Consider the following 47,882-nt stretch of genomic DNA (forward strand, 5'->3'; position numbering starts at 1 on the left):
AAGGGCGCGGTGATAAGTCATATGCGGCGTGTCCAGAAATCACCGGACCTGGTGATATCGTACTTCAACGGCGAAACGACGAAATACGCGGCTTGATACATATATAATAATGTCTATATTATTATGAGACGGTTAATAAATTCCACCCGGCTTCATGTAATCCAACAGTCCCGATATGGCCGCTTTGAGCTCGTAGCGGTGCACAACCATGTCCACAAAACCGTGATCCAGCAGGAATTCCGCCCGCTGGAATCCTTCCGGCAAGGTTTCCTTGATAGTCTGCGCGATGACCCTTGGCCCGGCAAAGCAGATGAGCGCGCCCGGCTCGGCGATTATAATGTCGCCAAGCATTGCGAAGCTTGCGGTGACTCCGCCGCTGGTGGGGTCTGCCAGCACCGATATGAAAGGTATTTTCTTCTCCGCCAGCATCCCCGCCGCCGCCGAGGTCTTCGCCATCTGCATAAGGGAAAGTATCCCCTCCTGCATCCTCGCCCCGCCAGAGCAGGAGACCACGATCACCGGGCGGTTATTGGCCAGCCCGCGCTCCATAGTCCTTGTGATCTTCTCCCCCGCCACGGCCCCCATGGAGCCGCCCATGAACTCAAATTCCATGGAGGCGATTTCCACTCCACGGCCGGACATAAGCCCGCTGCCGGAGACCACCGAGTCCTTGCCGCCGGTCTTTTTCTGGCTGGCAAGGAGCCTGTCCTTGTATTTCTTGCTGTCCCGGAACCGCAACGGATCGGAGGAATGCAGGTTGGTGTCCTTTTCCACGAAGGAGCCCTCGTCGAGCAGCAGGGATATCCTGCGGCGCGCGCCGAGCCTGTGATGGTAGTCGCACTTGGGGCAGACGTTAAAGTTGCGCTCGAACTCGGTGTTGTAGATTATCTCCTTGCACCCATCGCACTTGCGCCAAAGCCCGCCGGGGACGCCTCCCTTGCGTGCGATCTTCTCCAGCGGCTTTTTGACCCTTGTGAACCAGCTCACTTTCCGCTCGCCTTCTTGTTTATGGCGTTAAGCCACGCCTTGGCGGAGGCTTCGATCACGTCAGTAGAGGCTCCTTTGCCCACATAAACGTCCCCCCCGATCCATACGCGCAGGGTAACTTCCCCCACGGCGTCTTTTCCCAGACTCACCGAGCGTATATTATATGACAAAAGCTTCCCCGAAATCCCGGTAATCCTTTCGATGGCCCTGTAGGTGGCGTCCACAGGCCCGTCCCCGGTGGCCGAATCGGTGAACTCCTCCTTCCACTTGGCAAGCTTCACCGTGGCGGTGGGGATAGTCCCCGTGCCGGAAGTGGACTGCACATGGAGAAGCTCGTAAACGTGTTCCGCCTTCGAGCCGATCTCCTCGCCCATTATGGCCTCCAGGTCCTCGTCGAATATCTCTTTTTTCTTGTCGGCCAGTTCCTTGAACTTTCCGAAGACTTCGTCGAGCTCCGCCCCCTTGAGCTTAAAGCCCAGGTCTTCCAGCCTTTTTCCCAGCGCGTGCCTGCCGGAATGTTTCCCGAGCACAAGCTTGCTCTTCTTCAGGCCGATGGAGGCGGGGGTCATTATCTCGAAAGTCGTGCGTTCCTTAAGAACGCCGTCCTGGTGGATGCCCGACTCGTGGGCAAAGGCGTTCTCCCCCACGATGGCCTTGTTGGGCTGGACGGGCACGCCGGTGATGGAAGTCAACATGCGGGATGTCTTGAATATTTCCCGGGTGTCCACGCCCACTCCGGCCTTCAGGTAGTCCTTGCGCGTCTTTATCGCCATCACCACTTCTTCCAGGGAGGCGTTTCCGGCGCGCTCCCCGATGCCGTTGACGGCGCATTCTATCTGCCTTGCCCCGTTGGCCACCGCCGCCAGGGAGTTGGCCACGGCCATCCCCAGGTCGTTGTGGCAATGGACGGATATCACCGCCTTCTTGATATTGGGGACGTTCTCGCGGATTGCCGCGATCATTTCGCCGAACTCCTGGGGAATGGCGTATCCCACCGTGTCGGGTATGTTCACCGTGCCGGCCCCTTCGGCGATCACCGCTTCCAGTATTTCATAGAGGAACCTGCGCTCCGTGCGCACCGCATCCATGGCGGAGAACTCCACGTCGGAAACGTGCCCCCGCGCACGGCGGACGGCGGCCACGGCCATTTTCAAAACTTCCGCCCGGGTCTTGCGCATCATGGCCACATGCTGCTCCGACGTGCCGATGAACGTGTGAATCCGCCTGCGTTTCGCCGGTTTCACCGCTTCGGCGCAGGTGTCTATGTCCGCGTCCATGGCGCGGGCCAGCCCGGCGATCACCGGGCCTTTCACAATCTTTGCGATCTTCTTGACGGACTCGAAATCACCCTGTGAAGAGCGGGGGAATCCAGCCTCTATCACGTCCACCTTCAGCTTGGCCAACTGGGTGGCCAGCGTCAGTTTCTCGTCTATGGTCATGGAAAAACCCGGCGCCTGTTCACCGTCGCGCAGGGTGGTGTCGAAAATGATGACTCTGTCTTTTACGGACATTGTTTCTATCCTCTCAATTTCCGGCCTGGAGCGGCTTGCAATGATCTGGCCCCCAGGGGCGGCCGCATCAAGCCCGTTGAATAATATTATATGGACAGACGGTTGGTGTGTATGTTTTTCGCGCTACGGGGCGCGAGGAGGATAAGCCCGCCGGAAAAGATATGTTTAGCGTTCATGGGCTGTAATTTATCACGCGGGCGGCGGGATGGCAATGGTTTTCAAAACACCGTTTCATGGCGGCGCTCTTTCTTTACCAAACGTTAACATGTTACAATTCCTAGCTGACGGTGATCGGCCCTGCGGGCCGAAAACCTGACGATAAAAAGTTGACTGGCGCACGCTTTCGCGGAGCCGGGAATTTTTTTGCGAAAGTGGCGGAACTGGCAGACGCGCTGGACTTAGGATCCAGTGGGAGACCGTGGGGGTTCGAGTCCCCCCTTTCGCACCATGGCGCCCATGGCGGAGCGCGGCGGAATTTATATCATTACCGTGAAGGAGCGTTGTTGAGCGTTGAAGATCGACCTTGTTGAAGTGCAGCCCTGCGTAAAAAGAATCACCGTCTCGGTGCCTGCCGATAAAGTCAGGGAGGAAAAGGCCTCCGTCATAAGCGAAATAGCGGTGAACGCCGCAATCCCGGGATTCCGCAAGGGGCGAGCCCCACGGAAAATGGTGGAAAAGATGTATGACAAGGCGGTGGCGGGGGACGTGGCCCGCCGGATCATAGACAAGGCGTACAAGGAGGCCTTGGAGTCGAACAACCTGCGCCCCGTGGGCGATCCGATGGTGGAAGACATCCGCATGGACGATAACGCGCCGTTTTCCTTCACCGCCACCGTGGAAGTGTTCCCGGAAATCACGGTAAACGACATATCGGGCATAAAGCTTGAGCGCCGCATCCACAAAGTGGCGGACACGGAGATAGACAAGGTCGTCGAGCGGCTCCAGGATCAGCATGCCCGGATGGAGCCTGTGGAAGGCCGGGGCGTGGAGGACGGGGACTTCGCTTTCATAGACTATTCGGCCACAAAGGATGGCCAGCCTGTGCAGCATTTTAACGGCGCCAACCGCCAGACCAATGTTTCCAAGGACTCCATGCTGGAGGGATTTTACGACGGCCTGGCCGGGGTGAAAAAAGGGGAGGAAAAGGAATTCCCCGCGACTCTTCCCAAGGACTTCCCGGACGCGGAACTTGCCGGGGCGCAGGTGCTGTTCAAGGTGAAGGTGCACGAAATCAAGAAAAAGACACTGCCGGCGGCCGATGACGAACTGGCCCGCGAGGTGACCGAGTTTGACACCATGGAGCAATGGCGGGTGGACATCCGCAAGGGGCTTGAAAAGCGGTACGTGGAAATGGCGAACGAGGCGCTTGAGGAAGAGCTGCTCACAAAGCTTATCGAGGCCAATCCTTTCGCGCTCCCCCCCCGCCTTTTGGAAAGCCAGACCCACGCCATGGCGCACCGGGCCGAGGAGCGCTATAAAAGCTACGGGATGGACATGAAAGAGGCCGGGCTGGACCATGACACGCTCCATGAAAAAATGCGCGGGCAGGCCGAGCGGGTGATAAAAGAACAGGTGATACTCGCCGCGTACGAAAAGGCCAGCGGCGTGGAAGTGGGCGAGGAGGAAATCCGACGGGAAGTGGAGAAGATCGCCGGGATGATGGGGCAGCCCGTGGAGGACACGTTCCGCCAGCTGGCCCAGCGCGACGGGCTGGAGGGAGTCGGCAATAAGGCGTTCACCACGAAGGTGTACGGCGAGATGATGAAGAAGTTAACCATCGAAGACAAATTCGTAGAGGAAACCGATGCGAAGTGACAGGAATTACGGGACGGAGCAGTATCCGGCGCGGGCGCAGATGCTCGTGCCGATCGTGGTGGAGCAGACCAACAGGGGCGAGCGCTCGTATGACATATACAGCCGGCTGCTAAAGGACCGGATAGTTTTCCTGGGGACCCCCGTGGACGACCACGTGGCGAACCTCATCATCGCCCAGCTGCTTTTCCTGGAGGCGGACGACCCGGCGCATGACATTTTCCTTTATATCAACAGCCCCGGCGGTATCATCACCTCCGGGCTTGCGATCTATGACACCATGCAATATATAAAGCCGGACATACAGACCATCTGCATAGGCCAGGCGGCCAGCATGGGGGCTGTCCTTCTGGCGGCGGGCACGAAGGGCAAAAGGCACGCCCTGCCAAACAGCAGGATAATGATCCACCAGCCTTCCGGCGGTTTCCAGGGGCAGCAGACCGATATTGAGATACAATCAAAAGAGATAAGGAAACTGCGAGACCGGCTGGAGGAGATACTGGCCAAGCACACGGGCCAGAGCACGGAGGCGGTGAAAAGGGACTCGGACAGGGATTACTTCATGTCCTCGGAGGAAGCCAAGGGCTATGGACTGGTGGACGAGGTGATAGTGTCCCGGCCGGACTGGAAAAGGGAAAAGAAGCAGGAAGACATCTGACGGGCGCCTTTGCAGCCCGCCGGACGCGGCCATAAGGTCCCGGTGAACAGCATTTAACAGGAGCGGTTATGGGCAAGACTACAAGGCAAGAGGGTTCTCTTCGCTGTTCGTTCTGCGGCAAGAGCCAGGCCGAGGTGAAAAAGCTTATCGCCGGCCCCACTGTGTACATATGCGACGAGTGCATAGACCTGTGCAACGAGATCATCATGGAGGAGTGGAACCACGAGAAGGGGGCCTCCTCCACCCATGTTCCAAAGCCGCATGAGATAAACAAGTTCCTGGACGACTATGTGATCGGGCAGGAGTACGCCAAGAAGGTGCTTGCCGTCGCGGTGTACAACCACTACAAGAGGATTGACGCGAACCTGAACGCCGACGGGGTGGAGCTCCAGAAGAGCAACGTGTTGCTCATCGGCCCCTCCGGCTCCGGCAAGACCCTGCTGGCCCAGACCCTGGCCAAATTGCTCAACGTTCCATTTACCATGGTGGACGCGACCACCCTCACCGAGGCCGGTTATGTGGGCGAGGACGTGGAGAACATAATCCTCCGGCTCTGCCAGGCGGCGGACTTTGACATCGAGCGGGTGGAGAAAGGGATCATCTATATAGACGAGATAGACAAGATATCCCGCAAGTCCGAAAATCCCTCGATAACGAGGGACGTTTCCGGCGAGGGTGTGCAGCAGGCGCTTCTGAAAATAATAGAAGGGACCATCGCCTCCGTCCCGCCGCAGGGTGGGCGCAAGCATCCCCACCAGGAGTTTTTGCAGGTGGACACTTCCAACATACTGTTCATCTGCGGCGGCGCGTTCGTGGGGCTGGACAAATTGATAGAGCACCGCATCGGCAAAAAGGTGATGGGCTTTGGCGCCAAGCTTAAGGACAAGAGGGACACCTCCACAAACGAGCTTTTGCGGCAGACCCAGCCGGAGGACCTTTTGAAGTTCGGGCTTATCCCGGAGTTCATCGGCCGGCTGCCGGTGGTGGCCACGCTGGACGACTTGGACGAATCGTCCATGATCCGCATCCTCATGGAGCCGAAGAACGCCATAATAAAGCAGTTCCAGAAGTTCCTGGAGATGGAAGGGGTGAAGCTGAAATTCACCGACGGCGCCCTGAAGGCCATATCCCGCGAGGCGGTAAAGCGCAAAACCGGCGCCCGCGGCCTGCGCGCCATACTGGAGGAAGTGATGCTCGACCCGATGTACGACATGCCCGCCATGAACGGGGTGACCGAGTGCATAGTCAACGAAGACGTGATATCCAGGCGCGAATCGCCGTTGCTGCTTTACGAAAAACAGGACGAGAAGCAGGCGAGCTGACATTTTGCGCGTCCTGGCAAACCTTTAACCCGTGACAGGTCTTTCGCCAACAACCTGTCTTTTGCATAAAGAATCGCATGAATCCACCTGAAGAGAACGATATCAACTGGGACGAAACAGTCCCCATGCTCCCGCTTCGGGACATTGTGGTGTTCCCTGGCATGACGGCGCCGCTTTTCGTCGGAAGGAAAAAATCGATCGCGGCGCTCGACCACGCTTTCACCACGCCGTCGCGCCACATAATGCTGGCCTCCCAGAAGGACGCCGCCCTGGACGATCCTTCGCAGAAGGACATAAACAAGGTCGGGTGCGTCGCCGAAGTCTCCCAGATCCTGCGTTTGCCCGACGGGGCCATCAAGGCGCTGATCATCGGTAAAAAAAGAGGGCGCATACTCGAATTCGTCAAGGGGGAGAACCATCTTCTTGTGAAGTGCGAGCCCCTGGCGGAAACCTCCGCCGGGCCGGAACAGGCCTCGGCCGCGTTGAGCCTGGCCAAGACCCTGTTTGACAAATACTCCAAGCTGAACCAGAACGTCCCCCGGGAGGCGGTGGACGCCTTAAAGGGGATGGACGACGCCGGGCAGTTCGCCGACGCGGTGGCGGCCAACGTGATACCCCGCATAGAGGACAGGCAAAAGGCTCTCGAAGCGCTGGACGTGAAGTCGCGGCTGGAACTGCTCATCTCCAGCCTGCAGGAGGAGATCGAAATACTCCAGCTGGAGCGCAAGGTCCGCAACCAGGTGAAAAAGCAGATGGAAAAGTCGCAGCGCGACTACTATCTGACCGAGCAGATGAAGGCGATCCAGAAGGAACTGGGCAAAGGAGACGGCGAAAGGGGCGAATTCGCCGAGCTAAAGGACAAAATCCTGAAGGCCAAGATGCCCAAGGAAGTGGAGAAGAAGGCGCTAAAGGAGCTTTCCAAGCTCGAACAGATGCCGCCGATGAGCGCTGAAGGGACGGTGTCCCGCAATTATATCGACTGGCTTGTGGACGTGCCGTGGAGCGCCACCACGCAGGACAAGCTGGACATCGCCGAAGCGGCGAAAATACTGGACGAGGATCACTATGGGCTCGATAAGGTCAAAGAGCGGATACTTGAATATCTTTCCGTGCGCAAACTCGTGGAAAAGATGAAAGGCCCGATCCTGTGCTTCGCCGGGCCGCCGGGTGTGGGCAAGACTTCCCTTGGCAAGTCCATCGCGAGGGCCATGGGGCGCAAGTTCGTGCGCTTCTCTTTGGGAGGGGTGCGCGACGAGGCGGAGATCCGGGGCCACAGGCGCACATACATCGGCTCGCTGCCGGGACGCATCATACAGTCCATGAAAAAAGCGGGGACGAAAAACCCGGTGCTCATGCTCGACGAGATAGACAAGGTGGCCTCCGACTACAGGGGGGACCCCGCCGCGGCGCTATTGGAGGCGCTCGACCCGGAGCAGAACGTGGCGTTTAACGACCATTATCTGGAGGTGGACTACGACCTTTCGGAGGTGATGTTCATCACCACCGCCAACGCGCTGCACACCATCCCCCGCCCGCTCATGGACCGGATGGAGGTGATAAGCATCCCCGGCTATACCGACGGGGAAAAGGAAAACATCGCAACAAAGTACCTCATCCCCAAGCAGGTGGCCGAGCACGGGCTTGCGAAGGACTCGCTGGCGATCTCGCCGGAGGCCCTGCGCAAGATCATCCGCAACCACACCCGCGAGTCGGGCGTGCGCAACCTGGAACGGGAACTGGCCGCGGTTTGCAGGAAGGCGGCCCGCAAGACAGCCGAGAAAGCCGGGGGGGGGAAGTCCGGGACGAAAGCGCGGAAGATCGAGGTGACGGCGCAGAACCTGGTGGACTACTTGGGCGAGATAAAATTCCGCGACGAGCTGAAGGAGGCAAAGAGCGGGACCGGCGTGGCCACCGGCCTGGCGTGGACGGAGCTTGGCGGCGCGATGCTCAAGATAGAGACCACCATCATGGACGGCAAAGGCAAATTCATCCTCACAGGCAAGCTTGGCGATGTGATGAAAGAATCGGCCCACGCGGCCCTGTCATACATCCGGTCGCGCGGCAAGGAGTTCGGCCTGAAGAAGGGATTCCAGGAAAAGATCGACATCCACATCCACATCCCCGAAGGAGCGACGCCAAAGGAAGGCCCGTCGGCCGGGGTGACATTGGCGGTGTCCATGGTGTCGGCGCTTTTGAACATACCGGTGAGCAACGAAGTGGCGATGACCGGGGAGATTACGCTGCGCGGACAGGTGCTGGCCATCGGCGGCCTGCGCGAAAAGCTCCTTGCGGCCAACAGGGCAGGCGTCAAGACCGTGCTGATACCCGAGGAGAACGAGAAAGATTTAAAGGACGTGCCCGCCAACGTCAAGCAGGGGCTTTCCATAGCGGTGGTGAAAAACATGGACGAGGTGATAAAGCTGGCGCTGACATCTTCGCCATGGAAAAAAAAGGTAAAGAAAGCCGAGCCGCTAAAGCACCCGCGCGTGAAACACCGCCCCACTCCCGGATCGGCCGGAGTTGCGTTGAACTAGGCTCTGAACAGCGCCGCCATGCGCCGCCCGTGGCGCAAGTCCGGAATCTGGAATAGGCGGAGGGAGGCATCTCTAATCCGAACTCTATGCTTTCCATTCTTAATCCCCATGTTTAATATTGTTATCAGCCGGATCACTTTTATCGCATAAGCGGGAAATTTAATGGGTATCGCCACGGACATTATAATGCTGGTCGTGGCCGCGTTTTTCTGCGGCCTTGCCGCTCAAAGACTGGGCCAGCCACTTATACTCGGATATATTTTCGCCGGGATACTGCTTGGCCCGAACACGGGCGGATTCGCGGTGTCCAACATCCACGAAATCGAAAAGCTGGCTGAAATAGGCGTGGCTTTGCTGCTGTTCGGGCTGGGGCTGGAATTTTCCTTCAAGGACCTGCGCGCGGTGAAATGGGTGGCTCTTGCCGGGACGCCGGCGCAGATCATGGTAACAGTGGCAATGGGGCTTGCCATCGGCATGTTCTGGGGGTGGGACTGGAAGACCTCCATGTGGCTCGGGGCGCTCATATCCCTTTCGAGCACCATGGTGATTTTAAAGACACTGATGAACCAGGGATGGATCGGGACGCTTTCCAGCAAGGTCATGGTGGGGATGTTGATCGTCCAGGACCTTGCCGTGGCGCCGATGATGATAATTCTTCCGCAGTTGAGCGCTCCCACGCCGGACATTTCCGCCCTTGGCCACGCGCTCCTGAAAGCGGCCGTTTTCATCGGACTGATGATGCTTTTCGGCGCAAGGCTCCTGCCCAAATTGCTGGGGCATATAGCCAGGCTTGGATCACGGGAGCTGTTCCTGCTCACCGTGACGGCGATAGGCCTTGGCGTTGGCTATGGCACTTATTTGGCCGGGCTGTCATTCGCCTTCGGCGCCTTCGCTGCCGGGCTTGTGCTAAACGAGTCCGATTACGGGCACCAGGCCTTAAGCGACATTATTCCGATAAGGGACCTTTTCGGACTTCTGTTTTTCGCCTCCGCCGGGATGCTTCTGGATCCGGCGTTTCTTTTTGAACATTGGAGGGAAGTGGCGGCGCTGACGCTTATTGTCAGCGTTGGAAAGGGGGGAGTGTTCTGGCTGATATCGCGGGCATTCGGGTATGGAAATGTGGTCCCGCTGGCGGTGGGCCTTGGCCTTTTCCAGATAGGGGAGTTTGCGTTCGTCCTGGCTACCATGGGCGTTTCCACAGGTTCCATCGACGCGAACCTGTTTTCCCTCGTGCTGTCCACCGCCATCATAACGATGATAATCACCCCCATCGTATCCGGGCAGACGGAGCGGCTTTACGCGGTCCAGAAGCGCATTTTCCCGCAAAAACCATTTCCGCTCATTGGCGTCTCTGAAACCGGGCTTGAAGGACATGTTGTAATAGCCGGTGGGGGGCGCGTCGGCTTCCACATCGCCCAAGTGCTAAAAAGAATAGGCCGCCAATTCATTATAATCGAGCTGGACCCGCGCCGGGTGGAGCAGGCGAAAGAAGAGGCCATGCCAGTGGTGTTTGGCGACGCCACGCACGAACTGGTCCTCAACGTGGCGAGGGTGAGGCAGGCGTGCCTGCTTCTTGTGACCACCCCTTCCATAGTGGTGGCAAGGGGGGTGGTGGCCCAGGCCAAGCGCATGAACGAAAAGCTTGATGTCATCGCCAGGACGTCGGCGCCGGACCATCTTGCCATGTTCAAAAGCTTGGGAGTGTACGAGGTCGTTTTGCCGGAATATGAGGCCAGCCTGGAAATGACGCGGCAGGCCCTGCTCCACCTGCGAGTCCCTCCCGCCGACGTTTACCGCTACGCCGACGCCATCCGCAGGGAGCTGTACACTCCCCTTTTCAACCGGGGCAAGGAGTATGCCCTGCTGTCCCAACTGCGCAGGGCCGATGATCAATTCGATTTGAGATGGGTGGAGCTGGCCGCAAACAGCCCAATGGCCCATAAGACAATAGAGGAAAACGAAATACGGAGAAACACCGGCGCTTCTGTGGTGGGTGTGATACGGGACGGTGAATTGACGGCAAATCCCGGTTCAGATTTTCGCTTCTTGCCCAAGGACATGGTGGGGGTAATCGGCGGAGAAAGCGCCCGGGAAGCTTTCAGGAAAATGGCGGAACCAGGCTCCGCCGAAGCTGCGGCGGACTGAATCACGTCGGCCAGATTTTCTCGTTCCGGATCAGCATCCACATCTCCGGATCAGCATCCACATCTCCGGATTTGGCAGGGGCTTGAACCCCACTTTCGAATATACCCCCTGCGCGTCCTTGGTGGCCAGCAGCCACATGTAAACGTCCTTGAATTCGGGATGATCGAACACAAAGCGGACCATGGCCTGGGCTATCCCTTTGCTCCGGTGGCTCTCTTCCACATAGATGTCCATGAAATAGGCGAACCGCATTTTGTCGCTTACCACGCGCAAATATCCAACTTGGCCTTTGGAGTTATAGCAGCCGACGACTATGCTTGAGTTTTGCGCGCCGCGCACAATCTCATCTCTCTTGATCCCAGGGCTCCAATATGTTTTGGAAAGCCAGTCTTCGAGAAGGTCGAAGTTTAATCTGCCGAAAGAATCGTCTATCTCGTAAACATTGTTGTGTTGGATCATCATGGCCCTGCATGCCCAAAAATGAACATAAAATGGATTTTACAACAAAAAAACCGGAGCGTTATTTATCCGCCCCGGCTTAACTACTCAACGCTTCCCCGTGGCCGCCCGGCCACGGTCCTATTATCGCTCCCTACTTGCCCGCCGGAACCTTCACCGCTATGAAGTGAGTGTTCTTCCCGCGTTTGACCAGCAGCAACGCCACGTCGCCGGGCTTAGACTTGCCCACGGCGGACTTGTATGAGGCCACGTCCCGCACTGTCTGCTTGTTCGCCTCGGTGATGATGTCCCCCGGGTGTATGCCCGCGGCGGCGGCAGGCCCTGCCGGGTCCACCTTCTTTACGACAACACCGGCGGTCCCTTCCGCGTCCAGTTTCTTGGCGATGTCCGGTGTGAGCTTGTCCACAGTAAGCCCGATGGAGCTTTCCTGCTCCACCTCCGGCCTGGCCGGTTTTTCCTCATCATCAGGCATTTCAGCCAGGGAAAGGGTGAACATTTTCTCCGATCCGTCCCGCACAATCTTCACCTTTACGGATATGCCCGGCTTGACGGCGCCCACCAGCTTTGGCAACTGGTCGTTGCTGTCCACGGCCTGGCCGTTGAACTCCACAATCACGTCCCCCCGCTTGATCCCGGCCTTGTCCGCCGGTGATCCCGGGAAAACGTCCCCCACCAGCGCCCCTTTGGAGGACTTCAGGTTAAGCGCGCCCATGAGCTCCGGGGTGATCTTCTGTATCATCACCCCAAGCCACCCGCGCGACACCTTGCCTTTTTTAAGCTCTGCGTAAATGTCCTTCACCGAGTTGGCCGGCACGGCAAAACCGATCCCGATGTTCCCCTGCGAAAATCCGCCGGTGTAAATCGCGGAGTTGATGCCGATGACATCCCCGTTCATGTTAAGCAGCGGCCCGCCGGAATTGCCGGGATTTATGGAAGCGTCCGTCTGGATGAAATCGTCGTACGGCCCGGCGCCGATGGCCCGCCCCTTGGCCGACACCACCCCCACGGTGACCGACTGCGAGAAGCCGAACGGATTGCCGATGGCCATCACCCATTCACCCACCTCCACCTTGGACGAATCGGCCAGGGCGAGGGTGGGCAGCTTTTTGCCGGGCGATATCTTGATCAGCGCGATGTCCGTCTTCGGGTCCGTCCCGATCACTTTGGCCGGGAATTCCTTTTCGTCGCCGCCGTTATGCCCGTCGCCAAAAGTGACGATCACCTCGTCCGCCTGCTCCACAACATGGGCGTTGGTGAGGATATATCCGTCCTCCTCCACCACAAATCCGGAGCCCAAGCTCTGGCGAACCTGCTCTTTGGGCATCTCGCGGTACCACGGGAAGAACCTGTCGTAAAACTCCTTCATCCTCTCGTCTTCCATCTCCGGCGAGGGCATGGAGCGCGTTTTCACCTTCTGCTTTGTGGAGATGTTCACGACCGCCGGGGTCCGTTCCTTCGCGATTTTCGTGAATATGTTCCCGGGAAGTTCGCCCCCCTGCGAGGCTATCGCCGGGGTGGCGATGGAAGGATCGGCCACCGGAGAGCGCGGCGGGGCAAGATACGCCCCAGCCACCGCGCCGGTCATGACAAGTCCCAGTCCCAATGCAAACCATCTTGCCTGCGAACGCCAGTTTTTCAAGGCCCACCTCACCTTAATATTTGATCCGATTTTCACCAACTCTTCCCATATTCGCATTATAACATAGCCATTATCAGTCATATTATAAGGACATAAGGCGGGATTTTAGGCTCGGCCCTTTTCCTGTATAATATATACATCGTTCCAACTTATGCCTTCATATTATCCTCGGCGAAGGTTAATTTTATGAGTTTGCCAGCATGCTGAAAAGCCCCCTCAGAGTTCTTGTAATAATCGCCTCGACGTTGTTTATCGCCGAAACAGTGATAATGTTGGTATTTATAATATTGCCTCCGCTAAATCCCGTCCTCGAAATGTTGCTGGACGCAGGTATGGTGACGATTTTCACGTTTCCCGTGATTTACCTTTTTGTGTATACGCCCATGGACCGCAACATCGCCGAACTTAAAAAGGCGGAAGCCAGAATGCGTGAATTTAGCGGCGAGCTTGAAAAGAAAGTGGGCGAGCGCACGGAGGATCTGAAATGGGAAGTGCTGGAGCGCACAAGGGCTGAAGAAGACGCCCGCAAGAGCAAGGTGCGTCTGGAGCTTATTGTTGAAACCATCGCGGAAGGCATTTACATAGTAAATGACGATGGGAGGATAGTCTTCGCCAACAGCGCCTCGGAAAAAATGTTCGGCATGCCAAGGGAGAATTTGTATGCCCGCAGTTATAACGACAAAAGATGGAAGGTTTTCAAACCAACCGGCGAGCCTTTGAGCAAGGGGGATTATCCTTTCGAAATAGTCAAGGCCACCGGCAAGCCTGTATACGGGATAGAAATAGCCGCGGTTCGCCCTGAAGGAATCATGGCGATTATCCAGATAAACGCGGTTCCATTGAAAGACAGTTCGGGAAAGTTCCTTGGCATGGTGGCCTCCCAGCGGGACATCACAGAGATGAAGCTTGCGAACGAATCGCTCCGGGAATCGGAGAAAAAATACAAAGCGCTCATAGATGGCGCCAGTGACGCGATATTGATCGCGCTTCCGGACGGCAGGATACAGGAGGCTAACAGGCGGGCGGAGGCGCTGTTCGGCTACACGGACAGCGAACTTCGCGGCATGGATTTCAATATCCTCGCTCCGCCGGGAAAGCTGGAGGGACTTACCGAGGCGTTCCGGCGGCTTGTCACGGAAGGTGGAACCATTTTTTTGCATGATTCCTCCATTCTGCGGAAAGATGGCAAGGAGATTCCGGTGGACATTTCCGGTTCCGCGGTGGAATATTCCGGCAAAAGAATAATCCAGGGGTTGTTCCGTGACATGACCCAGCAGAGGCTTGCAGAGGAGTCTTTGCGCCAGGCGCACCGCGAAAATGAACAACTCATAGCCGCGATGCCTTCCATTTTCATCGGTGTGGACGAGTTGGACGTCATCAAGCGCTGGAACACGGAGGCAGAGATCGCTTTCAACATCGGAGCCGACGCGGCGCTTGGCGGGCCGTTTGTAAATACGCGGATACAATGGGACTGGCCTGAAATCCTCCAATACATTTGCATGTCAAGGGATAGCGAAAGAACCATTCGCGCGCATGATATAAAATATATGCGGAAAGATGGCAAGAACGGTTTTCTGGACATGACTTTCACGCCGATTTTCGGCGAGCGCGGCAAATGGAACGGATTCCTGGTCCTGGCCGCCGACATCACGGAGCGCAAAGTTATGGAAAGCGTTTTTTCGCAGGCGCAAAAGCTGGAGGCCATCGGCCAACTGGCCGCAGGCATCGCCCATGAGATAAATACGCCCATACAGTACGTTGGCGACAATTTGCGGTTTCTCGAGGACGCTTTCCGGGAAATAGACCACCTTATTTGCGAATACGCCATGGTGAGCGATTCAGCCGCCGAGGGGCGCGTTTCCCCGGAATCGGCGAAACTGGCGGCCAGTCTCGCGCAATCCATGGATGTAAATTTCCTGCGGGAGGAAATACCACGGGCCGTGGCCCAGTCGCTCGACGGCGTGGGAAGGGTCGCCACGATAGTGCGGGCCATGAAGGATTTTTCGCATCCAGGCGTGGAGGGAAAAACAGCGGTGGACATCAACAAGGCCATCGAAAGCACTGTCACCGTTTCGCGCAACGAGTGGAAGTATGTGGCCGACGTTGTTACGCAATTCGATCAGGAACTTCCCCTCGCCCCGGTGGTGGCCGGGGAATTCAACCAGGTGATTTTGAACCTTATCGTAAACGCCGCCCACGCGATAGCAGACGTGGTCGGCGACGGATCACGCAGCAAGGGGACAATCACCATAGGAACCCGCAAACTGGACAATGGGGTGGAAATACAGTTGGCCGACACGGGGGCCGGGATTCCGGAAAGCATCCGCCATAAGATATTCGACCCCTTTTTCACCACCAAAGAGGTCGGCAAGGGCACCGGCCAGGGTCTTGCCCTGGCCAGATCCGTGATTGTTGACAAGCATGGTGGTTCCATTTCCTTCGATTCGGAGCCTGGCAAGGGAACTGTTTTCACAATCTGGCTGCCTCTTGAAAACGCCGGAAAAGGACATGTACAGTGACTCTGAAGAAACGCGTGCTTTTCGTTGATGACGAGCCGAACATCCTTTCCGGCCTGAGACGTATGTTGTGGGGGATGAACGATCAGTGGGACATGGCTTTCGCCAGCAGCGGGGCGGAGGCGCTGTCCATTCTCGCCTCGGCCCCCCACGACGTTGTGGTGACCGACATGAGGATGCCCGGCATGGACGGAGCCGAACTGCTGGCGGAGATTATCAAGAAATATCCGCACATCATCAGAATCGTGCTCTCCGGCCAGTCCGAAATGGAGGCGATATTAAAATCTGTCGGGCCGACACATCAATACCTGTCCAAACCGTGCGACGCTGAAACGATCAAGCAGGTGATCACAAGGGCCTGTTACATGCGCGACGCCCTGGCCAGCGACTCGCTGAAAAACGTAGTAACTCAATTGAAAGCGTTGCCAAGCCTGCCGGCGCTTTACCTGAATATCATGGATTGCCTTAAAACTCCGGACTGCTCGCTCAACAAAATAGGCGAGATCGTCTCTAGTGACATTAGCATGTCCGCAAAGATTCTCCAGCTTGTCAATTCCGCGTTTTTCGGCCAGCCCAGGCGAGTGTCCGACGTGGGGTTTGCCGTTTCATTGCTGGGAATAGATACGATAAGGGCTCTTGTGCTGTCAACCCAGGTGTTTACCCAGTTTGAGGCGCGCAAACTGGAAAATTTGAAACTTGGCGGGCTGTGGAGCCACAGCCTTATTATTGGCACGGTGGCAAGGGACATCGCCAAGTCGGAAAGCAAGGACAAAAAACTGGTGGATGACACGTTTATGGCCGGGCTTCTGCACGATATAGGAAAGCTGGTGATCGCCAACAACATGCCGGATCAATACAGGGAGATTCAGGCAATCTCGTTAAAAGAGAGGATCAGCCTTGACGATGCCGAGTTTAAAGTGCTTGGAGCGTCCCATGCCGAGATTGGCGGATACCTGCTGGGATTGTGGGGCCTTCCAGATCCCATAGTGGAGGCGGTATTCTTCAATCATTCCCCCGGCTGTAGCGCGGTGAAGCAATTTTCCCCCTTGGTGGCGGTTCATGCCGCGGACTGTTTTTGCCTGAACACGATGGCCGACGAATCAGAGCCTAACGGGCCGGCCTCCTGCCTGGATTTTAATTATATAAAGGAAATTGGAATGGAAGAAAAACTGCCCGCGTGGGAGCAAATCTACCGGCGGGCCATGGAAAAGGCCGCGCTCAATGAATGAAAAGATACTATGCGTGGACGATGATCCGAACATCCTGTCCGGTTTCAAGCGCAGCCTGAGCCGCAGGTTCGCCCTGGATACGGCCCTCGGGGGTGAGGAAGGATTGGAGGCCGCCGCCAAAAACGGGCCTTACGCTGTTATAGTTTCGGACATGAGAATGCCCGGGATGGATGGCGTCCGCTTTTTGGCTAAAGCGCGGGAAATTTCCCCGGATAGCGTGCGGATGATGCTGACCGGTTACGCCGACATAAACAGCGCAATGGACGCAGTGAACGAGGGGAACATCTTCCGGTTCCTGACCAAACCATGCCCACCGGAGGTCTTCGCCAAGGCGCTTGACGACGGAATCGCCCAATACAGGCTTGTAATAGCCGAACGTGAGCTTCTGGAAAAAACGTTAAGTGGCTCCGTCAAGGCGCTGGTGGACATTCTGTCCATGGTGAATCCCGCGGCGTTCGGCAGGGCGGCGCGGATAAGGAAATACGCTAAACATATAATCGCGAGGCTAAACCTTTCGCAAACATGGCGGATCGAATTGGCCGCCATCCTGTCCCAGATAGGTTGCGTGACCATACCGCCTGACACCATCGAAAAATATTACGCCGGTCAGCCGCTCAACGGCGACGAGTTGCAGATGCTCGCCGCGCACCCGATGGTGGCGTTTGATTTGCTTGTTAAAATACCGCGTCTGGAGCAGGTGGCCATGATGATAGGCGCTCAACAAAAACCTTTCGGCGAATATAACGAAACCCGCGAGCCGCGTGACAGGCCGGAAGAAGAGCTTGGCGCACAGATTCTCAAAGTGGCGGTGGAGATGGACAGGCTGGTATCCCACGGCTCCGGGTTTGGCAAGGCTGTGGACGAAATGATGAAGGGCGGGCAGGAATACGACCCTTCGCTTGTGACGGCGCTTCGTGGGGTGGAGCCGGCCAAGGCGGCAAAAATCGCCGGGCTGGTGAAAATAAGGGACTTGGCGGTCGGCATGATAATAGGTGAAGACCTTTACTCCAAAAGCAACATGCTCCTTCTGCCGAAGGGACAGGAGATAACCTTCACCATGCGCGAGCGTATCAAGAATTTGTGGCGCAATGGCCTCGTGGACGATCAGATCAGGGTGTTGTTCGACATTCATGAGCGGCCTGAATTAAACGGCTCCGGACTGCGGTGACCAGGGTTTCGCGCATTCCGCGTTAAGCAAATATTCGCTGTTCATCAATTTATTGATTAATGTACAATGCCCGGACGCTAAAATTAGGGTTTGCAAATATCGTTATGGACATGAAATCGTTGAAATTCCTTCTTGCCGATGACAGCAAGATAATAAGGAGCATGGTAAAGACCGCCCTGACAGGGATGGGGGTGACGGACATTTCCGAGGCCTCCGATGGAAACGAGGCTTTGGCGGCGCTGGCCAAAGAGCGGTTCGACGTGATGGTGCTGGATATCATGATGCCGGGGCTTACCGGCCTGGAAACTCTCGCCAAAATACGCTCCGGAGACGGGCCGAACAAGGGCATCCATGTTTTCATGGTGACTGGCGAGGCGAAAAGGGAATTTATCCACCAGGCTGTGAAGCTTGGAGCGAAGGGTTATATAGTCAAGCCTTTTGAAATTGATGACCTTGCCAAAAGGATCAAAGACGTTCTCGAAAGATTGTATCCGGCGAAACCCTGAAAGATTGCGCCTTTAAATCCCGTTTCCCAAACCGGCCGGCGGCTGGCCGGCTGATGCGCGGAGGGTGTGGATGTTTTTCCTTATTGCCTTCTCGATCTACGCGGGCGCCCATCTGTATATAGGCTCGCGGATCATCCCGGTGGCAAAGCTGCCGGTCATATGGAAGTCCATCGCGTGGGTGGGGCTCGGCCTTCACACGCTGCTGGTGCCGGCCATGTTTTTCCTAAGATCCGGTGGATACTGGCCGCCATGGCTTGAATACTATTATTTCGCCGTTTTCACCGGCGCGGGCTTCATGGCAATCCTGTTCCCGCTGTTGCTTGCGCGGGACGCGGCATGGCTGCTCACCCGGATTGCCCGTTCGGCGGCGGCCAAGGCCGTGGGCGGGAAACCATTGCGGACGGATCCGGCCAGAAGGCGGTTCATGCTCAACGCGCTTAACACAGTATTCGTCGGGGCGGCTTCCGGCGTGGCGGGCGTCGGCGTTTCCAATGTGCGCAGGCCTCCGGCGGTTGTCCACGTCACAGCGCCTGTGCCGGGATTGCCGGAGCAATTCGATGGATTTACCATCGCCCAGATCACCGACGTTCATTTAAGCCCAACGGTGCGCGGCGATTATCTTTCGCTTGTGGTGGACATTGTCAACGGGCTGGACGCGGATATCGTGGCCGTTACAGGGGACATGGTGGACGGATACGTCAACGAGCTTGCCGGCGACGTGGAAAGCCTCTCCAGGCTCAAGGCCCGTGAGGGGGCTTTCTTTGTCACAGGCAACCACGAGTATTATTGGAACGGGCCTGCATGGGTGGACAAAATGCGCGGGCTGGGCCTTACGGCGCTGGTTAACCAGAGCGTGGCTGTGGAGCGTGGCGGGGCCACGGCGTTGATCGCAGGACTGCCGGACCACATGGCAGGCAAGGACATTCCAGGCCATGCGCCAGACCCGCGCAAAATCATCAAAGAGGCTCCGGCGCACGGTTTTAAGATAATGCTGGCCCACCAGCCCAGAAGCGCCATATATTCGGCCGAGGCCGGATTTGACATTATGATCTGCGGCCACACCCACGGCGGCCAGTTCTTTCCGTGGAATTACATCATCCCGCTTTTTCACCCGGTGCCCACGGGGCTTAGCGTTTACCGGGGGATGACCGTATATGCCAGCCCCGGCACAGCCTACTGGGGGCCGCCTATGCGGGCAGGGACGCGGTCTGAAATAACGCTGATCACCCTTGCCAGGGCAGGCGGCGGCAGGCGCGCAACCTGAAGTGAAACGGACAGTATGGGCGGCGGCGATGGCTCTGGCAGCCATTTCCGCGTTTGCCATAATGGAGAAGGTCAAAACAGGGGACTCGTTCTGCGTTTCATGCCACCTGGCGGACGGGAAAGCGATGCATGGCGGGAAGCATGACGCCATGACCGCAAAGCCAGCCCGAAGCCTTGCCGGAACGCATTACCAGCTTGCGGGGGGCGATGGGCAGGGTTGCTACAATTGCCACAAGGGTGAATCGCTGGCCGGGCGGGCCGAAGTGTTCACGCTGGAAATCAGGAACACCGCCAAACACTTTTTCGCCACGTCAAAAGAGCCGGAAAGGGCGCGCAGGATAATCGAGGATTCCTATTGCCTGCGATGCCACATGAATATTGCGTCAAAATCGCCGGAATACGCTTTCCACAGTTTCAAGGCTCACGCCGGGATATTAAAGCCATCCTGCCAGGAGTGCCACAGGTTCCATGCGCCCCAAGGCGCGGAAGGAACATTCCTCGATAAAGCAAAGATCATGGCGCAGTGCGGGATATGCCACAAAGCGCCAGATCAAAGCCCCTTTGTCCGCCGTTCGCTGGGCCTTTAGCGCCAGCGCGCCCCGGCCTTAAAGCTCTTTTCAACTTTCATCGCTGTGATGGACATTGCCGGAAGAGCCGTGGATGATTCCGGCCAGGCCGGATATCATCGCCTGCAAAGACTCCGCCTGCGAAGCCAACTGTACGCTGGCCGCGGACGATTGCTCGGCGATGGCCGCGTTGCTCTGCGTCACCTTGTCCATCTGGTTGATCGCCTCCTTCACCGCGGAAACTCCCTGCGCCTGCTCGGCGGAGGCGGCGGCGATCTCTTTTATAATGCTGGCCACCTTCCCGGCGCTGTCATTGATCGCCCGAAGAGCCGTCACAGCGCCGTTGACGATGTCCACCCCTTCGTTGGAGCGGACCACGGCGTTCTGGATAAGCTGGGTGGTGTCCTTGGCCGCCGCGGCCGACCGCTGCGCCAGGTTCCGGACCTCCTCGGCCACCACGGCGAAACCCTTCCCATGCTCGCCGGCCCTGGCCGCTTCCACCGCCGCGTTGAGCGCCAGCAGGTTAGTCTGGAAAGCTATCTCCTCGATCACCTTGATGATCTTGGACACCTCGCCGCTGCTATGCTTTATGGAATTAATGGACGTGACCATGCTTTCCATGGCGTCGTTGCCGCTTTTGACCAGCTTGGCGGTGGCCTCCATCATTTCGTTGGCGGCCTCCGCGCTCTGGGCGTTATGCTTCACCCGGTTGGCGATCTCCTCCATGGATGCGGACGTCTCTTCAATAGACGACGCCTGCTCGGTGGCTCCTTCCGCCAGGCTCTGCGACGCGCCGGACACCTGGTTTGCCGCGTCAGACACCTGGTTGGACCCCTCGGTCACATCCTTGGCTATCGACTCCACCGGCTTTATCACCGTCAGCCGTATCAGATACACCACCACCGCGCTTGCGATCAGGATCACCAGCAGCGATGCGACGACGGTCTGCACGATGATGGAATTGACCTGGCTGTCCAGCGGCTTTAAGTCCATGATTATCTGGAAGGCTCCGTGCAAGTCGCCCTCTTTCTTCCCGTCCTTCTTGAATCCGACCGGGTCCACATCGCTGGGCTGGGCGCCCGGCGGAACGTCCGTTGCGACGCCGTGGCAGACAAGGCATTCCTTTGTCAGCTTCACCGCCCTCATGTACCGGAACACGTTGTCCTTTTCGTCCACGCCGGAAACTTCCATCGCCCCGCTTTGCTGCAACTGCCGTATGAGCTGCTTTTCCGTCTCCGATTCGGGATTGTAATTTTTATTCCGGGCGTCAAACCTGGTGGGCTTGAACTTGAAATGGCTCTCCTCCGCCCCCGCCTGCGCCGCCTTGAACGCCCAGACCACCGGTATGCCGGTGTTGTAGTACCTTGTCTGCCGCAATTTATCGAAGAACGCGTCGGAGCCGGAAGGTATCCCCTCCAGGTCTTTTAGCGCTTCGGCAAGCATCTCGTCAAGCTTGACTGCGTTGTATTTGAACATCGCCTCCGCGGCGGCCATCCTGGCGTTCTCGGCCATGCGCCCGATTGCCTTCGCCTTGTAGAACATCTCGTCGAGGGTATTCTTCTTGAAAGTGTTAACGTAGAACACCGCCAGCGCCATGGATGAAACGAAAAGAGAAAGCGCTATTCCGACGATGATCTTGTTCTGAAGGCTCAGGTTCTTCATGCAGGTGTCACCTTGTAATAATAATGATCATAAAATTAACGATCCTGCCTGCTCGTGAACAACAATGCCCGGCTGGACTCAATAGCAATATAAAAAGTCTATCTATTGTCCTTGTTCCAGGAGATTTATTCAACCGCAAAGTATTAAAAGTCAAGAGGATAAGATGCATTAATTATACTTTTTATCAACAAATTTCACTCCATTAACGTAACGCATCGTTACGTTAACGAAAAGCGAGGTTATTTGGAGCGGTATTTGAGGTGGGGCTGTATGGGAGGTGGAGCGTGGAATGCCTTAAGGGCAAGTATAATTCCCGCTCCGGCCTGCCATGCGAAATTATTTCTTCTGCGCCCCTTTGCTTTTGACGATGAACTTGTCGTTCATGTTTTTCACCAAAGGTTTCACGTCCGCCTGGGGGACATGGCACTGGGTGCAGTTGTAGCGCGCCATGCTCACCTTGCCTTCCTGCATATGCGTTGCGGGAATGGCCACGGTCTTTTCATCGGCGTAGGCCGGATCGTGGCACATGAGGCAGTCGTTGTTGTCCCGGGACAGGTTCAGGTTTTCCACGGAATGGGGTATCTGCGGCGGGGCGCCTGTGAATCCGCGGGGAAGCAGCTTGTTTGCCCCCGGCTCCCCCCCCTTGTAGTCCACGGTGGAAGGGGGAAGGTCGTCTTGCAGCGGGCTGTTTCCCCGAAGGGTCTTCACCCCGCCGAATATGTCATCACCGGCGAACGACAGGCCCGCCGCCAGCGCAAATGACACCAGGACCGCCGAAAAGAAAATCCGTCTCATAAAACGCCCCTCCCCTTATTTCCTGAATTTCCTGATTCCAAACCGGATCGCCCCGTCCGCCGCCCTGTCCACACAGGCGCCGCACATCACGCACTCGCCGCTCGGCCTTTCCTTGTTCAAGATAAGCTTGAGAGCATGAGGCTCCGGGCATACTTCCACATAGTTCCGGATATCCATCTCCCTGCCGCCAGTGGCCGCCACTTGCGCCAGCGAATATCTGCCCAGTATCGCCAAAAAGGCTCCCAGCGGGCACAAGCTTCTGCACCAGCCGGTGCGCGCCACGGCCAGTTCGTAATGGAACAGCGCGCCGATGACAAGCCAGCTGGCCAGCCCGGCGCCCAATCCGGCGAAAAGAATGGCGCGGGCCAGTATCGAAACCGGATTGTACATCTCGTAAAGCGCCACTCCGGAGGCAAGCGCCGCCGCCAGGGTTGCCGCCATGAAATAATATTTCGTCTCCACCGGGAATCCCTGGAACGGTTTGCGGATCGAAAGTTTTCGGGACAGCCAGTGGGCGAAGTCGAGCAACACCCCTAGCGGGCACACCCATCCGCAAAAAGCCCTCCCGCCAGCCAGAAGGTAAAACACGATGACCACGGCAGATCCCAGCGCAGCCGTTTTATAAAGCCCTCCCGTGGCCAGGAACGATTGCGCCGCCATCAGCGGATCCGTCAGCGGTATGACGCCAAGCAGGGTGGAACCGGAATAGTCACCCACAAGCAGTTTCCGCTTAAAGTACGCGCTGATGACAAAAATGGACAATATTGCCACCGCCGTAATCCGCCGCGCCCACCACCATTTCCCGTACTTCATGCTCCCTCCTGCAGCCAGCCCCACCGGTAATGCTTTCCAAGCGCCCCCTTGACCCCGGCTATGTCGAACACCCGTATGGCCGGAAGGTCGAGCACGCAGGAGTGCTCGCACTTGCCGCAGCCGGTGCAGCTGTCCGAATGCACCACCGGCTCGAAAATGGTGTGTTTGCCGGTGCGCTGGTTCACCCACATCTCAAGCTTAATGGCCTTGCCTATAAGGGGACATGCGTTATAGCACACCTCACACCGCAGCCCCTTGATGGCCAGGCACGTCTCCCTGTCGGACAATACCGCCAGCCCCATCCGGGACTTGCTGATGTCCTTGAGCGACTTGTCCAGCGCGCCGCTGGGGCAGGCCTTCACGCACGGTATGTCCTCGCACATGTAACACGGCTTTTCCCGGGACACTATGTACGGAGTTCCCGGCGCCACTCCCGACCCCGGCTCTCCCATTTTTATCGCGTCGTATGGGCAGGCGCGAATGCATTGTCCGCACTTTATGCACCGGGATACGAACCTGTCCGCATCTATCGCCCCCGGCGGTCTTTGAGCGTATGCCCATTTCCCGCCCCCTGTGGAGACAAGGCCCAACGCGGTGGCTCCCGCGAGAAAGCCCAGCAAGCTTGACGCGTCCAGAAACCGCCGTCTCGTCACACCGGATGGATTACCGGACTCTTCTCCAGCCTTGTCTTCGCTGTCCGGAAGCATAAATACAGCTCCGTCACGCTTTGGATATCTTCACCGCGCATTTTTTAAAGTCAGCTTGGCGCGATATGGGGCATGTGGCGTCCAGCGTCACCTTGTTTATAAGGATGCTCTCGTCAAACCACGGCACGTAAACAAGCCCCTTGGGAGGCTTGTTCCTTCCTTCGATCTCCGCCCGGGCGGTGACGCTTCCCCGGCGCGACTCTATCTTCACAAGGTCGTTGCGGTTGATCCCCATAGCCTTCGCGTCGTCCGGATGCAGCGCCACCGTCGCCTGCGGCACGGCCCTGTGCAACTCCGCCACGCGCCTTGTCATCGTGCCGGAATGCCAGTGTTCGAGCACCCTTCCTGTGCTAAGCCAGAATGGGTAATCTTTGTCCGGCGCCTCGGCGGGGGGGGCGTATGGCCGAAGCCATATGTTGGCCTTGCTGCCGGTCTTTTTATTGCCGTAGAACGAATAGCCCGACCCGGCCGGCACATACGGGTCATACCCTTCCTTGAACCGCCATTGCGTCTCCTTGCCGTTTACCACCGGCCACCGCAGTCCGCGCACCTGATGGTATGTGTCAAAGGGCGCCAGGTCGTGCCCATGCCCGTCGCCGAATTTGCGGTATTCCTCGAACAACGCTTTCTGGACGTAGAATCCGAATATTTTCGCCTCGTCGTTAAGCCCCTTTTTCGCGGATGGATATTTTTTAGCTTCCCTGGCGAAAAGGTGATCGTACATCGTTTTGGCCTTAAGCCCGGGCCGCTTGGCCAGAAGATCAGCCGGCCAGACGTCGGAAAGCTTGAACCGTTTTGAAAACTCCATCACCTGCCACAGGTCGGAGCGCCGTTCATCATTTACCGCCACCTGCTGGCGCCAGAACTGGGTGCGCCGCTCCGCGTTGCCATACGCGCCTTCTTTTTCGTAAATCATGGCCACGGGGAGTATCAGGTCCGCCACCACGGTGGAGGCGTTCGGATATGCGTCGGAGACGATAACGAAATTCTCCGGGTCCCGCGCCGCCTTTATCCAGTGGTTGAGGTTTGGATAGTCCTGGAACGGATTGGCGCACATAACCCAGAGGACGTTCACTTTCCTGTCCTCCAGCGCCCGCATCATCGCCACGGCGTGTGTCCCCGGTTTCGGGTTTATGGTCCCTTCCGGCAGGTCCCAAATTTTCTCCGCCACAGCCCTGTGGTCCGGATTGTTCACCACCATGTCCGCCGGAAGCCTGTGGGAGAACGTCCCCACCTCCCGCGCCGTGCCGCATGCGGAGGGCTGCCCCGTCAGCGAATACGGCGAGGAACCGGGAATGGATATCTTGCCCGTGAGAAGATGAAGGTTATATATCAGGTTGTTCATCCATGTCCCGCGCACATGCTGGTTCACCCCCATCGTCCAGAACGAAGTTACCCTCCGCCCCGGGTCGGCGTATTCTTTGGCCAGCGCCTCAAGCTGGCTTACAGGAACGCCAGCTATGGCCGAAACCTTTTCGGCTGTGTATTCGGACACCATCTTCTTGTAGCTTTCAAAGTCCGTCATGTCGCCGTTGGCGGCGGTGTCCCTGTTCTTCTGCCCCTGTTCGAGGGGATGGTCCGGGCGCAGCCCATAGCCGATGTCCGTGGGGCCTGTCTTGAAGTTGCAGTGGTCCTTCACAAAAGCCTCGTTCACGGCGCCGCTCTTTATGATGTAATTGGCGATGAAGTTGGCTATCGCCAGGTCGGACTGGGGAGTGATGACCAGCGTCTGGTCGGCCACCGAAGAGGAGCGGTTGTCAAACGTGGTCATGTTCACAAGCTTGACGCCGGACCCGGTGAGCTTGCGGTTTGTGACCCGGGAGAAAAGGATCGGGTGCATCTCAGACATGTTCGCGCCCCACAGCACGAACGTGTCGGCGTTCTCTATGTCCTCATAGCATCCCATCGGCTCGTCTATGCCGAAGCTGAGCATGAACCCGGCCACGGCGGAGGCCATGCAGTGCCGCGCGTTGGGATCCAGGTTATTGGAGCGCAGACCGGCCTTCATGAACTTTGCGGCCGCGTAGCCTTCCCATATCGTCCATTGCCCGGAGCCGAACATGGCCACGCCCTCCGGCCCCTTGGCCTTGAGCGCGGCCTTGAATTTTTCCTCCATAACGTCAAAAGCCTGCTTCCATGAAACAGGCGTGAACTTGCCGTTCTTGTCATATTTCCCGCCGCTCATCCGCAGAAGCGGTTTTTTTAGCCGATCCTCCCCATACATGATCTTGGAGAGGAAATAACCTTTTATGCAATTTAGCCCCCTGTTCACCGGAGCTTCCGGATCCCCTTTCGTGGCCACCACCCGGTTGTCCTTCACCCCCACCATCACACCGCATCCCACCCCGCAGAAGCGGCATACCGCCTTGTCCCATTTGACTCCCCCGTCTTCCGCCGCCCCGGAGATCACCGGTGCGCCGGCGGCGGCCATGGCTGCGGCCGCGGCGGAGGCTTTCAGGAATTTGCGTCTTGAGATGTCCATGCGTCCTCTCCCAGTATTTATTATGTGTTAGCTTTTGTAACGGCTTTCCCGGCCGTGAGCAAACGGCCCGGCGGCGGTGTCCGGTTGTGTGGAATCCGCCGTCTCATCCTCAAAATGGTGATACGCCATAAGTACGCTTACAACACCGTCAATCGCCTGTATGTCCCGGGCGGCGGCCACCTGGCCGCCGGTCCCTTCACGCTCTATGGTCACAACGACGCGCCCATCCCCGAGGTCCTTGTGCAACTGAGCCCCGTCAACGGCGCTGATGGCTTGGATTACATGGCCAGTCTTGGCCGGATCGGTCGTGACAACTATCCCGGATATGTTCATAGCCCACCTTGTGATTTTCCATGTATAGGACGGGTGGCGGAATACAAAATGAACAGGCCTGCAGCCATTGAAACTGCCCCATGGCCCATGCAAAGGTGGCGGCCGGACATGTTACCCCCTCGCCTGCCTGTTTCAGACGCTTTATGAACTTAAGGGCGAGGCAGTCACACGCCCATTCCATGCAAACGCAACCGGAGTTTCTCTTTCCCGGCAGCGCACATAAAGCTTCGCTCAAACTACATGATTTATACCTAATCCAACATTGGCCCCATGTCAAGTTAATCCGGATTGCGGGAAGCGTGGAAGGAAACTTGCGAAGGGCAATCTCAATCTAAAACCAAACAGGCAAAACGGATGGGATATTAAAGTGACCACTTTTAATTAAATCTGCTCTTGATACTAATGAAATGGTAAATACGTAAGCATTATATAACAATGTAATATATAGATACAAATTATTTTCAAATAAAATTAGAGATAAGCTGAAAGCCAAACTAATAAGCGGCCTAGCAGAACATATTGATATATTGCACAATATCAATCATCTAATAATTAAACAACATCCAATCACCTTGGCACATTTTATTGACTTTTCTTGAATTTATTAGCATAATTTCATGGATTGATTGAGAAGGCTAGTAATAATTTGCAAGCATGGGAAGCTGTGTCGACGAAAAAGCTGACTGTTCAGTTGACGGTTTTCTTTGCCGCCGCAAGCATTTTCTCCTATTCCCTATACGCCACAGAGCAATACCTTGACTTCAATTTCAAACTGGCGATTGGATGGGTTTCTTTCGGGCTCATCTACCTTTTGTACAAACACAACACAAAAAGAAGAGACAAGCAGGACCATGCCACGGTATTAAGGATCGTTTTCATCCTCCTGTCGGCGTTCCTTTCGATCAGGTACCTTCTGTGGCGCACTTTCGAGACGCTGTACTACACCGGCCCTTTTGACTTTATCGCCCTGACGCTTTTATACATGGCCGAGTGCCATGCCATATCTCTCCACATTTTCAGCATTTTCATCAACATCAATCCGTTGAAGCGCAAGCTGTTAAAGGCTCCTTTGGAAGGAGCGGAGCTGCCCACGGTGGACGTGTTCGTCCCCACATACACGGAAGCCGATGACATCATCAAGATAACGGTCACCGCCGCCACCCAGATGAAGTATCCCGCGGACAAATTAAGGGTGCACATAATAGACGACGGCTCCACCATCGCAAGGAGGAACAATCCAAAGACCTCCGCCGACGCGTGGGAGCGGTACTACACAATGCGCCGGATCGCGGACGAGCTTGGGGTCAACTACATCACACGGGAGACCAACTCCCACGCCAAGGCCGGCAACATCAACCACGCGCTGACCAAGACCGGGGCCGAGCTTGTCCTTGTGCTCGATTGCGACCATGTGCCCACCCAGGACATGCTGGAGAACACTGTGGGGGTCTTCATGAAGGACGAGAAGGTTTTCCTTGTGCAGACCCCGCATTTCTTCATAAATCCCACTCCCGTGGAAAAGCAGCTTGAGGGGGTGGCGGAGGTTTCCGTGGAGAACGACATGTTTTTCCGCCTGATTCACTCCGGCCTGGATTTTTGGAATTCAAGCTATTTCTGCGGTTCGGCGGCGGTTTTGAGAAGAAAACATTTGAATGAGATCGGCGGCCTGTCCACCAAAACCATAACCGAGGACGCGGAGACGTCCCTTCTGCTTCACGAGAAGGGTTATCAAAGCGTTTACGTCAACCATCCCATGGTTTGCGGACTTTCGCCGGAAACCTTCAGTGATTACGTCATACAGCGCACCAGGTGGGCGCAGGGAATGATACAGATGTTCATCATGATGAACGTGCTGACGCTAAAGGGCCTTTCGGCGGCGCAAAAATTGTGCTACTTCAACATGTCTTTCTTCTGGTTTTTCGGCGTGGCCCGCTTTATTTTCTACGTGACCCCGCCTCTGTACCTTCTTTTCGGGCTGAAGGTTTACCACGCCTCCATGGGGCAGATAATCTCCTACGCGGTCCCATACGTCTTCAGCACGATACTCGTGATGGACTATCTTTACGGCAAGGTCCGCAAGCCGTTTTTCTCGGAAATATACGAAAGTGTCCAGGCCCTTTTCCTGATACCGGCCATCTTGTCGGTGCTCATCAATCCGCGCCATCCCACGTTCAAGATCACGCCAAAAGGGCGCACCATCGAGGAGAAGTACTTGAATCCGCTGGCGGCCCCGTTTTTCATCGTCGTGGCCATAAACCTGATATCCATACCCTTCGCGGTCTATACATGGTTCGAGTTTCCGCTTTTCAGGAGCGTGGTGGTGGTGACGTCGGTGTGGTGCCTTTTCAACATATTCCTGGCGCTGGTGTCCCTCGGGGCGTTCTGGGAGAAAAAGCAGGTGCGCCGTTACCACAGGATAAAAGCTTCCGGAGAAGCGTCCATCTTCTTCCCGCGCATGAACCAGACCCTGCGAGCGGATGTGATCGACATTTCGCTCACGGGGATAAGCGTGGAGGTGGCCGCTCCTTTTGAAGTCATCAGGAACGAAGACATGGTCATCACGGTGTGGGACAGCTACGGGGCGTCCTACGTGTTCAACACGCAAAGAAGGCGCGCATGGCCCCGGCGGGGCAAGCTTCTTTGCGGGACAGAGATCATAAATTCCAAGCAAAGTTTCGCCAGCGCTGTACAATATGTTTACGGCGACAGCCAGCGGTGGCTTGATGACTGGAACAAAAAATCGGCGTCTTCGGGAACAGGGAGGCTTTTGTGGGGCTTCCTGGTGTTGGGAATAAACGCCGAAAAGGAAATCATCGTTTCAATGTATAAATGGGCATTGGCGGCGTTGTCCGGCAAGTTCGCCTCGCTACTTTATTTGAAAAACCTGAAAACCGCTGAGTGACCATGAAGAAAGAACCACGAACCATCGCCCCGCAGTTCACATTTTCCGTGTTGGCCGTCCTGTTGTTCACGGCTTTCAACGCTTCCGCGTACACGCTGGAAATGCCGTTGAGCAAATTGTCCCCATTGCCAAAAATCCACCTGCGGTGCATCACGGCGGACTATGGCGTGGCGGTCCCCATCCCCGCCAGGTGGAAAGTGGAAAAGGCGACGCTAAAGTTCAACTATGTGAACTCATCCAACCTGCTAGGCGACATATCCCAGCTTGTGGTGAAGATAAACGAGGACGCCGTAGGGCAGACAAAGCTTGACCCGAAAAATCCGGAAGGTTCGCTTGCGGTGAATTTCCCGGCGGCGCTGTTTGAGACCGGATATAACACGCTTTCGTTCCAGGCCACCCAGCATTTCACAAGAAGCTGCGAGACCCCCTGCGCGCCCGACCTTTGGACCACGGTAAATCTTGATGAGGCGATTCTCACAATTGAATATTCGCTCCGGCCGGTTCCGATGCAGCTTTCCCAGGCTCCGGGATTTATTTTCGATCCCAGGATTTTGCCGCAAGGGGAAGTGAACATAATCACCGAGGGATACACTTCAGACAACCTGACCCTTGCCGGCATCGTGGCCTCCGGCGTGGCGAAAAGGTTTGATTACAGGAAAACGCTGTTTTCCACCTCGGAAGGCATCCGTGGCGGCCATGACAATGTCCTCCTCGGAAAAAAGGAGTATGTTGAAGATTTCCTGGCCAAGCGCGGCGTTACCGGGCTTAAGATCAACGGGCCGTTTGTGAAAGTGATCCCGCTGCCGGTTGACGGCCCACAGGCGGACTTGACCGGCGGTCAGACGGAGCCTGCCCAGGCGGACGCGCCGCGCGATGTGTCCAAACAGGTGAAGGAGCTGCTTGCCGCCAAGGGAGTGACGCTGGAGACGGCGATAAAGGAAATAGGCGCTCCCCCGGCGTATTTTAACGACATCATAAACGGGATGCGCATCGGCAAACAGTGGCGCCCGCAAATCGCCAAGTACCTGGGCATGGCCGAGGAAAGCCTTTGGGGCGGACAATCGCACAGGAAGGACCGTTTCGATCCCACCCATGCGATGGTGATTGTCTCCGGGCTTAACAACGACCATCTGAAAATAGCGGCGGAAACGCTGGCCAGCCTCACGTTCCCCTATCCCGGAACGGACGAGATGACGGTGCTCGAGTTCCAACTGCCGGAGATCACCTTGTATGGCGGCAAGCAGATGCTGGCGGCGGACAAGATCATCCGCCTCAAATCGCTGGATTTCCACACACATTCGTTCAGGGGGATGCAGCCCAATCCTTTGCAGCTTTCGTTCCGGCTGCCGCCCGACTTTTTCATCAGGGAAAACCAGTACGTCAAGTTCATCCTGAACTTCACATACGGCGCAGGCTTGCGGCCCGATTCGGTAATGAACGTGCTGCTCAACGGCGTGCATGTCCGCTCCATCAACCTGGACAAGTCCACCGGCGACTTCATCGAAGATTACAAGGTGGAAATCCCGACGTATCTTTTCAAGCCTGGCAACAATGCGCTCAGGATCGTGCCGATCCTGACGCCCAACGCCAAGGAGTGCGACCTGATACAGCCGGAAAGCCTTTTCCTGACGATTTTCGAGAACTCCTCCATTTATTTCCCCCCCATGTCGCACTTTGTGGAAATGCCGAACCTGGAGCTTTTCACGCTAAACGGCTTCCCGTTCACCCGGTGGCCGGATGGATTTGAGTCGCTCATCTACATCACCAAGCCGGAGGCTGGCATTGTTGACGCGGCGCTGAACATGATGGGGATGATAACCCAGAAGAACGGCTATCCGCTCATCGGCATGAAGATGACCTTGGTGGAGCCCAAGAACTGGGATGGAGAGATAATGGTCTTTGGCCCGGTGGGGACCATACCTCCCGCCATCGCCAAAAATTCCCCGCTTTCCATCGCGGAGGAATCGCAGATATCCTACCCGATCCTGAAAAACTTCGGCGAGTCGGAAGTGTACGCAAAAACAAAGCAGATAAGCGGGCTTGGGGCGAATAACGGCGTCCTGATGGAATACCAGTCCTCATTGAAATCCGGCAGGACCATCACACTTTTCACGGGCCTGACCGGCAAGGAGATATACGACCTGAGCCTTGCGATCCTTGATCCCGGGGCTCAGGGGCTTATCGCCGGGGACATGTCGCTTGTGCAACTCACCCCTCCCGATTACAAGGTGGACACACAGAGGGTCGGAGAAAGATACTACACGGGCAAATACGGCCGGTTCTCGCTTAAAGACTACCTGCTGTCATCCATCCAGCTGTATTACGCGACCATCGCGGGCGTTTTTGCCGCCATGGTGACCGGCGCGTACCTGTTCATCAGGCGCCAACGGAAGAACCGGCTGCAGTCAACCGAGGACACTTCCGTAAAACTGTCCCTTTGGATGAATATGAAAGCCATGTTCATGAAGCTTTTTATTAAAAAATCGCCGCCGGATGACAAGGATAATTAAGGTCCTGGCCTTGGCGGCCATAACCGCCGCGATAAGCCATTCGGCGGCCTTCGGCGCCGACCGGGTGATGTGGGACCGTTACAAGGCCGATTTCATCACGCCGGACGGGCGCGTCATCGATTTTTACCAGGATCAGGCCAGCCATTCCGAGGGGCAAGGATACGGGATGACGCTGGCGGCCGCATTCGGCGACAGAAAGACTTTCGACAAGTTGTGGGCATGGACAAAGGCCAACCTCGGCGGCAGGCCGGACGGGCTTTTCGTCTGGCTATGGGGCAAAAGGCTGGACGGCCGGTGGGAGATCATTGATTTCAACAACGCCACTGACGGCGACATCCTGATAGCCTATGCGTTGCTCAAGGCCCATGCGGCGTGGGGCGAAGCGTCCTATAAAAACGACGCCCAGGCCATAATACGCGCCATCCGCAAAAGCCTTTCGGCGCAGTGGAAAGGCCAGACGGTGATCCTCCCGAGCTACTACGGATTCACCGGAAAGAATGAAATTGTGCTCAACCCTTCATATCTTATCATCCCCGCGTTCCGCGCTTTCGCAAAGGAGGACGACCACGCATTTTGGGAAAAGGCGCGGCATGACTCGTTCGGCCTGATTTCAAAAAGCCTTCTGGGGGAAAAGGCCCTTCCGGCGGACTGGGTGAAAATCACGGACGATGGATTCCGCCTGCATTACGACAGAAGCGTCAAGTTCGGATACGACGCCGTAAGGGTCATTTTGCACCTGGCGGCCGACGACCCAAAGGCCCTCCCGTCCGGCGTCAACGAGATGTTCAAATTTTATGAGGGCCTTGGATACATTCCGGCATGGGTGGACCTGGACAAGGACGCCTTTTCGATGAGCTCCGCTTCGGGCGGGGCCTATTCGATATACGCGCTGGCGGCCCAGAAAACAGGCAAGAAAGCCCTCGGCGAAAAGCTTTTCGCCGAGGCGCGGCGCAAACTGGACTACGAAAAGAAGAGTTATTATTCGTGGAGCCTGTTCCTGATCGTCAATTCCGGCGCTTTTGAAAGCGGGAAGTAAACTAGGGCACTGCCGTCACATTGCGCACGGCGTATATCCGCGCCGCGCCATGATCATTTCAGCTTGAACAGGTCCCAGTCCACATACCACGTGATATAGAGTTGCGCCCGGTTCGAGCTTTCGCCAAGGACCGGGAGACGCTCCCAATAATAGTCTACGCCCCAGCTTACGACGCTTTTCCTGAATTCAAGCCCCACCGCCGGACCGCCGGAGTCATAATATTTCTGGTTCAGATTGCGGGACCTGTGCCGGTATTCCGCGTAGGCGATCATCGGAATGTCTCCAGGGAATTTATATAAAGTCACCCCCTGGTTGATAAAGCCCTGCACTCCCGAACCGCTGTAATCGTCATTGTCATAGCCTAGCAGCCCCCAGGAGGAACCGGGCAGGTCAAGAGAGCCGAGCTTTTTTTCCGGGTTCGCGTCCCAGGTGATGAACCATCCAACATAGGCCTGCGCCCGGTTCGAGCTGACGCCGAGCACGGGAAGCCGTTGCCAGTAATAGTCCACCCCCACGTTGAAAAAGCCTTTGCGCAACTCAAGGCCCACAGCAGGGCCGCCGGCGTCAAAGTAATCCTGGTTCTTGTTGCGCGACCGGTGGCGGTACTCGGCGTAACTGACGACTTTGATGTCCCCGGGAAGGGTCACCAGCTGGATTCCCTGGTTGACGAAACCCTGCACCGCCGAGCCGCTGAAGTCATCGTTGTCATAGCCCAGGAATCCCCACATGGATCCGGGGGCGCCCTCCAGTTCATATGCCCCGGCGGGAACGGAGAAAAGAGCGATCATGGCGGCAAAAGCGAGGAAGTTGAATCTGATAAGAGCCATTTGGATATTCCCGTTTTGTTGGAAATTTTGCGCTATTGTATCTCATTGATGGGCAATTCCACCCATTTTTTATCTTTGCCGGAATGGTAATACTTTTTCCCGACCTTGATAACCGAACCGCCCTCGTTTTCGGCCATAAAATCTGTCTGCGGAATGGTGTCTATAAAGGAATTGTAGGTATAGTCATCGGTCTGGAACGGGCTTTTTTCCACCAGTTTGGCCACCACATGGGACAGCCCCAGATAACTTACCGGCTTTGTGACGACTTTCTGTTTTCTTGGCGCGTTGTTGAATTTCGGGCCGATAAACTTGATGCCGACCGGGACATTGGTGATATCGGGCAACGGTATGTCTCTCAGCCCGGCGGTCTGTATGGCGCTCCCTCTCAGGGCCATTCCATGCTCGGGAACAAAGACGACCACCACATTCCGGCCGGAGGCCTCAAGGTCCTTGATGAACTTTGAGAGGTCCACTATCAGTTTTGCCAGGAATTCCTTGTACAGCCACTTGCGGTCGCGCTTCCACCATTCCTTGTCGCCCACTTTGTGCGAGCCTTCATGCAGGGAGACGGTGTTGTAATAAAGGGCGGCGTACTGCTTGTCCGATGCCAGCCGCATTTTCCACCACTTGCTCAATGTCATGTAGTCGTCGTACACAGGCGAGTTGTCGAACATGTTCAGGTAAAGCGCCGATTGGTCCAGTTCCATGGGGGCCCGTGGTATCCCGTTCTGCTTTATCTGCTTGGCAAACCCACCGTAATTCCCATCATGGTTCAGCACAGGGAACACCGAAAATCCCACCCAGTCCAAAGCGGGGAACAGATAGCATTCGGCGGGCTGGTCCTTATAAATCATGCTGTGCGACGTCTGCCCGCAGTTGGACCTTAAAAACCGGACCAGCGCCGGGCCGCTGTATGTGGTGGCGGTGTTGAAATTCTTGAACAAAAAGTTGAACTGGACGAAAAACTGGTCATTCTCTATTCCCGCGTCCTTCATGTCGTCCCACGAAAGGGAGCAGACATGCAGGTACAAAAGATCAAAATCCAGTTTGCCCCCTTTTGGCGCCTTGAACCGGACAACGCGCGACGTTTCCGAATCCAGGAACGCCTCCGTGTTCATGCTGATTTCTTCCTCATTGGGCTGCGCATGGATTGTGATGGGTATGAGCGCCACGAACATGATCATCACGAAGGTAGTCAACTTCAGGAATTTGTTTGCCACCCAGCAGGCGGAGAATATGATGCCAAGGTTTATGAAAGTCTGCTGGTCATAGTACCTTATCAGAAAGCTGTATATGTATTCTTTGGACGGAATACCCTGGCTTTTCAGCTCTTTGGCCGCATCCAGCGGAGAGGGGAGCCATGTGTCGTGCCAGAATATGGAAACAGCCAGCAATACGCCGGTGATAATTTTGAGCGCGAAGATCACCCTGCGGAACCTGATTTTTTCCGGCACCGGCAAAATAAGGAAAATGGCCAGACCGAAATTATACAGGATGTCGAATTTGACGACTCCCTGTATGAACAGGAACAGCTTGGCGAAAAAGTAGAAACTCCAAAGGCCCATGCCGTCCAAAACCTCGATATAAAATCGTGAAGGTAACCGCGGATATCCTCAGTCAACTATAGGATATATCCTTATAGATTCACCTGAATCCGCGCCCGGCGCAAGTAATTTTTCATTACACTTCACAATCTTGCCGCAGGTGAAAATCCCTACTTCGGCGCAAAGTGGGATACAATTCAAAGTATGCCGTTGTTTCATGTGCGATTAAAGTAAAGGGATCACCTATGTTCAAATCGGACGAGGACCTGCTCGCGGCGCTCAAGGCCATCCTCGTATCACCGCTGTCCATGAGGGAAATCCTGGGCGGACTTAAAATCCCCAGCGCCCAGAGAAGCCTGTACAGGCGCCGGATACGGACCATTTCAGAGTCCGGCGAGGTGGTGCGCATAAAGGGGGGGCGTTATGGCCTTCCGGAAAAAATGAACCTTGTCACCGGCATGGTGCAGGGACATCCGGAGGGATTCGGGTTTGTGATTCCCGACGACCCTTCACAGTCCGACCTTTTCTTAAGCCACCGCGCCTTTGACGAGGCGATGCATGGGGACAAGGTGGTGGCCCGGGTGGAAAGCGTGCGCCCGGACGGACGGCGCGAAGGAAGGGTGATCCGGGTGCTCGATCGGGCTCACGAGACCGTGGTGGGAACATTTGAAAGGTCCCGCAACGCGGGATACGTGGTCCCCTTCGAGCGGCGCATATCACGCGATATCTTCATTCCGCCAGACGCCACCGGCGGAGCCCGGCAGGGGCAGGCGGTGGTGGCCAAGATCGTTGAATATCCGTCCAAGACCCGCCCTTCGATGGGGGAGATCACAAAAGTGCTCGGGGACGCGGACGATCCTGCGGTGGAAATACAGATAATCGTGGCCAGGTACAAGCTGAGGTCCGATTTCCCCCATGCCGCCGCCCACGAGGCCAAATCGCAGCATCCCCCAACAGCCAAAGACCTGACCGGCCGGCTTGACCTTCGGGCAAGACCCATTGTCACCATAGACGGAGAGACGGCCAAGGACTTTGACGACGCGGTGGAGGTGGAACGGCTGGAAAACGGCGACTACAAACTGGGAGTTCACATTGCCGACGTTTCGCATTACGTCAAAGAGGGTTCGGCGCTGGACAAGGAAGCGTACAAGCGCGGCACATCGGTGTATTTCCCCGGCTCGGTAATCCCCATGCTTCCGTTCGAACTGTCCAACGACCTTTGTTCGCTCAATCCCAAGGTGGACAGGCTCACCCTAAGCTGCATAATGACATTCAATCCGGGGGGCGACCTTGTGGACTACCATGTGGCCGAATCGGTGATCCGGTCCGTGGAGCGCATGACATATACAGCCGTGGCTGCCATTATTGAGAACAGGGACGCGGCGGTGACTGAACGGTACCACGGGCTTGTGAAAAATTTCAGGCTCATGGCCGAGCTTGCCGGAATACTTCGGCGCAAAAGAGCGATGAACGGCGCGCTGGACTTCGACCTGCCGGAGCCGCAGATCATCCTGGACGTGACCGGAAGGCCGGAAAGCATCGTGGTGGCCGAGCGCAACGTGGCCCACAGGCTCATCGAGGAATTCATGCTGGCCGCGAACAGGACCGTGGCGGGCCACTTCATAAAAAGCCGTTACCCCGCCGTGTTCCGCGTGCATGACGAGCCGGATCCGGTGAAGCTGGAGGCGTTCCGCGAATTCATACAGGCGTTCGGATTTGGCATCCGGCCCGGGGACAAGATCACGTCAAGGAAGCTACAGGGCATCCTGGAGAAAATGGAGGGGCGGCCCGAGGAAAAGCTTATCACCCATGTGATGCTTCGCTCCATGAAACAGGCGCGCTATTCCACCGACAACATCGGCCATTTCGGCCTGGCATTCGAACATTACACCCATTTCACAAGCCCCATCCGCAGATATCCGGACCTGATCGTCCACCGCCTGCTGCGCGACCTTATGCGAAAGCAGCGGCGGGAGGAGCAATGGACCGCCTTCCTGCCGAAAATGGCGGATAGCACATCCGCCGCGGAGCGCAACGCCGACGAAGCGGAACGCCAGGCGGTAAAACTCCGGCAGTGCCAGTACATGAAGGAGAGGATCGGGGAGGAGTACGACGGGGTGATCTCCGGTGTCATAGCCTTCGGATTTTTCGTGGAGGCGGTGGCCACCCACGTGGAGGGGCTTGTGCGCATCACTTCCATCGCGGACGACTACTACAAATTCGACGAAAAGGGGCACGCCCTCATAGGGGAAAGGACGCGCAAAAGGTTCCGGCTGGGTGACATGGTGCGGATACGGGTGGAAAACGTTTCAGTCGAGCGGCGGCAGATCGACTTTTCACTGGTGAAAAAGGGGGAAGAGCGCGCCGGGCGCGGACGCGGCGAACCCAAGAGAGCGGTCAAGCCGAAACGCCGGACAAGCGAAAAGCGGAGTGGCGCCAGGTCCGGCCTGAAAAGAAAAAAACGCTGACAAGCGCGGCACGCGCCAACAATGGCCTAGAAGGTGACGGATATCACGCCGCAAAAACCCAGCGGCGCGTTGTTCACTATCACGCATCCATCCGACCCGCACAGGCAAAGGGTGGCCGTATCATAAGCTGGCCAGCCGCCAAGGTCGAGGGTATTGACATTGACCGCCGCTCCGCCGCATGAGCCAAAGGCCATTGTGGACGCGGGATAATATATTCTGGATCCGCACGTTCCGCCGCCAGCGTCCATGGAGATGTCCCAATATTCACAGGCGGGAGCGTAGTGGGTGAATTCCATCGTCGCGCAGGAATAATAAGGGCATCCGAAACCGTCATTCCAATATCCGCACGGCGCGCCGTAACCGAGAACGAACTCGCCTCCACACCCGGCCAAAGCGGCGAAAATGGCCGCTATTACCGCAACGCGCCCTAAACCCGCTCCCGGGCGAGTCCAAAAGAAACCGCCATTTATAGCCGTAGTCTTCGATGTTTTTTTCATGGGACCACCAAAGCATCCCCACTTGAATTTTACCACGCTTGGGGCGGGCGGCCACACCGCTTGACACCCGCATATTATTACGGTTCAATGAGATTAACTTTGGGGCTGAAATTAAAGGCTTTCCGTCCAACGGCCATATAGCCTCAAAACATCGGCCCTGCATTCTGGGGCCATGCCAACGGGATTATGTTTGAAAAACTGAAAATAAGCGGCATACTCGCAAAATTCCCCAAGTCCGGGGGAAGCGAAAGAAAAGCCATGCTCGAAAAGCTTGCGGCCTTGGGCGACATGGCCGTGGGCATGACCGCCGACGAGCTTCGCTATAACCATATCCTCTATACGGACGCCGAAGAGATATTCATGAAAATATTCCGCAAGGAATATCTGCCGGTGTTCATACAGGGGCTTTCCGACCACAAGGAAAACGTGCGGGAACTGTACGCCGACACGATCACAAAACGGGGGGGCGCCGCGGCCGTCTCCGCGCTCATCGAAAAAATGGCCGACGATGACAACACTTTGCGCAAGGCGGCCGGGGAACTTGTGGTGTCTTTGGGGGGGATGTCCGCGGTGGCGAGAATATCGCCTCTTCTAAGGCACGAAAACAAGGAAGTGAAAAAGACCGCCATGGACGCGCTTGTGGCGATAAAGCCCGAGAGAGCCGTTGAAATGCTGTCGCCGCTTCTGGACGACCGGGACCAGTGGATCAGGCGCAAGACTGTGGAGGCAATCTGCAAGCTCAAGGACAAGCAGTCCATACCGCTATTAAAGGTGAAACTGGCGGACGAGAAAGACAGCGGCATCATCAAGATGATCATCGAGGCGATAGGATCCGCCGGAGGGAAGGAGGACGCGGTGTTCCTCCTGCCCACGGTTAAAAACATGGACCTTACCATAAGACAGCTGGCCACCGAAGCGATCTCCAGGATAGCCGATTCGACCCTGGTGCCACATCTGCTCGACCTGTTAAAAGATGAGGACGTGAACATACGCCGCTCCGCCGTGGACATTCTTGACGGACTGAAAGATCCCTCGACCGCCGCCGCGCTTATACGCGCCCTAAAGGACGGCGACTGGTGGGTGCGCGAAATCGCCACGGACGCCCTCAGCGCCCTGGGAGGGGGCAAAATAAGCCAGATGATATCCGGGCTGCTGCACGACGAGGATGAATATGTGCGGCGGTCCGCGGTGGAGTTTTATTGCAGGGTGAAAGACCCTTCAGTTTACGCCGCACTGGTCCAGCTCCTGGCGGACAAGGACTGGTGGGTGCGCGAGAAGGCTATCACCGCCCTTGGGCTCATCGGCTCGCCGGACGCCATACCGGAAATCGCAAAAATGACCGGGGACAGCGAAGTGAAATGGGCGATCCCAAGGGCCCTTAAAAGCATCGGATCACCGGAAGGGCTCAAACCGTTGGGGGTGTTGCTAAAGGATGATCAGCGGCAGATACGGTTCGAGGCGTTAGAGGCGGTCCTGTCGCTTGACGGGCCAGAATCCGACAAGCTTGTCAAGACCGCGGCTTTGGACAAGGACGCGGAAATCGCCGGCCGGGCGCTCAAGGCGTTGCGGGAAAGGACCGGCAGGACGTGGCTGAAGGAAGACGTAATGCGCGAAGCCGGGCCTGCCAACGGCGGCAAACAGGCGCCTCTTATCACTTTCATGGAAGTGTCCCCCGGTGACCTGCTCACGGAGGCGATAATGGTGGTGGACATCTGCCAGTCCACCGGCACAGCCGCCACATTCGGCGACAATTTCATATTGAAAATGGGGGACGACCTTTTTGAGACCATTATCCCCATCGCCAGGGACGAGGGGGTGCGGTTTTACAAAAGCACCGGCGACGGATATCTGATGACTTTCGAGTCGGCGTTATCGGCCGTCAACACGGCTGTAAAGACCCTCGCCCGCGTCCGGGAAAGGAACGCGGGATCCGAAGGCAGACGCAGGATGTCGCTGCGGTTCTCCATTAATTTCGGCGAATGCCGGGTGGACAACAATCTGGACAGGATCGGCGTGGCTGTGAACATGACGTTCAGGGCGGACGGAATAAAACAGGATTCGGTCATCATCATGCCGGGGCAGAACCTCGACCAGATCAACAATTTCCCCGCGGAGAACAGGATATTGCTCACCGAGCCGGCCCTGATGGAACTGAGCCACAAAGGAGATTTCCAGGCAAGGCCGCTGGGATTTTTCGAGCTTCGCGGGATAACAGGCCTCCACAAGCTTTATCAATTGCTTATTGAAGGCGAATAATCCCGCCACCCCAGAAGGCGCACATACCCCTGAACCGTATTCACCTCATTTTGGCGCAATCCGCTAGAGGCAGTAATAACAACCCGGATTTTAAGCGCTTATATCCTGGTTACGTTTTTGGCGTGGAGCCCTTTGGGACCTTCGCACACCTCGAACTGGACAGGCTGGCCGTCCTCCAGGGTTTTGTACCCCTCGGCGCTAATGGCCGAGTAATGCACAAAAACGTCCTCCTCCCTGTCGTCCCCCTTGATAAATCCGTATCCCTTTGCATTATTGAACCATTTGACCTTGCCGCTAAGCATCTTAAAGCCCCCCTCATTACTAAAAAACACCATGACGATCACAACATCTCAAGCCTATAGGCCGTCCCCAATGAGTGCAGGCCTCCCCACGCTTGATCAATTAAAATGCAAAGACCCCGGGCTCAAGCCAAAATGCCTCAAGCCGCAGGTTGTATTGATAATAGCCAGCCTGAAAACCGCCCCCGTGACCGCCGGCCGAAAGGACTCGCCACGGTGAAAGAGCCATTACCCCACTTTTCCAAGTGCAGACATTTGAAAGCAATTTAAATGCAATGTCAAGTATATTTTTTTGCCGCGACGCGTTCGCAGAGACAAGGTTCCATCGGGCCCAGACTGTGGCCTGGGCATCATCCAATTGGCTTATAATAGCGCTACGTGAAGATTTCAGGAAGCGTATATGACCAAACTGGACATGGTTTTGCGCTCAGGGATTATATTCATCTGCGCAATGGCTTTTATTGCCGCAATGATGGCCGGTGTGGCGCCGGCGCAGGCAACCAGGGAAAGTGATCTCACCGCGATCTGCCATAATCCCGGCCCAGGCCAGCGGACAATAGGCGTCCATCCGGCCGAACTTGCGGCCCATCTGGCGCATGGTGATTACAAGGGGGCGTGTTCCTCCGCCGCCGGAGAACTGAAAGGGAGCAGCGGGGGGACAAGCGGCGCCACGGGTGGCACCACCGGCGGGGCGGCGGGATCGGCCAAGGATATCAAGGGAGCGAATGGAACTGGCGGCACCACCGGCGGGGCGGCGGGATCTGTACGCTGAAGACGGAACCGGCTTACTGTTTCTTTTCCAAGCTCACGGCAAGATTGAAAAGCCCGCCTCTTCTGGCGCTCCTGACTTCCAGCCCATTGGCCTGGGCCATCCGCTTGATATAGTCCAGCCCGAAAAGGTTCACTGAAAATCCATGCCTGCGGTGCCACCACCGGTAGGCCTTCCCCGCCAGGCAAGTGGAAGGGGCCAGCAGGACTATCCTCCCCCCCGGCTTTATCGCAAGAGAGGCTTCGCGGAAAAATGGCGCGGGATCGGGGACGAATTCCAGCGCCCCGGCGCACAGCACCCTGTCGAACACCGGCTTGACAGGCAGATGGGCCAGGTCCGCCACGGCCTTTTTCACCCCTTGCGCTGCCACCGCGGCGGTCATGGAGAATAGCATGTCCGTTACGGCATACAGCGATGGGCCCATCGGGGCGATACGGGAGGCATACCACCCGTGGCCGCATCCAACCTCCAGCACGCCAAGGCCGGCCAGCGGTGATATTTCCGCCAATACGGCCTTCAGTTCCATCTCCCTCACCGCCCGCCACGCGCCGCGCTCGGATTGCTCCCCGTAACTTGCGGCCCTCTCGTCGAAATGGCGGTTCACAGCTTTCTGGCTAGAGTCGTGATTCATAGGTATTTATCTAAAACTTGGCGGAGCGTCTGCCCTTGCGGGGCCCTTGGCCGGGCAGGTAATATCGGTTATTTCAGTCCCTTGATTTGAGGCTTTTGATCCGTTCCGTGATTTTAAGCGTTTCTTCCTTCATGCCGGACTGGTCAAACAACACCAGCGCGCGCCGGGAATGATCCAACGCCTGTCCTATGTCCCCGCGTGATTCGTGGATCAACGAAATGCCGTACGCGCTAAAGGCCGCCTCCTTTTTCGTCTTGGCTCCCACCTTTGATCCTTCAAGGTAAAACGCTTCCGCTTTTTCCAGGTCTCCGGAGCCCCTGTGAATGTCGCCTAAAAGGCGGAAGGCTGTGGCCTTCGCCCCGGCGGTGGAGAGTTTTCCGGCCTGCTCTTCAAGGTGGTTTACCGCCTCTGGTGAAGGTTTCACCCCTCCCGCCACGTTTGCGGCTGCTTGTTCCAGAGGCTTCAACATTTCCATGTCCCCGGCCAGTTCCCCGGCGCCTTCTCCCGGTTTTGAAAACCAGGGGTGAGGCTCTGATTCCTCGGGGACGGCTGGCGCCAAGTCCGGTTTCTTTATGTACTTTACGTAATAGCCGTAAACGTATGGGATCATCAGTACGATGAAAAAGGACACAACTCCAATCAGGACCGGCACATGCCGTGTCATCACGGCTATGACGACTTCCCAGCCGGTCTTGAAGGCGAATTCCTGTGCGTCCGGCAGGACGCGCCCGGGCACAACCGCAATCGCCCGGCCCGTCAGTTCAAGAGCAGTCCATAGTGTGTTCATGGCCTAGGCGTTGACCTCCATGCTCGGCAGCCCGAGGGTGGAGAACTCAAGCCATCTGACAGCGAAACGCAGGATGTCCTCATCGTTTGTCCGGATTTTCTCAATTGTTTCTGAATCAAGCCTGAACCTCTTTAAAAACGTGGAGCCGAAAACGAACTGGCGGAACCTGTCCACATCGTAAAGCGACATGTATATCATCCCCAGCTTGCCGTCATCAAGTTTTCCCGGCTCGCCGAGTTTTTCATGGAATGAAAACCGCACGACGATTTCGTTGTGCAGGTTATAGTCCGCCGCCCCCTGGCCGAGCACCCATTCCTCCAGGGTCTGGCTTTTGCCTTCCTTCCACCCAAGGCAGTGATCCTCCTCCACCTTAAAGAATATCCGGTCCCCCGAGGCGGAGGCGGATCCGGAAGATGCGGCCTGGCCAAGGGGATATACGCGGCACGATGTGGGCCTGTCCGCGTACACGCCGCACCCTTTTTCCGTCACGAACGGACAAGCCCCCTCCCCGTCCATTTTCAGCCGCACCACCGGCAGGCCCAGCAACGGATCCATCGCCACTGTGGTGTGCTTTTCGTGGAATTCCCATGACTTCAGGCCCAGCCGGTTTTTCAGCCTGAGCACGTCGTAAGGCATCAGAAAAAGATCCGGATTCCGGCAGCACGATGTCCAGCACGAAAGGGCGTCGTGGCATTTGAAATTGAACGATTCCCCCCACCCTATTTTGGGAAGTTTTTCGACAGCCTCGTGGATCGCCTGGCTTAAACCGCCACCGTGTTCTCCGCTTCCGCCATCTCCCGTCATTTGGCAATTGTCTCCATAAATGAAAAAACGGCTGCGCCAACCTTCAGCGCCGCCGCTTTTCAAATAGTAACCTTTTTGGCGAACTATGGAAAGTTTAGTTGTCACGTAAAACCAGCGTATCAATCTCGATGCATCCCCTATCGCTATTCCAGATTAGGGGGTATCATTTAACAAAATTGTCATAATGGTGGCGCCCAGGTGAACAATACCGTGTCCGCAAAGTTGCTGGTTGCGTTGTCCGTTTTCGCGGCCATCATGGCCGGAGCCGCGCTGGCGGACAGTTTTTACCAATGGGCCGATGAGCAGGGGAACGTCCATTTCGCGGACTCTCCCGCGGGAATACCTCCCCAATACAGGAAAAACGTCAAGACAGGCGAATTCAAGGAAAAAAAGGCCGGCAAGACCGATGAGCCCGGAAGCAAATCCGGACAAGCGGCCGAGCAGCCCCAGGCAGAGCCCGCAATACCGGCCGCAAAACCTAAACCGAAACGATATGAAGTCCCATATGAAGCCTTTGAAGGGAGCGCCAGGAGGATAATCATAAATGTCCGATTCAACGAATCCGTCACCGCTCCAATGATACTGGACACCGGCGCGCCTGGGTTGGTCATTTCGCCGCGCCTGGCGGAAAAGCTTGGCATATTTGACAATGATGAAGGGAAGCTTTTTGCGTTAACCGGCGGCATCGGGGGCTCGGCTCCGGCGATCATCACCATCATGGACACTGTGAGGATAGGGGACGCGGTGGACCATTTCGTCCCCACAACAATCACCCAATCAATTTCCGGCAATTTTGAAGGGCTTTTGGGGATGGACTTCATGGCCAACTTCTCATTTACGATAGACACCGCCGGCCAGAAACTGATTCTTGAGGAACTTCCTGAAACAACCGGCAGGCCCGGCGGCCATGACGAAACATGGTGGAGGCTGACTTTCAAGGATTTCGCCAGGACCAGGAAGGGATGGGAGGGCTTCCTCAATTATCTGAAGAAGCAGGAGGTGGAGTCCACCTTCACCGGGACCACCATGGCGACCATCAAAAGGTGGAAATCCTTCGCCGAAAAGCAGTACTCCGAGGCTGACAAGCTTTTTTCCAAGCTGGACAATTACGCCGCCCGTCATTCCGTGCCCATGGCCTGGAGAAGATATTAAAACGCGCAAATAAAAAAAGCGCGGACCCGAAAGCCCGCGCCTTTTGTCAGCGGATTGTAATGTCAGAAATCCTTGAAATCATCGTCCAGCGGAATCAGGTCGTCCGCTTTCCCCTTGGCCTTGGGCTCTAGCGCGTGGGCGGGAGCCGCGGAAGCGTGACGGGGGGCCGGGGAGTGATGGGCAGGGGCCTTTAAGGCCGCTTTGGGCTTGACCTTGCGGGCCGGAGCGCCGCCGGAAGACATGCGGCTTCGGACCGAGGCGGCGCCTTCCACCAGCGCCACAAGATTGCCGACCATGTCCTTTAGCTTCGCCGCCTGGGCGTTGAGCTCTTCGGACGCGGCTGCGGTCTCCTCGGCGCCGGCGGCGTTCTGCTGTGTCACCTTGTCCATCTGGGACACTGCGGTGTTCACCTGGTCCACCCCCTGGGCCTGCTCGTTGGACGCGGCGGCTATTTCCGCCACAAGGTCCGTCACCTTCTTCACGCTGCCCACAATGCCACCGAGGGCGTCGCCGGCCTTGTTGGCCATATCGCTCCCCTCGGCGGCGCGTTTGACAGCTTCTTCAATCAGAGCAGCGGTGTCCTTCGCGGCGGTGGCCGACCTTTGGGCGAGGTTTCGCACCTCTTCGGCCACCACGGCGAATCCCTTGCCATGCTCGCCGGCCCTGGCGGCCTCTACAGCGGCGTTGAGCGCAAGCAGGTTGGTCTGGAACGCGATTTCCTCTATCACCTTGATGATCTTGGCGATCTCTTCGGACGACTTGTTTATCGCCTTCATCGCCTCGATCATGTCGCTCATCGTCTGGCTTCCCTTCTCCGCCTCGTTCCTGCTTTCGCGGGCCAGCGACGACGCCTGGTTTGCGTTGTCCGCGTTCTGCCGCGTCATCGAAGATACTTCCTCCAGGGCCGACGACGTTTCCTCAAGCGATGAAGCCTGCTCGGTCGCCCCTTCCGCCAGGCTCTGGCTGGAGGATGATATCTGCCCGGCCGCGGCCGCCACCTGGTCCGAACTGTCGTTCAATCCCTCTATGATCTTGTTCACAGGCCCGGTGATGGCGCGGGTTATGAAGATTGTAAGGGCAATTCCGATGACAAGGGCTATGCCAAGGCCGATGATCATAACCCATGACGCGGTGGAAAGGGCCGCCATTGAATCATTGGACACCCTTTTCGTCCCTTCCATCCCCGCCTTGGCCACTGCCGCCGCCTTTTCTGTAGTAAGGTTCGCCACGGCCTGCCGTTTTACGCCCACTTCACCAAGCTTCTTGAAGTTGTCTGCGGCCTCCTGCATGTGCTTGGCATATTCATCGGCGGACGTTTTTATCCCCTCTATCTGCTTTAAATTCACCTCGTGGGTTGTCTTGGCCTTGATTTCTTCCAGTTTCTTGTCTATCTCGCCGAATTTTGGCGTCAACTCTTCCAAGGCGGCGTAATCGCGGTTGGCCAGAGCTTTCCAGAAAGTGATTCGAATGCCGTTGCCAAGGTCAATGACGTCGTTCATTACAACGGTCTTGTTGTAACGCTCGGCCAGTTTGTCCGGCGGGGTCTTGCCCTTTAATTCATCCTTCAGTTTCTTGTCCTGGTCATTTAGATAGGCGTAGCAGTTGTCCATCAACTCCTTGGCGATCCTGTTGACATCACCTCTAAGTTCGTCCATGGCGTGGTCAAGCTTGGCCGTCTCCTCCACGGACGCTTCCCAATCGGCCACCGCCTTGTTCACCTCCGCCACAGCCCCGCGCAGCTTGGTCAGGTGCTTTGCCTTGTCCGCCAACTGTTCGGCCGTCTTCAGGTGCTTTTTCAGCTCTGCCATGTTCTTGCGGCCGCTTTCCAGATGCTTTTCATCGCTGGTGAAACCATAACTGCGCATGTCTATGACGGTATGGAGGGCCGAGGATTCCACGTCGCTGGCCACGTCCACCTCGGGCACGTACTCGTTGGCCAGCATGTCAACGTCGCCCTGGACGCTCAACATGTTCCACACGGCAAGGCCGCCCAACGCAATCGCGATGATCAGTATGGCTATGAAGCCGCTGGCTATTTTCGTCCCCAGTTTCATGCTGCTAAAGTTCATGTCGTCTTCATCTCCTTTTTCGGTTCAGGCAAGTTCCAACCCGCCTCATTATTCTTTAGCAATGTTCGACAGCATCGCCGCCTCTTCGGGAAAGTGTCCTAAACTTAGTTGAAACGAAGGTATGACCTCACCTGCTACCATGTTTTTGAACGAAAACAACGGAAAGCAAGGAGGTCACATGAAAAGAGTAAACGGTAACGGGAAAACTGGCAAGGGAAGAATGG

Annotated in this window: 36 protein-coding genes and 1 tRNA gene; 19 read left to right on the forward strand and 18 right to left on the reverse strand. The window is 56.5% G+C overall.

What is annotated here, in order from left to right; translation table 11 throughout:
• Positions 1–132: 132 nt before the first annotated feature.
• Positions 133–987: an acetyl-CoA carboxylase carboxyltransferase subunit beta gene (locus HZB29_00985; GenBank protein MBI5814166.1), complete on the reverse strand. Its 855-nt coding sequence runs from the start codon at positions 985–987 to the stop codon at positions 133–135.
• Positions 984–2,498 carry a 2-isopropylmalate synthase gene (locus tag HZB29_00990; GenBank protein ID MBI5814167.1) on the reverse strand — a complete coding sequence of 505 codons (1,515 nt, stop codon included), beginning with the start codon at positions 2,496–2,498 and terminating at the stop codon, positions 984–986. Before HZB29_00990 ends, HZB29_00985 begins: the two co-directional genes overlap by 4 nt.
• Positions 2,499–2,863: 365 nt before the next feature.
• On the opposite strand from HZB29_00990, the gene HZB29_00995 reads away from it, so the two are divergent.
• The 6 genes from HZB29_00995 (at position 2,864) to HZB29_01020 (ending at position 10,969) form a co-directional block, all read left to right on the forward strand.
• Positions 2,864–2,946: transfer RNA gene (locus HZB29_00995), tRNA-Leu, on the forward strand.
• Positions 2,947–3,008: 62 nt separating this feature from the next.
• Positions 3,009–4,313, forward strand: coding sequence for a trigger factor (gene tig / locus HZB29_01000; protein MBI5814168.1), 1,305 nt, complete (start codon positions 3,009–3,011; stop codon positions 4,311–4,313).
• A gap of 40 nt (positions 4,314–4,353) precedes the next feature.
• Entirely contained in the window at positions 4,354–4,968 is a 615-nt protein-coding gene (gene clpP, locus HZB29_01005) for an ATP-dependent Clp endopeptidase proteolytic subunit ClpP (protein ID MBI5814169.1), read from the forward strand.
• Between the two features lie 68 nt (positions 4,969–5,036).
• Positions 5,037–6,290 (forward strand): ATP-dependent Clp protease ATP-binding subunit ClpX, encoded by a 1,254-nt coding sequence (gene clpX / locus HZB29_01010; GenBank protein MBI5814170.1) that lies wholly within the window; start codon positions 5,037–5,039, stop codon positions 6,288–6,290.
• Between the two features lie 77 nt (positions 6,291–6,367).
• On the forward strand, positions 6,368–8,824 hold the full coding sequence (lon, locus tag HZB29_01015) for an endopeptidase La (GenBank protein MBI5814171.1): 2,457 nt from the start codon (positions 6,368–6,370) through the stop codon (positions 8,822–8,824).
• A gap of 162 nt (positions 8,825–8,986) precedes the next feature.
• On the forward strand, positions 8,987–10,969 hold the full coding sequence (locus HZB29_01020) for a cation:proton antiporter (GenBank protein MBI5814172.1): 1,983 nt from the start codon (positions 8,987–8,989) through the stop codon (positions 10,967–10,969).
• Positions 10,970–10,999: 30 nt separating this feature from the next.
• Here HZB29_01020 and HZB29_01025 read toward each other — a convergent pair whose 3' ends face one another.
• The gene (locus tag HZB29_01025) at positions 11,000–11,431 is read right to left on the reverse strand and encodes a GNAT family N-acetyltransferase (GenBank protein MBI5814173.1); all 432 of its coding nucleotides are present in this window, start codon (positions 11,429–11,431) and stop codon (positions 11,000–11,002) included.
• 130 nt (positions 11,432–11,561) lie between these two features.
• Positions 11,562–13,067: a DegQ family serine endoprotease gene (locus HZB29_01030; protein ID MBI5814174.1), complete on the reverse strand. Its 1,506-nt coding sequence runs from the start codon at positions 13,065–13,067 to the stop codon at positions 11,562–11,564.
• 269 nt (positions 13,068–13,336) lie between these two features.
• On the opposite strand from HZB29_01030, the gene HZB29_01035 reads away from it, so the two are divergent.
• The 6 genes from HZB29_01035 to HZB29_01060 all read left to right on the forward strand — a co-directional run bounded on the left by HZB29_01035 (position 13,337) and on the right by HZB29_01060 (position 20,336).
• On the forward strand, positions 13,337–15,586 hold the full coding sequence (locus HZB29_01035; protein ID MBI5814175.1) for a PAS domain S-box protein: 2,250 nt from the start codon (positions 13,337–13,339) through the stop codon (positions 15,584–15,586).
• Positions 15,583–16,812 carry an HDOD domain-containing protein gene (locus HZB29_01040; protein ID MBI5814176.1) on the forward strand — a complete coding sequence of 410 codons (1,230 nt, stop codon included), beginning with the start codon at positions 15,583–15,585 and terminating at the stop codon, positions 16,810–16,812. Before HZB29_01035 ends, HZB29_01040 begins: the two co-directional genes overlap by 4 nt.
• Positions 16,805–17,980 (forward strand): response regulator, encoded by a 1,176-nt coding sequence (locus tag HZB29_01045; GenBank protein MBI5814177.1) that lies wholly within the window; start codon positions 16,805–16,807, stop codon positions 17,978–17,980. The genes HZB29_01040 and HZB29_01045 overlap by 8 nt, the downstream gene beginning before the upstream one ends.
• A gap of 119 nt (positions 17,981–18,099) precedes the next feature.
• Complete coding sequence (locus HZB29_01050; GenBank protein MBI5814178.1) at positions 18,100–18,486, forward strand: response regulator; 387 nt, start codon at positions 18,100–18,102, stop codon at positions 18,484–18,486.
• A gap of 70 nt (positions 18,487–18,556) precedes the next feature.
• Positions 18,557–19,750, forward strand: coding sequence for a metallophosphoesterase (locus tag HZB29_01055; GenBank protein ID MBI5814179.1), 1,194 nt, complete (start codon positions 18,557–18,559; stop codon positions 19,748–19,750).
• A 1-nt stretch (position 19,751) separates the two neighbouring features.
• Positions 19,752–20,336: a hypothetical protein gene (locus HZB29_01060; GenBank protein MBI5814180.1), complete on the forward strand. Its 585-nt coding sequence runs from the start codon at positions 19,752–19,754 to the stop codon at positions 20,334–20,336.
• A gap of 30 nt (positions 20,337–20,366) precedes the next feature.
• Here HZB29_01060 and HZB29_01065 read toward each other — a convergent pair whose 3' ends face one another.
• The 6 genes from HZB29_01065 to HZB29_01090 form a co-directional block, all read right to left on the reverse strand.
• Entirely contained in the window at positions 20,367–21,977 is a 1,611-nt protein-coding gene (locus HZB29_01065) for a DUF3365 domain-containing protein (GenBank protein MBI5814181.1), read from the reverse strand.
• Positions 21,978–22,313: 336 nt separating this feature from the next.
• Positions 22,314–22,772: a nitrate reductase cytochrome c-type subunit gene (locus HZB29_01070; protein ID MBI5814182.1), complete on the reverse strand. Its 459-nt coding sequence runs from the start codon at positions 22,770–22,772 to the stop codon at positions 22,314–22,316.
• A 15-nt stretch (positions 22,773–22,787) separates the two neighbouring features.
• Positions 22,788–23,585 (reverse strand): quinol dehydrogenase ferredoxin subunit NapH, encoded by a 798-nt coding sequence (napH, locus tag HZB29_01075; protein ID MBI5814183.1) that lies wholly within the window; start codon positions 23,583–23,585, stop codon positions 22,788–22,790.
• Positions 23,582–24,292, reverse strand: coding sequence for a ferredoxin-type protein NapG (napG, locus tag HZB29_01080; protein ID MBI5814184.1), 711 nt, complete (start codon positions 24,290–24,292; stop codon positions 23,582–23,584). Before napG ends, napH begins: the two co-directional genes overlap by 4 nt.
• Positions 24,293–24,305: 13 nt before the next feature.
• Entirely contained in the window at positions 24,306–26,774 is a 2,469-nt protein-coding gene (napA, locus tag HZB29_01085; protein ID MBI5814185.1) for a nitrate reductase catalytic subunit NapA, read from the reverse strand.
• 27 nt (positions 26,775–26,801) lie between these two features.
• Positions 26,802–27,107, reverse strand: coding sequence for a chaperone NapD (locus HZB29_01090; GenBank protein ID MBI5814186.1), 306 nt, complete (start codon positions 27,105–27,107; stop codon positions 26,802–26,804).
• 664 nt (positions 27,108–27,771) lie between these two features.
• Between HZB29_01090 and bcsA the strand changes: the two genes are divergently transcribed.
• From bcsA to HZB29_01105, 3 genes are read left to right on the forward strand one after another with little or no spacing between them, the layout of a single operon-like run.
• A complete protein-coding gene (bcsA, locus tag HZB29_01095) occupies positions 27,772–30,009 on the forward strand; it encodes a UDP-forming cellulose synthase catalytic subunit (GenBank protein ID MBI5814187.1) in 2,238 nt (745 codons plus the stop codon).
• A gap of 2 nt (positions 30,010–30,011) precedes the next feature.
• The gene (locus HZB29_01100) at positions 30,012–32,519 is read left to right on the forward strand and encodes a cellulose biosynthesis cyclic di-GMP-binding regulatory protein BcsB (protein MBI5814188.1); all 2,508 of its coding nucleotides are present in this window, start codon (positions 30,012–30,014) and stop codon (positions 32,517–32,519) included.
• A complete protein-coding gene (locus tag HZB29_01105) occupies positions 32,503–33,555 on the forward strand; it encodes an endoglucanase (GenBank protein MBI5814189.1) in 1,053 nt (350 codons plus the stop codon). Before HZB29_01100 ends, HZB29_01105 begins: the two co-directional genes overlap by 17 nt.
• 53 nt (positions 33,556–33,608) lie before the next feature.
• On the opposite strand, the gene HZB29_01110 is transcribed toward HZB29_01105, so the two are convergent.
• Positions 33,609–34,382 (reverse strand): hypothetical protein, encoded by a 774-nt coding sequence (locus HZB29_01110; GenBank protein ID MBI5814190.1) that lies wholly within the window; start codon positions 34,380–34,382, stop codon positions 33,609–33,611.
• A gap of 32 nt (positions 34,383–34,414) precedes the next feature.
• On the reverse strand, positions 34,415–35,947 hold the full coding sequence (gene bcsG, locus HZB29_01115; GenBank protein ID MBI5814191.1) for a cellulose biosynthesis protein BcsG: 1,533 nt from the start codon (positions 35,945–35,947) through the stop codon (positions 34,415–34,417).
• Positions 35,948–36,171: 224 nt separating this feature from the next.
• Between bcsG and rnr the strand changes: the two genes are divergently transcribed.
• Positions 36,172–38,394: a ribonuclease R gene (gene rnr / locus HZB29_01120; GenBank protein ID MBI5814192.1), complete on the forward strand. Its 2,223-nt coding sequence runs from the start codon at positions 36,172–36,174 to the stop codon at positions 38,392–38,394.
• A 26-nt stretch (positions 38,395–38,420) separates the two neighbouring features.
• Here rnr and HZB29_01125 read toward each other — a convergent pair whose 3' ends face one another.
• Positions 38,421–38,891, reverse strand: a complete 471-nt coding sequence (locus HZB29_01125; GenBank protein MBI5814193.1) for a hypothetical protein — start codon at positions 38,889–38,891, stop codon at positions 38,421–38,423.
• Positions 38,892–39,077: 186 nt separating this feature from the next.
• Between HZB29_01125 and HZB29_01130 the strand changes: the two genes are divergently transcribed.
• Complete coding sequence (locus tag HZB29_01130; GenBank protein MBI5814194.1) at positions 39,078–41,147, forward strand: HEAT repeat domain-containing protein; 2,070 nt, start codon at positions 39,078–39,080, stop codon at positions 41,145–41,147.
• Positions 41,148–41,245: 98 nt separating this feature from the next.
• On the opposite strand, the gene HZB29_01135 is transcribed toward HZB29_01130, so the two are convergent.
• The gene (locus HZB29_01135) at positions 41,246–41,449 is read right to left on the reverse strand and encodes a cold shock domain-containing protein (GenBank protein MBI5814195.1); all 204 of its coding nucleotides are present in this window, start codon (positions 41,447–41,449) and stop codon (positions 41,246–41,248) included.
• Between the two features lie 397 nt (positions 41,450–41,846).
• Here HZB29_01135 and HZB29_01140 point away from each other — a divergent pair, with 397 nt between their 5' ends.
• Entirely contained in the window at positions 41,847–42,218 is a 372-nt protein-coding gene (locus tag HZB29_01140; protein ID MBI5814196.1) for a hypothetical protein, read from the forward strand.
• Positions 42,219–42,231: 13 nt separating this feature from the next.
• Here the strand turns inward: HZB29_01140 and HZB29_01145 are convergent, their stop codons facing one another.
• From HZB29_01145 to HZB29_01155, 3 genes are all read right to left on the reverse strand, one after another.
• Positions 42,232–42,846: a class I SAM-dependent methyltransferase gene (locus HZB29_01145; protein ID MBI5814197.1), complete on the reverse strand. Its 615-nt coding sequence runs from the start codon at positions 42,844–42,846 to the stop codon at positions 42,232–42,234.
• A gap of 73 nt (positions 42,847–42,919) precedes the next feature.
• Positions 42,920–43,633 carry a tetratricopeptide repeat protein gene (locus HZB29_01150; GenBank protein ID MBI5814198.1) on the reverse strand — a complete coding sequence of 238 codons (714 nt, stop codon included), beginning with the start codon at positions 43,631–43,633 and terminating at the stop codon, positions 42,920–42,922.
• Positions 43,634–43,636: 3 nt separating this feature from the next.
• Positions 43,637–44,437, reverse strand: a complete 801-nt coding sequence (locus HZB29_01155; GenBank protein ID MBI5814199.1) for a YkgJ family cysteine cluster protein — start codon at positions 44,435–44,437, stop codon at positions 43,637–43,639.
• 198 nt (positions 44,438–44,635) lie between these two features.
• On the opposite strand from HZB29_01155, the gene HZB29_01160 reads away from it, so the two are divergent.
• Entirely contained in the window at positions 44,636–45,589 is a 954-nt protein-coding gene (locus HZB29_01160; protein MBI5814200.1) for an aspartyl protease family protein, read from the forward strand.
• A 62-nt stretch (positions 45,590–45,651) separates the two neighbouring features.
• Here the strand turns inward: HZB29_01160 and HZB29_01165 are convergent, their stop codons facing one another.
• Entirely contained in the window at positions 45,652–47,658 is a 2,007-nt protein-coding gene (locus HZB29_01165; protein ID MBI5814201.1) for an MCP four helix bundle domain-containing protein, read from the reverse strand.
• Between the last annotated feature and the right edge of the window lie 224 nt (positions 47,659–47,882).

The organism is Nitrospinota bacterium (assembly GCA_016235255.1).
Lineage (GTDB): Bacteria > Nitrospinota_A > UBA7883 > UBA7883 > JACRLM01 > JACRLM01.

Excerpts from the sequence above, each read along its gene's own strand:
- HZB29_00990 (MBI5814167.1), bottom strand. The coding sequence starts at position 2,498 with ATGTCCGTAAAAGACAGAGTCATCATTTTCGACACCACCCTGCGCGAC.
- clpP (MBI5814169.1), top strand. The coding sequence starts at position 4,354 with ATGCTCGTGCCGATCGTGGTGGAGCAGACCAACAGGGGCGAGCGCTCG.
- clpX (MBI5814170.1), top strand. The coding sequence starts at position 5,037 with ATGGGCAAGACTACAAGGCAAGAGGGTTCTCTTCGCTGTTCGTTCTGC.
- lon (MBI5814171.1), top strand. The coding sequence starts at position 6,368 with ATGAATCCACCTGAAGAGAACGATATCAACTGGGACGAAACAGTCCCC.
- HZB29_01020 (MBI5814172.1), top strand. The coding sequence starts at position 8,987 with ATGGGTATCGCCACGGACATTATAATGCTGGTCGTGGCCGCGTTTTTC.
- HZB29_01025 (MBI5814173.1), bottom strand. The coding sequence starts at position 11,431 with ATGATGATCCAACACAACAATGTTTACGAGATAGACGATTCTTTCGGC.
- HZB29_01035 (MBI5814175.1), top strand. The coding sequence starts at position 13,337 with ATGTTGGTATTTATAATATTGCCTCCGCTAAATCCCGTCCTCGAAATG.
- HZB29_01045 (MBI5814177.1), top strand. The coding sequence starts at position 16,805 with ATGAATGAAAAGATACTATGCGTGGACGATGATCCGAACATCCTGTCC.
- HZB29_01055 (MBI5814179.1), top strand. The coding sequence starts at position 18,557 with ATGTTTTTCCTTATTGCCTTCTCGATCTACGCGGGCGCCCATCTGTAT.
- HZB29_01065 (MBI5814181.1), bottom strand. The coding sequence starts at position 21,977 with ATGAAGAACCTGAGCCTTCAGAACAAGATCATCGTCGGAATAGCGCTT.
- HZB29_01070 (MBI5814182.1), bottom strand. The coding sequence starts at position 22,772 with ATGAGACGGATTTTCTTTTCGGCGGTCCTGGTGTCATTTGCGCTGGCG.
- napH (MBI5814183.1), bottom strand. The coding sequence starts at position 23,585 with ATGAAGTACGGGAAATGGTGGTGGGCGCGGCGGATTACGGCGGTGGCA.
- napG (MBI5814184.1), bottom strand. The coding sequence starts at position 24,292 with ATGCTTCCGGACAGCGAAGACAAGGCTGGAGAAGAGTCCGGTAATCCA.
- napA (MBI5814185.1), bottom strand. The coding sequence starts at position 26,774 with ATGGACATCTCAAGACGCAAATTCCTGAAAGCCTCCGCCGCGGCCGCA.
- HZB29_01090 (MBI5814186.1), bottom strand. The coding sequence starts at position 27,107 with ATGAACATATCCGGGATAGTTGTCACGACCGATCCGGCCAAGACTGGC.
- HZB29_01100 (MBI5814188.1), top strand. The coding sequence starts at position 30,012 with ATGAAGAAAGAACCACGAACCATCGCCCCGCAGTTCACATTTTCCGTG.
- HZB29_01105 (MBI5814189.1), top strand. The coding sequence starts at position 32,503 with ATGACAAGGATAATTAAGGTCCTGGCCTTGGCGGCCATAACCGCCGCG.
- HZB29_01110 (MBI5814190.1), bottom strand. The coding sequence starts at position 34,382 with ATGGCTCTTATCAGATTCAACTTCCTCGCTTTTGCCGCCATGATCGCT.
- bcsG (MBI5814191.1), bottom strand. The coding sequence starts at position 35,947 with ATGGGCCTTTGGAGTTTCTACTTTTTCGCCAAGCTGTTCCTGTTCATA.
- rnr (MBI5814192.1), top strand. The coding sequence starts at position 36,172 with ATGTTCAAATCGGACGAGGACCTGCTCGCGGCGCTCAAGGCCATCCTC.
- HZB29_01125 (MBI5814193.1), bottom strand. The coding sequence starts at position 38,891 with ATGAAAAAAACATCGAAGACTACGGCTATAAATGGCGGTTTCTTTTGG.
- HZB29_01130 (MBI5814194.1), top strand. The coding sequence starts at position 39,078 with ATGTTTGAAAAACTGAAAATAAGCGGCATACTCGCAAAATTCCCCAAG.
- HZB29_01135 (MBI5814195.1), bottom strand. The coding sequence starts at position 41,449 with ATGCTTAGCGGCAAGGTCAAATGGTTCAATAATGCAAAGGGATACGGA.
- HZB29_01140 (MBI5814196.1), top strand. The coding sequence starts at position 41,847 with ATGACCAAACTGGACATGGTTTTGCGCTCAGGGATTATATTCATCTGC.
- HZB29_01145 (MBI5814197.1), bottom strand. The coding sequence starts at position 42,846 with ATGAATCACGACTCTAGCCAGAAAGCTGTGAACCGCCATTTCGACGAG.
- HZB29_01150 (MBI5814198.1), bottom strand. The coding sequence starts at position 43,633 with ATGAACACACTATGGACTGCTCTTGAACTGACGGGCCGGGCGATTGCG.
- HZB29_01155 (MBI5814199.1), bottom strand. The coding sequence starts at position 44,437 with ATGACGGGAGATGGCGGAAGCGGAGAACACGGTGGCGGTTTAAGCCAG.
- HZB29_01165 (MBI5814201.1), bottom strand. The coding sequence starts at position 47,658 with ATGAACTTTAGCAGCATGAAACTGGGGACGAAAATAGCCAGCGGCTTC.